This window comes from Terrabacter ginsenosidimutans (assembly GCF_039539425.1).
Classification (GTDB): Bacteria; Actinomycetota; Actinomycetes; order Actinomycetales; family Dermatophilaceae; genus Terrabacter; species Terrabacter ginsenosidimutans.
On record NZ_BAABDC010000004.1, the window covers coordinates 173,015 to 230,298 of the forward strand.

A 57,284-nucleotide genomic window follows, 5' to 3' on the forward strand; every position below is an offset into this window, starting at 1 on the left:
CCGTCGGGCACAGCGAGCGCCGCGAGGGCCACGGGGAGACCGACACCGTCGTCAACGCCAAGGTCAAGGCGGCCTACGCCCACGGACTGACGCCGATCCTCTGCTGTGGCGAGGGGCTCGACGTGCGCAAGGAGGGCCGGCAGGTCGAGCACGTCGTCGCACAGCTGCGCGAGAACCTCGACGGGGTCACCAAGGAGCAGGCCGCCTCGGTCGTCATCGCTTACGAGCCGATCTGGGCCATCGGCACCGGCGAGGTCGCGACTCCCGAGGACGCGCAGGAGGTCTGCGCGGCGATCCGTACCCTGCTCGCCGAGCTCTACAGCGGTGACGTCGCCGACGGCGTGCGCGTGCTCTACGGCGGCAGCGTCAAGGCCAACAACGTCGCGGCGATCATGGCCCAGGAGGACGTCGACGGCGCCCTCGTCGGCGGGGCGTCCATCGACCCTGCCGAGTTCGCGTCGATCTGTCGCTACCGCGACCACCTCGCGACGTCCTGACCGGTCCCGACGCCCGGGCGGACCTCGCGGGGTCCGTTCGGTCGTTGGGCACTCGGGCAGGTATCCTTGCCCGAGCCCCGGGAACATGTGGGGGCGGGGCCGACCGGCCCCACCGACCCCCGGGACCCCGACGATTTGGAGTGACCACGTGGATGCGGTTCGCATCGTGCTGCAGGTCCTGCTGGTGCTGTCCAGCCTGGTCCTGACCCTGTTCATCCTGCTGCACAAGGGCAAGGGTGGCGGCCTGTCCGACATGTTCGGCGGGGGCATGTCCACGTCGCTCGGAGGGTCGTCCGTCGCCGAGCGCAACCTCGACCGCTTCACGGTGGCCGTGGCCTCGGTGTGGGCGGCATCCATCATCGGTCTGGGCCTGCTGGCCCGCTTCGTGAGCTGAGAGGACGAGTACATGGCAGGCGGTAACGCCATTCGCGGGAGCCGGGTCGGAGCCGGCCCGATGGGCGAGGCCGAGCGCGGCGACTCCGCCCCTCGCGTACACATCTCCTACTGGTGCTCCAACGGGCACGAGACGCGCCCCAGCTTCGCCGAGGAGCCGGGCATGGTGCTGCCGGAGACGTGGGACTGCCCGCGCTGCGGCTTCCCGGCCGGCCAGGACAAGGAGAACCCTCCGGCGCCGCCGAAGGTGGAGCCCTACAAGACGCACCTCGCCTACGTGAAGGAGCGTCGCAGCGACGCCGACGGCGCCGCGATCCTCGACGAGGCCCTGAGCACGCTGCGCGAGCGCGGCCTCATCCAGTGACCTGACAGGTCGTCCGCCACGGTGGTGACACTGGTGGCGACCTACGACGAAGGGCCCGGGATATCCTCCCGGGCCCTTCGTCGTGTCGTTCCCGTCGGTCGGCGTATGCCGTTGGGCACCGTCCGTCCGGCACGGTCCGTGAGCGTCAGCCCACGTTCGAGGCGGCGTCCGCGTCGACGAGCCAGAGCGTGGCGTCGCCACCCCTGGGACCGGCGGCCGGCACGTCCCAACGGTCGGTGTCCGGGTGGAGCGCGGCGGCCACGGCCTCTGCCTTGTCGGCGCCCGAGACGAGGAACCACACCTCGTGGCTGCGCTCGAAGCACTCGAACGTCAGGCTCACGCGGTCCGGTGGTGGCTTGGGCGAGTCGTGCACCGCGACGGCGATGGCGTCTGTCAGTCGCTGCGCAGGATGGTGCGGGAAGAGCGAGGCGACGTGGCCGTCCGGTCCGACGCCGAAGAGGACGACGTCCCAGGCCTTCTGGCCGTGCTCGCGGATGGTCCGGGCGTACGCCTCGGCGCTGGCCTCGGCGCTGTCGGAGGTGTCGGGCCCGGCGACCCGATGCACCTTCGCGGGGTCGAGCCCGAGGTCACTGAGCCCGGCCGCGTCGTTCTGGGTGTCGTTGCGGTCCGGGTCGCCCGCCGGCAGGTAGCGCTCGTCGCCCCACCAGACCCGGACGCGCGACCAGTCGACGGCAGTGCGACCCGGGGTGGCGAGGACCGAGGCGATGATCGCCGAGCCCATCGACCCGCCGGTCAGGGCCACCTGCGCCTCGGGGTTTCGCGTCTGGGCATCGACGAGGGCCGTCACGAACCTGGCGGCCGCCGCGTCTGCGAGGGCCTGCTTGCCCGGGTGGACGACGACCCGAGGGCCGGCCGTCACGAGGATGCCGTCCCGGTCGCCGTGCTCTTCCTCGCTGTGGTCACAGCCGCCTTGGTGGCGGTGGCCTTCTTGGCGGTGGCCTTGCGCGTGCCGGCGGTGGTGCGCGTGGCCGTCTTCCGCGTGGCGACCTTCGTCGCAGCCTTCTTGGTCGGCGCCTTCGTCGCAGCCTTCTTCGTCGTCCCCTTCGTCGCAGCCGTCTTCGTCGCCGCCCTCTTCACCGCCGCCCTGCCGGTCGACGTCGTGGCGGAGGCAGCTGAGGAGGACGATGAAGCGGGTGATGAGGAGGGCGAGGACGTGGCTGCCGTCTTCTTGCGGTCCTTGGCGGCCTGCTTCTCGCGAGGTGTGCGCTTGCCGGCAAGCTTGCGCGCCGTCGCCGCTCGCACCTCCCCGGTCTCGGCGTGCTCGGGCGCCGGGGGAGCAGTGATCATGGCACTGGCCTCCTGCGCCGACTCGTCCCGGCCCAGCCGGGCGGCGAGACGGCGCGACTCTGCCGGGTCGGGCGCCTTCCCGGCCTTGGCCGCCGCGGCGGCCGTGAGGCGCACCGGCTGCAGGGCCCCGAGGCCGTGCAGGAGCGCGTCCTCGTAGGCGTCGTCGGGGTCGAGACGGCGCAGCTCGTCGGCCAGGCACTCCGGGAGCTCGCGACGGGGGAGGCTGATCCGTCGGTCGGGCTGCCCCGTCTGCGACAGCGTCGCGACGACGTCACCCGGTCGCACGAGGTCGATGGGACCGCTCTTGCGCTCGAGACGCACCGAGCCGATGCCGGAGCCGCGCGGCGTCGACACCCGGTGCACCGGCACGTGGAGGCGCCGCGAGAGCCAGGCTGCGAGCAGGTCGGACGACGGCGAGTCGGGAGCGCCGCTGACGACGGCGCCGGTGATCGGCTCGTACGGCGGCTGGTCGAGCGCGGCGGCGAGCAACCCCCGCCAGCGGGTGATGCGCGTCCAGGCCAGATCGGTGTCGCCGGGGGCGTAGCTCGCCGCCCGCTTCTTCAGCATGAGGCGCGGGTTGCGGTGCTCGGCCACGTCGGTGATGCGGCGCTGGGCCATCGCGCCGATCGGGTCCTTCCCGACGTCGGCCGGCGCCTCGCCGGGCCACCAGGCGACGATGGGGGAGTCGGGCAGCAGCAGCGGCACGACGACGCTCGGACCGTGGTTGGCCAGCGCACCGTAGAGCCGCAGGACGACGATCTCGCTCGCACCCGCGTCACCACCGAGGCGGATCTGGGCGTCGAGTCGGTTCTTGCCGCGGCGGTCGCCGGCGATGACGACGACGATGCGACAGGGGTGCTGCCTGCTCGCCTGGTTGGCGACCTCGATGGCGTTGCCGGCGTCGGTGTCCTCGACGACGACGACGAGCGTGAGCACACGCCCGAGAGCGAGCGCACCCACCTCGTTGCGCAGGCGCACCAGGGTCTTGCTGATCCCCGTGGTCGTGGTGTCGGTCAGGTCCCGGATCACGGCATCCTCCACGTACGTCCGTCGCGTTCGAGCATTCGGTCGGCCGAGGGCGGACCCCAGGTCCCGGCCGGGTACGCCTCCGGCTTGCCCGACTTGGCCCAGTGCCTCATGAGCGGGTCGAGGATCCGCCAGGACGACTCGACCTCCTCGTGCCGAGGGAAGAGCGGCGGGTCGCCGAGCAGCACGTCGAGGATGAGGCGTTCGTACGCCTCGGGCGAGGCCTCCGTGAACGACGAGCCGTAGCCGAAGTCCATCGTGACGTCGCGGACCTCCATCTGCGCACCCGGCACCTTGGAGCCGAACCGAAGGGTGATGCCCTCGTCCGGCTGGACCCGGATGACGATGGCGTTCTGGCCGAGCTCCTCGGTCGCGGTGTGCTCGAACGGCAGGTGCGGGGCCTTCTTGAAGACGACCGCGATCTCGGTGACGCGTTTGCCGAGGCGCTTGCCCGTACGCAGGTAGAAGGGGACACCCGCCCAGCGGCGCGTGTCGACCTCGAGCGTCACGGCGGCGAAGGTCTCGGTGCGGGAGTGCGGGTCGACGCCGTCCTCCTCGAGGTAGCCGACGACCTCCTCGGCACCCTGCCAGCCACCGGCATACTGGCCGCGGGCGGCGCCCTTGTCGAGGTCCGCCGGGAGGCGGACGGCCGAGAGCACCTTCTCCTTCTCGGCGCGAAGATCCTTGGCGTCGAAGGAGACCGGCTCCTCCATCGCGGTCAGGGCGAGCAGCTGGAGCAGGTGGTTCTGGATGACGTCGCGGGCAGCGCCGATGCCGTCGTAGTAGCCGGCACGGCCGGCGATGCCGATGTCCTCGGCCATGGTGATCTGCACGTGGTCGACGTAGTTGGCGTTCCAGACCGGCTCGAAGAGCTGGTTGGCGAAGCGGAGGGCGAGGAGGTTCTGGACCGTCTCCTTGCCGAGGTAGTGGTCGATCCGGAAGACCGAGTCCGGCGGGAAGACGCCCTCGACGATCTCGTTGAGCTCCTGGGCGCTCTTGAGGTCGTGGCCGAACGGCTTCTCGATGATGACGCGACGCCAGCTGTCGCCCTCGGCGGTCGTCAGACCGCAGCGTTCGAGCTGCTCGCACACGGTGGCGAAGAAGCCCGGCGGGATCGAGAGGTAGAAGGCGTGGTTGCCCCCCGTCCCGCGGTCCTGGTCGAGCTCGGCGACCGTCTTGGCGAGCAGGTCGAAGGCGGCGGGGTCGTCGAACGTGCCCGGCACGAACCGGAAGCCCTCGGACAGGTTGCGCCACACGTCCTCGCTGAAGGGCGTGCGGGCATGCTGCTTGACGGCGTCGTGGACGACCTGGCCGAAGTCCTGCGCCGCCCAGTCGCGACGGGCGAAGCCGACGAGCGAGAAGCCCGGCGGCAGCAGGCCCCGGTTGGCGAGGTCGTAGATGGCCGGCATGAGCTTCTTGCGGGCGAGGTCGCCCGTCACCCCGAACAGCACGAGGCCACACGGTCCCGCGATGCGGGGGATGCGCTTGTCCTCGGCGGTGCGGAGCGGGTTGTGCCCGTGCGAGATGCGCGCCGGACTCATGCACGCCCTCCTGCCTGCAGTGCCTCGCGCAGCTGCGCGAGACCTGCGTCGTGGTCGGTCAGATGGAGCTGGAGCACGGGACGGCCGTGGTCGGCGAGGACTGCGGCATCGCCTCCGGCCTGGGAGGCGATGAAGTCACCGAAGGTGAACTCACGACCGGGGACGGCGAGGTCCTCCTTCGGGGTCGTCGTCACCTGGACGTAGACGCCGACACCGGGGCCGCCCTTGTGGAACTGCCCGGTCGAGTGCAGGAACCGCGGACCCCAGCCGAACGTCGTCGGACGACCGGTGCGGCGGGCGAGCGGCACGCGGCACTCGGCGAGGTCGGCGTCGGCGAGCCGGTCGAGGTAGGCCATGACGGCGACGTAGCCGTGCTGCGCGTCGAGCTGCGCGAAGAGCGCGTCGAGAGCGGCGGCCACGGTCGTGGCGTTGCCCAGCCAGTCGCCCGAGCCGCCGAGGGCCCGGAGCTCGATCGCGCCGTCCGTGGCGGCCGGGTCAGCGGTCGCCCCGCTGCCCTGGTCGAGGAGGGCGCGGGCTGCCTTCTTGGCGCTCTCGACGTCGGGCTGGTCGAAGGGGTTGATGCCGAGCAGGCGGCCGGCGACCGCAGTCGCGACCTCCCACAGGAGCAGCTGCGCCCCCAGGGCGCCGCCGACGCGTACCTCGGACGCGGCGTCGCCGGCCGGTGTCGACTCGCTGTCGGCAGCCACGAGGCGAGCCACGGTGACGTCCCCGGCGGGCGAGGCGACCTCGGGGTCCTCGTCCCCGCCGGTGACGACGGGCAGCACTCCGGTGCCGTTCTTGCCGGTGGACTCGGCGATGAGCTGTTCGGCCCAGTCGGCGAACCCGACGATCCCGGAGCCGTCGTCCACCAGCACGAGCTTGTCGCGCAGCGGCTCGGTGCCGGCCATCGCGGCGCCCAGCCGCAGACCCGGGTTGGCGTCGTCGTCGGCAGCGAGGACGTCGGCGACGGACTCGGCCTCGTCGAGGAGGGCCTCGACGTCGACCCCGGCGAGACCGCTCGGCACGAGGCCGAAGGCGGTCAGCGCCGAGTAGCGGCCGCCGACGTCCGGGTCGGCATTGACGACCCGGTAGCCCTTGCCCCGCGACTCCTTGTCGAGCGGGCTGCCGGGGTCGGTGACGACGACGATGCGCGACGCCGGGTCGATGCCGGCGTCGGTGAACGCCTGCTCGTAGGCACGGCGCTGCGAGTCCGTCTCGACCGTGGAGCCGGACTTGCTCGAGACGACGACGACCGTGTGCGCCAGGTCGTCCTCGAGGGCCCGACGGACGTAGTCGGGTTCGGAGGAGTCGAGCACGACGAGCGGCTTGCCGGCCGTCGCACAGATGACCTCCGGTGCGAGCGAGGAACCGCCCATGCCGCACAGCACGACATGGGTCAGTCCCTGCTCCTCGAAGGAGTCGCGCAGAGCGGCGATCTCACCGACGAGCGGCCGCGACGAGCGGGGAAGCCCCACCCAGGACAGACGGATCCGCGACTCGGACTCTGCGTCCGGGCCCCACAGGGTGGCGTCCTGGGCGAAGAGCCGGCTGGCGACGGCGTCGTCGACGAGGGCCGGCACGTGCCTCCCGATCGCGTCCGCCGCGGCTCCTGATGCGCTGACGGACAGCGAGCTCATGCCGTCACCTTCTCCATCTCCGCGGTGACGCCGTCCAGCAGCTCGCCCCACGCCTTCTCGAACTTGTCGACGCCCTCGGTCTCGAGGAGCTCGACGACCTCGGTGTAGGAGACGCCGACGCGCTCGAGGTCGTCGAGGAGGTTCCCGGCCAGCTCGTAGCCGCTGGTCACCGTGTCCCCGTGGATGTCACCGTGGTCGGCGGTCGCCTCGAGCGTCGCGCCGGGCATCGTGTTGACGACGTCGGCGGCGACGAGCTCCGTGACGTACATGGTGTCGGGGTAGGCGGGGTCCTTGACGCCGGTGGAGGCCCACAGCGGTCGCTGGAGGTTGGCGCCGGCCTCGGCCAGCGTGCCCCAGCGCGGCGTCGCGAAGACCTCCTCGAAGGCCTGGTAGGCCAGGCGCGCGTTGGCGAGGCCGGCCTTGCCCTTGAGACCACGCGCCTCGTCGGTGCCGATGGCGTCGAGCCGCTTGTCGATCTCGGTGTCCACGCGGGAGACGAAGAAGGAGGCGACCGAGTGGATCTTGGAGAGGTCGTGACCGTTCGCGTGCGCCTTCTCGAGGCCCTCGAGGTAGGCGTTCATGACGGCCCTGTAGCGCTCGAGGGAGAAGATCAGGGTCACGTTGACGCTGATGCCCTCGGCGATCGTCGCCGTGATGGCCGGCAGGCCGGCCTTGGTGGCGGGGATCTTGATGAGGACGTTCGGCCGGTCGACGTCGGCATACAGCTGCTTGGCCTGCTCGACGGTCTTGTCGGTGTCGTGCGCGAGGCGGGGGTCGACCTCGATGGAGACGCGGCCGTCGACACCCTTCGTCGACTCGTAGAGCGGGAGGAAGAGCTCGCAGGCGTTCCTGACGTCCGACGTCGTGAGCTCGTGGACGACCTCCTCGACGTTCTTGCCGTCCTTCGTCAGCGCGGCCAGGTCGTCGTTGTAGCGGTCGCCCTTGGACAGGGCGGCCTGGAAGATCGAGGGGTTCGACGTGAGGCCGACGACGTTGCGTTCGGTGATGAGGTCCGAGATCTTGCCGGTCTCGATGAGCTCGCGCGACAGGTCGTCGAGCCAGATCGAGACTCCGGCGTCGGACAGGGCCTGGGTGTTCGGGTTGGTCATGCTGGTCACTTCCCCTTGCTCGGTGCGGAGGCGGCGGCTGCGCGGACGGCGTTGCCGCTGCCGGTCTGCGCGTCGGCGCCCATGACGTCGGTGGAGGCGCTCTGGACGGCGCGCGCCGGGTTGGTCTCGGTGACGCCCGGTGCCTTGGTGGCGGAGCCCTTGGCGGCCTTGATCGAGTCCTTGGCGGCCTTGACGACCGCGTCGGCGGTGATGCCGAACTCGCGGAAGAGCGTTGCCTGGTCCGCGGAGGCGCCGAAGTGCTCGATGCTGACGATGCGCCCGGCGTCGCCGACGACGTCGTGCCAGCCCATCGAGATCCCCGCCTCGACGCTGACGCGGGCTCGGACTGCCGGCGGCAGAACCTTGTCCTGGTACGAACGGCTCTGCTTCTCGAACCATTCCCGGCACGGCATCGACACGACACGCGTGGAGATGCGGGACTTCTCGAGGCGCTCGGCGGCCTGGACCGCGAGCTGCACCTCGGAGCCCGTCGCGACGAGGACGACGTCGGGGTCACCGGCGCGCGACTCCTCGACGAGGACGTAGGCGCCCTTGGCGACACCGCTCGTCTTCCCGTACTTCTTCCGGTCCCACGTGGGCACCGGCTGGCGCGTCAGGCACAGCGCGGCCGGGCCGTCGCCGTTGGTGAGGATCTCGGCCCACGCGGCCGCCGTCTCGTTGGCGTCGGCGGGACGGACGACGTCGAGTCCCGGGATGGCGCGCAGCGCGGCGAGGTGCTCGATCGGCTGGTGCGTCGGGCCGTCCTCGCCGAGTCCGATGGAGTCGTGCGTCCACACGTACGTGACCGGTGCCTGCTGGATCGCGGCCAGTCGCACGGCCGGGCGCATGTAGTCGGAGAAGACGAGGAACGTGCCGCCGTAGGGACGCGTGAGGCCCTCGAGCGCGATCCCGTTGAGGATCATCCCCATGCCGTTCTCGCGGATGCCGAAGTGCAGGGTCCGGCCGAACGGGCCGCCCTTCCACTCACGCGTCTGCTTGCCCTGGGGGATGAAGGAGGGCTGCCCCTCCATCGTCGTGTTGTTGGACTCGGCGAGGTCGGCCGAGCCTCCCCACAGCTCGGGCATGACGTCGGCGAGGGCGGTGAGGACCTTGCCGGAGGCCGCGCGCGTCGCGACGCCCTTCTCGTCGGCGGGGAAGGTCGGCAGCGCCTTGGCAAGACCGGCTGGGGCCTTGCCCGCCAGGATGCGGTCGAGCAGGTCCGCCCGGTCGGGGCTGGCCTTGCGCCAGGCCTTGTAGGCCTTGTCCCACTCGCGGTGAGCGGCCTTGCCCCGCTTGACGACGTCGCGCGCGTGCTTGAGGACGGCCGGCTCGACGGTGAAGGTCTTCTTCGGGTCGAAGCCGAGCAGCTCCTTGGTGGCGCCGATCTCCGCGTCGCCGAGCGCCGAGCCGTGCGACTTGCCGGTGTTCTGCTTGGTCGGGGCGGGCCACGCGATGATCGTGTGCAGGACGACGAGGGTGGGCTTGTTCGCGACCTGGTCGCCGGAGCGGATCGCGGCGAGGAGCGCGTCGACGTCCTCGACGTAGGTGGCGCCGTCGGCGTCCTGGCGCCAGTCGACCTCGACGACGTGCCAGCCGTAGGCCTCGAAACGGGCGGCGACGTCCTCGCTGAAGGCGATGTCGGTGTCGTCCTCGATGGAGATCTGGTTGGCGTCGTAGACGACCGTGAGGTTGCCGAGCTCCTGGTGGCCGGCGAGGGCGCAGGCCTCGTGGGAGACGCCCTCCTGCATGTCACCGTCGGAGGCGATGACGTACACGTGGTGGTCGAAGGGGCTGGTGCCCGGCTTCGCGTCGGGGTCGAAGAGGCCGCGCTGGCGGCGCTGGGCCATCGCCATGCCGACGGCGGAGGCGAGGCCGGACCCGAGCGGGCCGGTCGTGATCTCGACGCCGGGGGTGTGGTGGACCTCGGGGTGGCCGGGCGTCAGCGAGCCCCAGGTGCGCAGCGACTTGAGGTCGTCGAGCGAGAGGCCGTAGCCGCTGAGGTAGAGCTGGATGTACTGCGTCAGGCTCGAGTGCCCGCAGGACAGCACGAACCGGTCGCGGCCGAGCCAGGCCGGGTCGGACGGGTCGTGCGTCATGACGTTCTGGTAGAGCAGGTAGGCCAGCGGGGCGAGGGACATCGCGGTGCCGGGGTGGCCGTTGCCGACCTTCTGCACGGCGTCTGCGGCGAGCAGGCGCGTCGTGTCGACGGCGCGGACGTCGAGGTCGCTCCAGCCGGCCTTCTTCGCCTGGGGCAGTGGCAGACCCGGGTCGCGCTGTGCCAGCAGGCCCTTCGTCTTCGCCGTCGGCGTGCTGCCGGATCGGGTGGGCTTCTTCGCCTTCGGGGCGGTGCTGGACGCAGCAGTGGGCACGGAACGGGTCTCCTTCAACAAGGGTTGATCACGTACGGCCACGAGCCTAGTCCCAGCGCTGTGAGCGAAGACACCATGCCCGATGGTCGGTACGACCCGTGCGGTGCAGGGTCGGTGCGGTGCCGGCCGTCGTCGGCGACGGTCTAGACTTGCGACGCAATGCTCACGTACCCAGCGGGTCGGAGCGACGTACCAGCGGTGAGGATCTTCGTGACAACGGTGGACCCCCGCGCCGACCTCTCGGCGCTGCAAGGTCCGGACGGCAGTGGGCTGAAGTTCCTCGTCGGACAGTACGTCTCGCTGATGAAGCCCCGGATCATCGAGCTGCTCCTCATCACGACGATCCCCGTGATGTTCCTCGCCGACCAGGGCGTGCCGAACCTCTGGCTGGTCGTCGCGACGGTGGTGGGCGGCACGCTGTCCGCCGGCGCCGCCAACACCCTCAACTGCTACATCGACCGCGACATCGACGCCGTCATGCACCGCACGAGCCGGCGTCCCCTCGTGACCGGCACGGTGAGCCCCACCGGTGCCCTCGTCTTCGGGGTGGCGCTCGCGGTCGTGTCGACGGTGTGGCTGGGTCTGCTGGTCAACTGGTTGAGCGCCTGGCTCGCCCTCGGCGCACTGCTCTTCTACGTCCTCGGCTACACCATGCTGCTCAAGCGCCGCACGGCACAGAACATCGTGTGGGGTGGGGCCGCGGGCTGCATGCCGGTGCTCATCGGCTGGTCCGCCGTCACCGGCTCGCTCAGCTGGTCGGCGTTCATCCTCTTCATGGTCATCTTCTTCTGGACGCCGCCGCACTACTGGCCGCTGTCGCTGCGCTACAAGGACGACTACGCCACGGCCCACGTGCCGATGCTGCCGGTCGTCGAGCGCTTCGTCGTGGTCGCACGGCAGATCGTCGCCTACTCGTGGGCGATGGTGCTGACGTCGCTCGCGCTCGTTCCCGTGCAGCACGTGGGCTGGGTCTACACCACTGCAGCCGTCGTCGCGGGCGCGCTGTTCCTCACCGAGGCGCACCGCCTGCTCGCCAAGGCACGAGCCGGAGTGGCCGAGGACGTGCTCAAGCCGATGCGCCTCTTCCACTTCTCGATCACCTACCTCACGGTCCTCTTCGTGGGGGTGGCGCTCGACCCGATCTGGCACCTGCCGCTCCCGTTCTTCTCCTGAGCGCACCGCCGGCGTATGCCGTGTGGCGGGTCAGGAGACCGGCGTGCCGTCCTCGAGGTAGATCGTCCCTCTGTCGTGCCCGCGCGCGGTGTCCAGGGCTCTGAGGAGTCGCTCGTTGTAGGGAGCGACGCGGCCCTTCCAGTCGTCCGGTCCCGTCCAGTGGACCCCGCGGATCTCGCGCTGCTGCAGGCGTGCCCGCTCGACGAGGTCGACATCGATGGTGCCGAGGTCGAAGACGAAGACCGTGGCGTCGCCCCATCCGTGCAGGGCCGGGAGCCAGTTCACGGCGAGCAGCGGACCCGCGGTGACGACGAGGTCGAGCTCCTCGCGGACCTCGCGCACGACGCAGGCAGCGGGTGACTCGTGGGCATCCACGACGCCGCCGGGCAGGTCCCACTCACGCTTGTAGACGAGCTCGCAGAGCAGCACGTGGCCCGTGCCCGGCGAGTCCGGAGAGCTGGGGCGGAGGACCCCCTGGGCGATCGCGCGCTTGGTGGGCAGGGTCGAGTCGAGCATCGCCGTGAAGCCCTCGCGGGTGTCCGGGTGGGCGTCCTCGCGGCGCCGTCCGAGCACGACGGTGTCCTGGCGGACTCCGGCCAGGGCGGCGTTGCCGCGAAGTAGCCCCTCGCGACGCAGGCCCGCCCGCAGCGCGGTGCGCACCGAGGCGCGGTTCTCGGGGTTGACGTGGGCCTCGACCCGTTGGAGGTCGAGCGCGTCGAAGGCCCACTCGACGAGCAGGCGCACGGCCCGCCAGGCCAGCCCTCGGCCGCGGTAGGGCGCGTAGACGGCCCAGGACAGCACGCCAACGGCAGGGTCCTGCATGCGGACGTCGACAGTGCCGACGGGCTGACCGCGCCACTCCACGAGGAAGGTCGCCTTGGTCCGGTCGGACCACTCGGTGGCGGTCCGCAGGATCCACTCCCGGTGCTCCTGCGCCGACGGTTCGACCACGGGGAAGTCGAACCACCTGGCGATCTCGCGGTCGTGCAGGGGCCGCGTGACGCCGCTGTCGTCGAGCGTCCACGGGCGCAGCACGAGGTCGCCGTCACGGAGCGTCGGCTGGTCGGTCACCGCCCCAGCCTAGGGATGCTCCTCGGTCCGCTGCTCGTGGAGGGGGAGGGTCAGCTCGAACCGGCACCCCGGCCCGGTGTTGGCGACCGTCACCTCGCCGCCGTGGGCGCGGGCGATGCCCCGGGCGACGGCCAGCCCGAGCCCCGCCCCGACACCTGCGGCCGGGGTGCGGGCACTCGTGCCGCGCCAGCCCGGCTCGAAGAGTCGCTCGAGCTCGTCCTCCGGGATGCCGCCGCAGCCGTCGGCCACCGCGACGCGCGCGAATCCGGCGCCGTCGGTGCCGTCGGGGTCTGCGTCGAGCGAGATGTCGACGGTGCCGCCGGGAGCGGTGTGGGTCAGCGCGTTGGTCACGAGGTTGGACAGGGCACGGGACAGCTCGCCGGCGTCGGCGGAGGCGGTGACCGCCAGCGGTGGGGCCGATCCGGTGACGTGGACGCCGCGACCGTCGGCGAGCACCCGGGCGGACGCGACGGCGTCGGAGACGAGGTCGCCCACGTCGACGGGCGCGAGGTCCAGGCGCAGCGTGCCGGACTGCAGCCGGGAGAGGGCGAGCAGGCCGCCGACCATGTCGGACATGCGGTCGGCCTCGGACCTGATGCGCGCGGGATAGGAGCCGTCCTCGGGCGCGTGGCCGTCCTCGAGGGCCTCGGCCATGGCGCGGATGCCCGCGAGCGGGGTGCGCAGGTCGTGGGAGACCCAGGCGACGAGCTCGCGGCGGCTCTGCTCGACCTGGCGGTCGCGGTCGCGCTGGGCCGCCTCCTGCGCCGAGGCCCGCATCAGCTGTTGGACGCGCCGCGCGATGAGCCATCCGAAGGCCGCCGCAATGGGGAGCGAGGTCGCCGTCACGATGAGGACGACGGCCTGGTCGTGGTCGTTGATGAACATGGCGCGTGCCGTCACCACGACCCCCACGACGACGGTGAGGATCACGACGACGGGCGCGACGACCGCGGCCGTCACGAGGGAGCGGACGGCCAGCGCCCGGACCGCGAGGGCGCCCACTGCGCCGACGGCGACGGCGGCGAGCGCTGCGAGCAGGGCCGCCTCGGCGATCACGGCGCCCCCGTCGGCGAGGTGCCGTCCCAGCGGTAGCCCACGCCCCACACCGTCTGCAGCCTGACGGGGCGTGCCGGGTCGAGCTCGACCTTCTCGCGCAGACGCCGCACGTGCACGGTGACCGTGGACTCGTCGCCGTATTCCCAGCCCCACACCTGCTCCATCAGCTCGCGCCTCGAGAACGCGGTGCCGGGATGCGCCATGAGGTGGGCGAGCAGGTCGAACTCGCGGCTGGTCAGGGCGAGGAGCCGGGCGCCGAGCCAGGCCTGGTGGCGCCGGGTGTCGACGCGCAGGTCGTCGTCCACGAGGGTGGAGCGGGCAGGGTCCGTCGCTGCGGGTGCCGACCTGCGCAGGATGGACTGGATGCGCAGCACGAGCTCGCGGCTGCTGAACGGCTTGGTCACGTAGTCGTCGGCGCCGATCTCGAGCCCGAGCACGCGGTCGGACTCCTCGCCCCGGGCCGTCAGCATGACGACCGGCAGGTCCCCCCGCTCCGCCCGGAGCCCGCGGAACACCTCGAGCCCGTCGAGCCCGGGAAGGGTCAGGTCGAGCACGACGAGGTCGGGCGAGCGGTCCCGCGCGAGAGCCAGCGCAGTGAGCCCGTCCTCTGCCTCGACGACGTCGAGACCGGCCCGCGTCAGGTAGCCGGACACGACCTCCCGCAGGGTGGGGTCGTCGTCGACGACGAGAACGGTGGGCACGGCTCCAGCGTAGGGAGCGGCAGGCACCCCCGGTCCGCGAAACTCCTTGCGATCCGGTGACGTCGGGTCGGCAGCTCAGACCGGCCGGGACCCGCTCAGACGGGGTGGCGCCTCGTCGAGAGGACGCCGAAGGTCAGGACGACGACGAGCAGGCTGGCCCCGAGCATGTGGACGAGGACGAGGAGCTCCGGCAGCTTGGTGAAGTACTGCACGTAGCCGATGAGTCCCTGCGCGACGGTCACGAGCAGGACCATGGTCCAGGCGCGGCGGGCCTCCTCGGTCTCGGCGGTGATGCGCACGGCCACGAGCGTGGCGACGACGAGGCCGCAGAAGAGCATGACGGCGTCGGCGTGCATCCACGACACGAACCGCGGGTCGAAGCCGGTGCGTGCCGGCCGGTCCGCGTCGCCGGAGTGCGGTCCGGAGCCCGTCACGACGACCCCGAGGAGCAGCACGACGGCTCCGACCGCGCTGGTGCCCAGCGCCAGGGTCCGGGCCAGCGGGTGCACGACGAGCTCGCCGGGGCCCGACACGTCGTCCCGGGATCCGCGCACGAGGGCCGCCGAGAGCGCGACGAGCACCATCGAGAGCAGGAAGTGCGACATGACGGTCCACGGGTTGAGCCCGGTGAGGACGGTGATCCCGCCCAGCACGGCCTGCGCGGGGATGCCGGCGAGTACGCCGCCCGCCACGAGGTGCATCCGGCGACGCTGCGGCCAGCGGGTCAGGACCACCCACAGCGAGACGAGTGCGAGGATGCCGACGACGCCGGTCAGCGTGCGGTTACCGAACTCGACGAGGTCGTGGTAGGCGCTCTCGGGGGTGCGCACCGGCGTGAACGAGCCCGGCTGGCACTCCGGCCAGGTGCTGCAGCCCAGGCCGCTGCCGGTCAGGCGCACGATGCCTCCGGTGACCACGATGCCGACCTCACCGACGAGGTTGGCCAGCAGCAGTGGCCGCGCCCAGGACGACGGGTCGACGGGAATCCGACCGGCGGCCCGGGCGAGACGGCTCGCGCTCGTCGGGCGGTCGACGTCGGTCACGGTTGGCGTGGAGGACACCCAGCAAGGGTATGCCGCCCGCCGCGGTCCTCGGGAATCGCCCCGGCCGGCCCGGGGGAGTGGGGTGACGGCCGGGCCTCCGTCAGGCCAGGCCGTTCCAGACGACCGCCGAGCCGGCGTGACCGGCCAGCACGACGGTCACGACCGCTGCGACGGCAGACAGCACCACCAAGGTGCCGACGAGCACGTCGAAGGCGTGCCCCTGCGGCGACTCCTCCTCGGGCGGTCGGGCGAACCAGAGCGCGACGAGCGTGAGGACCATGAAGAGCAGGCACAGCAGCTTGGCCCGGTTGCCCCAGTCGACGTGGTTGCGCAGCAGCTCGAGGTCGACCGTGCCCGCTCGCACCGTCGTCACCCGGCGCTGCAGTGCCTCACCGCTCTCGGCGGCGACGAAGGCCGACACACCGGAGACGACCGCGCCGGCGGCAGTCGGCCAGCGCAGCACCCGCCGCCATGCGGGTCGCAGCACGTAGGCGATCGCGGACAGGGCCGAGAGCGGCACGAGCACGACCACCGCATGGATGACGAGGGCGTGCATCGGCAGGCCGAAGATGTAGTCGAACACGTCGCCTCCAGGCCGGTCGGGTCGTCGGATGTCGCGCGGTCCGGCCAGTCTCGTGCGTTCAGTCGTCGAAGCGGAACAGACGCGCCGCGAGGACGGTGGCCACCAGTCCCCAGGCGAGGACGACAGCGAGGGCGGCCAGGTTCAGCTGCCCGTCGACGAGCGACGAGCGGAGGCCGTCGGCGAGTCCCGCCGAGGGCAGGAAGGCCACCACGTGTGAAAGGCCGGCCGGCAGCTCGGTGCGTGGCACGATGACGCCGCCGACCCCGAGCAGCAGCACCCACACGAGGTTGGCGATCGCGAGCACCGCCTCGGCCCGCAGCGTGCCGGCGAGCAGGAGGGCCAGGGCCACGAAGGTCCACGTGCCGACGACGACGAAGAGCACGGCATACGCGATCCCGGAGACCTCCGGCCGCCACCCGAGGACGAGGCCCAGCACGGCGATGACCCCGATCTGCACCGCCTCGACGGCGAGCGTGGCGAGCACCTTGGCGGCGACGAGGCCGCCGCGTCCCAGCGGGGTGACCCCGAGGTAGCGCAGCACCGCGTAGCGACGGTCGAAACCGGTCGAGATGGCCTGCGAGGTGAAGGCAGTGGAGATGACGCAGAGCGCGATGACCCCCGGGGTGGCGACGTCGATGCGGGCGCCGGGACCGAGGGACGGCGAGCTCGTCAGGCTGAGGCCGACGAGGGCCATCGCGGGAAGGACGAGGGAGACGAGGAGCTGCTCGCCGTTGCGGAGCAGGCTGCCGACCTCGAACGCCGCCTGTGCGAGGACACGGCGGCGCGGCGTGGCGGCACGCGAGCCCGTCGAGGTCATGGGCGTGGTCGGGGTGCTCACGCGGCTCCCTTGCGGGTCAGGCTGAAGTAGACGTCCTCGAGGGAACGGCCGCCCGTCACCGAGTCGGGCGTCCCCTCGGCGACGGTGCGTCCGGCGTTCATGATGACGAGGTGGTCCGCGAGCCGCTCCGCCTCCTCGAAGGAGTGGGTCGTCACGACGACCGTGGTGCCGGCGTCGCGCTGCTCCGTGACGAGGTCCCACACGTCGAGGCGGCCGTGCGGGTCGAGGCCGGCAGCGGGCTCGTCGAGGAAGAGCACCTCGGGGCGCCCGAGCAGCGATGCCGCCAGGGCGAGTCGCTGCTTCTGTCCGCCGGAGAGTCGCCTCACTGTCGTCGAGGCGAAGCCCGTGACCCCGAGGCGGCGCGCCACCGTGTCGACGTCGAGCGGGTCGGCGTAGAGCCGGGACAGGTGGTGCAGCAGCCGGAGCGGCTTGGTGCCGTTGGGCAGGCCACCGGCCTGGAGCATGACGCCCACCCGGGCCCGGTGGTCGGCGCTCGCCTGCCACGGGTCGGTGCCCAGCACCCGCACGGTGCCGCGGTCGGGACGCCCCAACCCGACCGCGCACTCGATCGCCGTCGTCTTGCCCGCCCCGTTGGGCCCGAGCACGGCCGTGATGCGTCCCACGGGCGCGCTCCACGTCAGCCCGCCGAGGGCCTCGACCTGACCGAAAGTGCGGTGGAGGTCTGACAGTGTCACCGCGGAGGTCATGACTCATGAGTCTAGGCTCGGGGGTCAACGCATCCCGCATCCGCCTCGACCCTGACGGAGAGCCCAACCCGTGAAGATCGACCCAGCAGCCAAGCCCTTCACCGCGATGGCCGCCGTGCCCACGGTGATCGCAGCGCTGGCCCGCCGACCGCGCACGACCGCCGCCCTCGGACTGCTGACGGCAGGAGTGACCCTCTTCTTCCGCGACCCCGACCGCACCCCGGACCACACCCCGGTCTCGGACCCCGACGTCGTGCTGGCGCCGGCCGACGGCATCGTCATGCACGTGGGGCCGCCGCAGGCGGGCATCGCGCCCCCTGGTGAGTGGCAGCAGGTCAGCATCTTCCTGTCGCTGCTCGACGTGCACATGAACCGTTCGCCGTACGGCGGTCGCGTCATCGACGTGACCCACACGCCGGGCCGCTTCCTCGCCGCCTACCGCGCCGAGAGCGCCACGAAGAACGAGCGCAGCGAGATCATCGTCGAGCGGGTCGTCGGCGGGCGCCCGCGCCGCGTCGTCTACCGCCAGCTCGTCGGTCAGCTCGCGCGCCGCATCGTCACCCGCATCGAGCCCGGCGACGAGGTCGCCACCGGAGCGCGGATGGGGCTGATGAAGTTCGGTTCCCGCATGGACGTCTTCGTGCCCCCGGAGGTGCAGCTCGAGGTGTCCAAGGGCAATCGCGCCATCGGCGGCGAGACGGTCCTGGGTCGCTTCCCGGCGGCGGACCGCTCGTGAGCGGCGACGCGCCCTCAGACGAGCGTCCCCGACGGCGCGACCGCGTCAGCCGGCGCATCCGGCTGGTCTCGGCCACCGGCGCCCGCGTCATCCCGCTCGACCGGCTCAACCCGCGGGTGCGGGCCAGGGCCACGCTCCCCAGCCTCTTCACGCTGGGCAACATGATCAGCGGCTTCTCGTCGGTGCTGCTGTCGTTCCAGGGACACTTCCGCGCAGCCGCGGTCCTCGTGGCGATCTCCATCGTCCTCGACATCTGCGACGGCGCGGTGGCCCGTGCGGTCGGGGCGATCACGCCGTTCGGCCTGCAGTTCGACTCTCTCGCGGACCTCATCTCCTTCGGCATCGCGCCCGCCGTCCTCGTCTACACGTGGGCGCTGCCGGCCTACCCCGTGTGGGCGTGGGCGGGAGCGATGTTCTGGCTGGCCTGCGCGGCCTACCGCCTGGCCCGCTTCAACGTCACCATCGACCCGCTCGCCGACAAGCGCTACTTCGTCGGGCTCGCCAGCCCCGGGGCGGCCGGCGTCGTCATCTCCACCGTGCTCGCCATCGGCGACCCGCTCTACGACTGGGCACCGCTCGTGCCCGTGGCGGCGGGCGTGGTGCCGGCGGCCCTCATGGCCACCTCGTTCCGCTTCCGGTCCTTCCGGGACCTGCTCTCGCCGCGGCACCTGCGGATCACCGTCCCGCTCGGCATCCTCATCGCCCTGGGCCTCGCCCTCTTCCCCGGGGCGACCGGCATGGCGCTCGCCTACGGCTACGTGCTGACGTGTCCGCTCGGGTGGGTCACGGCGCCGCTGCGACGGCGCTGGTTCGGCGAGGACGCCGTCGCCCCACCACGCACCCGGATGCCGTCGGTGATCATGCCCCCCGACCTCGATGACGAGGGCGACGACGGGGACGACGTGGACGACCTCGACGACGAGTCCTGCCGCTAAGGCTCGCCTAACTGGAGCGTGGCGCGCATTTACGTCACAATGGTGTGGTGTTTATCGGAGAGCACGTCCCGCGTGAGGCGAAGGACGGCGAGGACGTCCAGCACGTCTCGCCGCTCGAGTCGCGCACGCGCTCGCGGGTGCTCCATATGGTCTCCGCGGACGGCCCGATCACGGCCGCCGAGCTGGGGCGCCACCTCGACCTGACGCCGGCCGCGGTCCGCCGCCATCTCGACGCCCTCGTCGAGCAGGGCGCCGTCGTGCCGCACGAGCCCACGAGCGGACGCCGTGGCCGTGGCCGTCCGGCACGTGCCTACGTGGTGTCCGACGCCGGGCACAGCGCGCTCGAGGCCGACTACGACTCGCTCGCCGTCGAGGTGCTTCGCTACCTCGAGGTCCACGCTGGTCCTGCTGCGGTCGGCGACTTCGCGCGCAACCGCGTCGCGGCCCTGGAGCAGCGGTACGCCGCCCGCCTCGACGCCGCGGGTGACAGTCCCGCCGCGCGCACCGAGGCGCTCGTCGAGGCGCTGAGCGAGGACGGCTTCGCGGCCACGGCCCGACCCGTCGGCGCCGGAGGGCTCACCGGGGTGCAGCTGTGCCAGGGGCACTGCCCCGTCCAGCACGTCGCCGCCGAGTTCCCGGCCTTCTGCGAGGCCGAGACCGATGCCTTCTCCCGCCTGCTCGGGGTGCACGTCCAGCGCCTCGCGACCCTCGCCGGCGGACACCACGTCTGCACGACCTTCGTCCCGACCGGTGGGATCGGCGCCCGCCCCCGGAAGACCACGCAGCCCGAGGGTGTTGACCCGGAGGCTGCCCAGATCAGCACGAGCACCAGCACGAGTACCAGCACGAGTACCAGCACGAGTACCAGCACCGACACGCTCACGCACGTCAAGGAAGGTTCCTCATGACCACCCACATCGAAGAGCTGAACCCCGGCCTCAAGGGCATCGGCACCTATGAGTACGGCTGGGCCGACAGCGACGTGGCCGGAGCCACTGCGCGTCGTGGGCTCAACGAGGACGTCGTGCGCGACATCTCGGCCCGCAAGAGCGAGCCCGAGTGGATGACGAAGCTGCGCCTGAAGAGCCTCAGCCTCTTCGGCAAGAAGCCGATGCCCGCCTGGGGCTCCGACCTCACCGGCATCGACTTCCAGAACATCAAGTACTTCGTGAAGTCCACGGAGAAGCAGGCGGCCACGTGGGACGACCTGCCCGAGGACATCAAGAACACCTACGACCGGCTGGGCATCCCCGAGGCCGAGAAGCAGCGCCTCGTCTCCGGTGTCGCGGCGCAGTACGAGTCCGAGGTCGTCTACCACCAGATCCGCGAGGACCTCGAGGCGCAGGGCGTCATCTTCCTCGACACGGACACGGCCCTGAAGGAGCACGAGGACCTCTTCCGCGAGCACTTCGCGACCGTGATCCCCGCTGGTGACAACAAGTTCGCCGCGCTCAACACCGCCGTGTGGTCGGGTGGCTCGTTCATCTACGTCCCCAAGGGCGTTCACGTCGACATCCCGCTCCAGGCGTACTTCCGCATCAACACCGAGAACATGGGCCAGTTCGAGCGGACGCTGATCATCGCCGACGAGGGCTCCTACGTGCACTACGTCGAGGGCTGCACCGCCCCGATCTACAAGTCGGACTCGCTGCACTCGGCCGTCGTCGAGATCATCGTCAAGAAGAACGCCCGCGTGCGCTACACGACGATCCAGAACTGGTCCAACAACGTCTACAACCTCGTCACCAAGCGCGCGACCTGCGAGGCCGGCGCGACGATGGAGTGGGTCGACGGCAACATCGGCTCCAAGGTGACGATGAAGTACCCCGCCGTCTTCCTCATGGGCGAGCACGCCAAGGGCGAGACGCTCTCGATCGCCTTCGCCGGCGAGGGCCAGCACCAGGACACCGGCTCCAAGATGGTCCACGCGGCGCCCAACACCAAGAGCTCGATCATCAGCAAGTCGGTCGCCCGTGGTGGCGGTCGGGCCAGCTACCGCGGCCTCGTCCAGGTGCTGCCCGGCGCGCACCACTCGGCCTCGACCGTGCGCTGCGACGCGCTGCTCGTCGACACGATCAGCCGCTCCGACACCTACCCGTACGTCGACATCCGCGAGGACGACGTCTCGATGGGTCACGAGGCCACGGTCTCGAAGGTGTCCGAGGACCAGCTCTTCTACCTCATGTCCCGCGGCATGGCCGAGGACGAGGCCATGGCGATGATCGTCCGCGGCTTCATCGAGCCGATCGCGCGTGAGCTGCCCATGGAGTACGCCCTCGAGCTCAACCGCCTCATCGAGCTGCAGATGGAAGGAGCCGTCGGCTGATGAGCCTTCTGGCTGACACGACGACCGACACCCCCGAGACCCAGCAGAGCGAGACCACGGTGCCCCACGCCGCCCCGACCTCCACGATCCCCGGTGCCACGGCGCACACCGACTCGGCCGCGGCCTTCGTGCCCATCCAGTCGCGTGCCGAGCGCCCGGCATCCTTCGACGTCGCCACGTTCCCGCTGCCGAAGGGCCGCGAGGAGGACTGGCGCTTCACCCCCGTCAAGAAGCTCGTCGGCCTCCTCGCGGAGAGCGCGACGGGTCACCTCGACGTGAGCGCGTCGCTCCCCGAGGGCGTCACGACCTCGACGATCACCTCGGAGCAGGCCCAGGGCCTCGGCATCCTGCCGCCGCAGGACCGCGCGGCCGTGGTCGCCGGCGCTGCTGCCGACGGCGCCCTGCTGCTCGACATCCCCGCGGAGGCCGAGCTCGAAGAGCCCGTTCGCCTCTCGCTCGTCGGTCAGGGCGGCGAGCCCGTGCACGGCCACCTCGTCGTGCGCGCCGGCCGCTTCTCCAAGGCGACGGTCGTCGTCGAGCACACCGGCTCGGCGCACTACTCGCAGCTCGTCTCGGTCGTCACGGGCGACGGTTCCGACCTCACCGTCGTGTCGGTGCAGCGCTGGGCCGACGACGCCCAGCACCTGGCCCAGCACGACGCCCTCGTCGGCCGCGACGCGCACTACAAGCACGTCTCGGTGAGCCTCGGCGGTGAGGTCGTCCGCGTCAACGCCAACGTCCGCTACGCCGGTCCCGGCGGGGACGCGACCCTCCTCGGCGTCTACTTCGCCGACGCCGGCCAGCACCTCGAGCACCGCTCGTACATCGACCACAACGCCCCGCACTGCAAGAGCCGCGTCACCTACAAGGGCGCGCTGCAGGGCGAGACCGCTCGCACGGTCTGGGTCGGTGACGTCCTCATCCGCGCCGAGGCCGAGGGCACCGACACCTACGAGCTCAACCGCAACCTCGTCCTGACCGACGGCGCCCGCGCCGACTCGGTGCCGAACCTCGAGATCGAGACCGGCGAGATCGAGGGCGCCGGGCACGCCTCTGCGACAGGCCGGTTCGATGACCTGCAGCTGTTCTACCTGCAGTCGCGCGGCATCACCGAGGACGAGGCCAAGCGCCTCGTCGTGCGCGGCTTCTTCGCCGACGTCATCCGTGAGATCCCGCTCGCCGACCTGCGCGACGAGATCACCGCGGCGATCGAGGACGAGCTCGCGTCGACGGCATACGCCGCCCCCACCCAGCAGACCCCCAGCACCAACAAGGAGAACTGACCCATGAGCACGCTCGAGATCAAGGGACTGACGGTCTCGGTCGAGACCGAGGACGGCCCCAAGGAGATCCTGCGCGGGGTCGACCTCACCGTGAAGTCGGGGGAGACCCACGCGATCATGGGGCCCAACGGCTCCGGCAAGTCGACGCTGGCCTACAGCATCGCCGGCCACCCCAAGTACACCGTCACCGGCGGCACCGTGACGCTCGACGGCGAGGACGTCCTCGCCATGAGCGTCGACCAGCGCGCCCGCGCCGGCCTCTTCCTCGCGATGCAGTACCCCGTCGAGGTCCCCGGTGTCACGGTCAGCAACTTCCTCCGCACGGCCAAGACGGCCATCGACGGCGAGGCCCCCAAGCTGCGCACGTGGGTCAAGGACGTCAAGGAGGCCATGGGCAACCTGCGCATGGACCCCGTCTTCGCCGAGCGCAACGTCAACGAGGGCTTCTCCGGCGGCGAGAAGAAGCGCCACGAGATCCTCCAGATGGAGCTGCTCAAGCCCAAGGTGGCCATCCTCGACGAGACCGACTCCGGTCTCGACGTCGACGCGCTCAAGATCGTCTCCGAGGGCGTCAACCGCGCCAAGGACTCGAGCGACCTCGGCGTCCTGCTCATCACGCACTACACGCGCATCCTGCGCTACATCAAGCCCGACTTCGTCCACGTCTTCATCGACGGCAAGGTCGTCGAGCAGGGCGGTCCCGAGCTGGCCGACCGCCTCGAGGACGAGGGCTACGACCGCTACCTCGCCTCGGCGCCCGCCGCCACGGTGGAGGTCTGAGCCGAATGGCCGACGTCCGGCCCCTGACGGACGGGGAGCTCGCCGCGATCCGCGGTGAGTTCCCCATCCTGGCGCGCACGGTGCGCGACGGACGGACGCTCGTCTACCTCGACTCGGGGGCGACGTCGCACAAGCCGACGGCCGTGCTCGACGCCGAGCGCGCCTTCTACGAGCAGCACAACGCCGCGGTCCACCGAGGCGCCCACCAGCTCGCCGAGGAGGCGACCGACGACTTCGAGGCCGCCCGCGCGACGGTGGCCTCGTTCATCGGGGCGCCGGCCGACGAGGTCGTCTTCACCAAGAACGCGACCGAGGCGCTCAACCTCGTCGCCTACGCGTTCTCCAACGCGGCCCCGACCGACGAGCCCAAGGACGACCGGTTCGTGCTCGTTCCCGGTGACGAGATCCTCGTCACCGAGATGGAGCACCACGCCAACCTCGTGCCGTGGCAGGAGCTCGCCCGCCGCACGGGCGCCACCCTGCGCTGGGTCCCGGTCGACGCCGACGGTGCCCTCGACCTGACCGGTCTGGACGGCCTGCTGACCGAGCGCACGAAGGTCTTCGCCTTCACGCACGTGTCCAACGTGCTCGGCACGGTCAACCCGGTCACCGAGCTCGCCGAGCGGGCTCACGCCGTCGGGGCGCTCGTCGTCGTCGACGCGTGCCAGTCGGTGCCGCACCTCGCGGTCGACGTCACGACCCTCGGCGCCGACTTCATCGCCTTCAGCGGCCACAAGATGTACGGCCCGATGGGGGTCGGTGTGCTCTGGGGCCGCGCGGAGCTGCTCGAGGTCATGCCCCCCTTCCTCACCGGTGGTTCGATGATCGAGCTCGTCACCATGGAGCGCTCGACCTACGCGCCTGCCCCGCAGAAGTTCGAGGCCGGCGTCCCCAACGCGGCGCAGGCCGTGGGGCTGGCCGCCGCGGTCCGCTGGATCGAGGCGATCGGCATCGACCGCATCCACGCCCACGAGGCGTCCCTCGTCGACCAGCTCCAGCGCAGTCTCGCCGAGCGCCCCTGGGTCCGCGTCGTCGGTCCTGCCGCCGGGACGCCCCGTGGCGGCGCCGTCGCGTTCGTCGTCGACGGCGTGCACGCCCACGACGTCGGCCAGGTGCTCGACGACGCAGGGGTGGCCGTCCGCGTGGGTCACCACTGCGCGTGGCCGCTGCACCGTGCCCTCGGTGCAGCAGCGACGACGCGCGCGTCCTTCGCCGTCCACAACACGTCCGCCGACGTCGAGGCACTGCTCGCCGCGCTCGACCGGGTGCCGGTCATCTTCGGCGTCGACACCGAGAGGGAGGCCAGCTGATGGACCTCTACCAGGAGCTCATCCTCGAGCACTCGAAGCGGCCCCAGCACGCTGGTCTGCGTGAGCCGTTCGACGCCGAGGTGCACCACATCAACCCGACGTGCGGCGACGAGGTCACCCTCCGCGTCGACGTCACCGGCTCCGGCTCCGACGCCGTCGTCACCGACATCTCGTATGCCGCGCAGGGCTGCTCGATCTCCGTCGCCAGCACCTCGGTGCTGGCCGAGGAGGTCATCGGGCACCCCGTGACCGAGGCGCTCGAGACGTTCGAGGCCATGCGCGCCATGCTGACCTCGAAGGGTCAGGTCGCCGGTGACGAGGCCGTCATCGGTGACGGGGTCGCCTTCGCCGGCGTCTCGAAGTACCCCGCACGCGTCAAGTGCGCCCTGCTCGGCTGGACCGCCTTCACCGACGCGCTCGCCCGTGCCGGCGTCGACATCTCTTCCACGAGTTCGCCCTCCCCGCAAGGAGTTTCGTCATGACCGCAACCACCACCCCGCCGAACGTGGCCGACGTCGAAGAGGCCATGCGTGACGTCGTCGACCCCGAGCTCGGCATCAACGTCGTCGATCTCGGCCTCGTCTACGGCATCACCGTCGACGCGCAGTCCCACGCCGTCCTCGACATGACGCTGACGTCTGCGGCCTGCCCGCTCACCGACGTCATCGAGGACCAGACGGCCCAGGCGCTCGAGGGCCTCGTCGCCACGCACCGGATCAACTGGGTGTGGATGCCGCCGTGGGGCCCCGACAAGATCACCGAGGACGGCCGCGAGCAGCTGCGCGCCCTCGGCTTCAACCTCTGAGCCTGCACCAGCCGCGCCCGTGACGACGCGCGTCATCGAGGTCGACCCGGAGCGGTTCGACCGGTGGATGGCGGGCTTCGCCGAGCGCCACGGTGCCTACGACGCCGCCGAGGAGACCACTCCCGGCGGCGTCGTCGTGTCCGCCCATGCTGCCGACGGATCCACTGTCGTGGCAACACCGTTCGCCCACGACCCGCTCGGTGTGATCCTCGTCCGCCGCGGAGGGTATGCCGTGGGCCTGGCTCTCGGGCACGCGTTCACCGCGTCCAAGGTCGGCACGCGCCACGTGCAGTCGCGCACGGCCGCCGGGGGCTGGTCGCAGCAACGCTTCGCGCGCCGCCGCGGCAAGCAGGCCGACGAGCTCGTCGACGCCGTCGTCGGCCATGCCCGACGGGTCCTGCTCCGGGACGACGAGAGCCCGCGGACGGGGGCGGACGGCATACCCCGGGGGCTGGTCGTCGGGGGAGACCGGACCCTCGTGCGCGAGGTCCTCGACGCGAGCCCGTTGCGGGCCCTCGCGGGACTGCCGATGCGCGAGCTCTACGACCTGCCCGACCCGAGGCGTGACGTCCTCGACAGCGCGTTGCGCCGCGGACGCGCCGTCCGCATCGAGATCATCGAGTCGTCGTCCGGCGGCGTCAGCTGACGGTGTCGACGCCGAAGGTGTTGCACTGGTTGATGTCACCGGTCTGGTAGCCCTGGGTGAACCAGTTCATGCGGGCCTGGGCAGAGCCGTGCGTCCAGTTCTCGGGCGTCACGCGCCCCTGCATCTTCTCCTGGATGCGGTCGTCACCGACGGCGGAGGCAGCCGAGAGCGCGGACTTGATGTCGCTCTCGGAGATGGCCTTGAGCAGCGGCGTGCCGCTGGCGTCGGTCGTCTCGGTCGCGTGCTTGACCCACGTGCCGGCGAGGCAGTCGGCCATGAGCTCGATGCGGACGGCCCCGGAGTTGGGACCCTGCGGGTCCTTCTGCGCCCGGTCGAGGATGCCGAGGAGGTCCTGGACGTGGTGGCCGTACTCGTGCGCGATGACGTACTCCTTGGCGAGCTGACCGCCGTCGGCGCCGAACTTGCTCTGCAGCTCCTGGAAGAAGCTCGCGTCGACGTAGACCTTCGCGTCGAGCGGGCAGTAGAACGGCCCGACCTGCGAGTTGGCCGTGCCGCAGCCCGAGGGAGTCTGGCCCTGGTAGATCACGGTCTTCACCGGCTCGTAGTTCATCTGGTACTTCGGCAGGGCCTTCGTCCAGTAGTCCTGGACGCTGTTGACGGTGGCGATGATGAGGCACACGTCGTTCTTGTTGGCGTCGGCGCCGGTCTTGCACTGGGAGAACTGGCCCTGGTCGACCTGGCCTGCAGCGGAGACCTGGTTGCTCTGGAGCTGCTGGGACGGCAGGCCACCGGTGCTGCTGCCGGAGTCACCTCCGCCGAGGATCTTGCCGCCGCCGAAGATGAGCATGAGCACGAGCAGGATCAGGCCGCCGATGCCGCCGCCGACCTGGATGCCACCGGGGAAGCCGCCGCCTCCTCCGCCCCCACCGCTGCCGCCGCTCTGCACCTGTGAGGTGTCGAGCTGGGCGTTGTCGTTGAAGCTCATGTGCCGCTCCTCGGGTCGGGACCTGGGACTCCCAGGTCCGGTCGTGATCACCCTAGTGCGCGGGGACCGGGGCTCGTCTGCTGCCTGGTGTGCTGCTTGGTCTGCTGTTTCGTGTGCTGCTCAGACGATGTCGTACCCGCTCGGGCCCGCCCAGCCATCGGTGACCCGGCGGCGGTGTCGGCGGCGCCGGCCGCCTTGACGAGGCGCGCGGCGAGGTCCTCGGTGGCCTGCACGAGCGCGGGTGACCCGAGCACCTCGAAGTCCAGCGGGGTGACGGCGAGCTGGCGGGCGTACCAGTCGGGATCGTCGGTCGTCGCCCTCAGCCGGACGCCGCCGTCGACCTCCTCGAGCCGCCCGAGGCTGCGGGGGAGCCACCGAGCCGCCTCGTGAAGGTCCGTCCTCAGGAGCACGTCCACCTCGTGACGCCAGCCCTGGGAGAGGTGTTCCTCGAGCGTCCGCAGCGCGTCGAGGTCCTCGGGCGGGTCGAAGGCCTGCGACGTCACGAACACCGACTGCACCCGGTCGATGCGGAGCGCGCGCTGGGCCTCGCTCGTCCGGGACCAGCACAGGAGGTACCAGCGCCCGTGGCGCAGCACGACCGCCCACGGGTCGACCTCCATGGGCCGCTCCCTGCCGTCCTCGAGGCGGTAGTCGAGCCGCACCTGCCGGGACGACGTGCAGGCCTCGACGAGCCTGCCGGTCAGGGCCGGGTCGACGCGCAGCCTCGGGTCCGGCGGCGGACCGGTGACGCGACGGACGGCCCGCACGGGCTCTGCCACCTGGTGGGGCAGCGCCCGGAGGATCTTGGCCAGGGCTGCCCCGACGAGCTCGGTCGGGTCGGCCGCCCCTCGGTGACCCTCGAGCACCGCCATGACGAGCCCGAGCGCCTCGGTGGCCGTGAACATCAGGGGCGGCAGGCGCAGCCCCCGGCCGACGCGGTAGCCGCCGTGCGGTCCGGTGACCGACTCGATGGGCAGGTCGGCCTCCCGCAGGATGGCGACGTAGCGGCGGGCGGCCCGCTCGGTGACGCCCAGGTGGTCGCCGAGTCGCTGCGCGGTGATGCCGGGGCAGTCCTGGATCACCTCGAGCGCGAGCAGCGCTCGCGCCGTGGGGCTCGTGTCGTAGCGCATGCCGTCCCCTCCCGGACACCCGTGGTCGTGGACGAAGGTACCGCTCGGCGGTGACGGCATACGGCAGTGAACGGATCTCCGGAGCGCCTGCGGGCACGACGTGCAGCCATGGGGCTTTGCCCCGAGCCGCCTCAGCGTCGTCGGGGGGTGACCTCGCGCCACGCCGGCTCGTCGTCGGGCATCCATGCAGGGACCGGTGTCGCGCCCTGGTCCATTGACAGCCAGGAGCGCTCCTGTGCCAGCCCGAGCGCGACGTCGATGAGTCTGGTCGTCGTGGGGGCGACGTCGTCGGCGCGCCATGCCAGGGACCAGGGATAGTAGGGCTGGATCTCCCGCGGCCAGGACATCTGCATGCCGACCTCGACGTACTTCTCGGCGTAGCTGAGGAACTCGAGGTAGTGGACGTCCTCGGCGGCCCGCTGCACGTGGGCCACGCAGAAGCTGAAGGCGCCCGGGGTGCCGAGCCACCGCATCTCCAGGCCCAGCCGATCCTCCAGGGCGGTGAGGTACTGACCGTGGGCGTTGTAGGTCCCCGAGTCCGGGGGATCGCCGAAGACGTGCAGGGGTCGGTCGTGGAACGACGCCGTCGGACGGCGACCGTCGTCGCCCGGCGCAACGAGCACCAGCGGCTCCAGCCTGAGCAGTCTGTGACGCCATCCGCTCGGCTGGGCGAGGAGCATCCGAGGCGTGACCCGCAGGATCGCGACGTCGAGGCGCCCGTGCAGGAGGGCCCCGAGCTGCGTGATGCTGTCCATCGCGTGCTCGCGCAACGGTACGTCCGGCTCGGACGACGTGAAGGCATCGGCGACCAGTCGGCTCGTGGACAGCTCGAAGACGTGGGCGATGCTGACGCCCTTCGAGGCGGAGCGCTGCGTCATGCTCTCGGCGAGGGCGAGCAGCCGCCTGGCGTCCCCGAGGAACTGCTGGCCCCGGGCCGTCAACGTGACGTGGCGGCTGTCGCGCACGAGAAGAGCCTCGCCGAGCTGGTCCTCCAGCTTGCGGATCTGCTTCGAGAGGGCGGGCTGGCTCACGTAGAGCTGCGCGGCAGCCCGACCGAAGTGCAGCTCGTCGGCGACGGCGACGAAGTAGCGCACCAAGCGCAGGTCCAGCTCCATCTGGGACTCCCCGGGGCGCGTCATGGCCGGGCACGACCGTCGTCGTGCCCGAGTGCCACCACGCTAGTGACTCGTCGCGGCCCTGCGGAACTCCTCGCGGTTATCGATCGGCGCGCAACCGGTCTTGGACTCGGGGGCCCCCGGGCGACCAGCCTTGGGTGTCGCCCTCCGCGACGGCCACGGTCCGCCCCACGTGTGGACCCAGGAGAAAGGCACCTCATGACCGCAACCCAGCGCCCCGTCGTCTTCATCCACGGTCTCTGGCTCCATGCCACGAGCTGGGCGCCGTGGGTCGAGATGTTCCGCGATGCCGGCTACTCGCCCAGTGCGCCGGGGTGGCCCGGGGAGGCCGACACGGTGGAGGAGGCCCGGCAGCGTGCGGACGACGTCGCGGGGCTCGGCATCGACGACGTGACGAACCACTACGCGGCGATCATCGAGGCCCTCCCGGACGCGCCCGTTCTCGTCGGGCACTCGTTCGGAGGCCTCATCGCCGAGAAGCTGCTGGGTCAGGGCAAGGCCGCCGCGGCGGTGGCCATCGACCCGGCCCAGATCAAGGGAGTCCTGCCGCTGCCGCTCGCACAGCTGCGTGCCGGACTCCCCGCGCTGGGCAACCCGGCGAACCGGAACAAGGCCGTCTCGTTGACCGCGAAGGAGTTCCGGTTCGGGTTCGGCAACGCCGTCAGCGAGGAGGAGTCGGACGCTCTCTTCGAGAGGTGGACCATCCCGTCGCCGGCGAAGCCGCTCTTCCAGGCGGCGGCCGCAAACTTCTCCCTCCACTCGGAGGCGGCGGTCGACACCGACAACAGCACACGCGGTCCCCTCCTGCTCATCTCCGGCCTCGAGGACCACACCGTCCCCGACGTCGTGACGCGCTCCACCCTCAGGCAGTACCGCAAGTCGACCGCCCTCACCGAGCTCCGGCAGTTCGAGGGCCGAGGCCACTCGCTCACCATCGACGACGGGTGGAGCGAGCTCGCCAAGGCGGTGCTCGGCTGGCTCGACGAGCACGGGCTCTGACCGTGGACCTCGCCCTGGCCGGGAAGGTCGCCATCGTCACCGGTGCGAGCAAGGGCATCGGTCTCGCCATCACCCGCGTGCTGGCCGACGAGGGGGTCGCGGTCGTGGCCGGCGCGCGCGACGCCTCTGCCGAGCTCGACGGTTTGAGCCGGTCCGGCGCGGTCACGTACGTCGCCGTCGACCTCAGCGACCCCGACGGCGCCGCGCACCTCGTCGACGCCGCCGCCGGACTGGGACGTCTCGACATCCTCGTCAACAACGTCGGTGCGGTGTCGCCGCGGCTCGACGGCTTCCTGGCGGTCACGGACGAGCAATGGGCGACCTCCTACACGCTCAATCTCATGGCCGCCGTCCGCACCACGCGAGCAGCGTTGCCCCTGATGCTTGCTCGCGGCCGGGGTGCCATCGTCTCGACGAGCTCGGTCAACGCGACGCTGGCCGACCCCTCGGTCATCGACTACAGCGCTGCCAAGGCGGCGCTGCGCAGCTTCTGCAAGTCGCTGTCCAAGGAGCTCGGACCGCAGGGCATCCGCGTCAACACGGTCAGTCCCGGACCGGTCTCCACCGACCTCTGGCTCGGTAGCGACGGCGTCGCTGCGGCGGTGGCGGCCCGACAGGGGACCGACCCGTCGTCGGTGGCCGCGGCCGCGGCTCGCGACTCGGTGACCGGACGCTTCACCCACCCCGACGAGGTGGCCCGGCTCGTCGCGTTCCTCGCCAGCGACGTGGCCGGCAACATCACCGGTGCTGACGTCACCATCGACGGCGGTCTCATCCCCACGACCTGAGCAAGGGGTGGGAAGGGTGCCGCCCCGCGAGGTCGCGCTCCTATGCTCGTCGCATGGCCGTCCTGGGGACCAAGGTGCACGTCCCGAGGCTGCGCCGCGACCTCGTCGGGCGGCCACGACTGACGGCACGACTCTCGGAGCGGCTCGACCAAGGTGCGCCGCCCCGCCTGGTGCTCGTGTCGGCGCCGGCCGGCTTCGGCAAGACGACAGCGCTCGCCCAGGGGCTCGCGCGCCTGACGGGGAGCCGGGGCCACGTCGCGTGGCTCTCTCTCGACGCGGACGACAACGACCCGCGACGCTTCCTCGAGCACCTCGTCGCCGCGTTGCAGTCCGTCGGTGAGTTCTCCGAGGCGGCCGGGCTGGTGGCAGCCTCGAGGGCTCCGGACCTCGCCCTGACCTCTGTCGTCAACGAGCTCGACCTGCAGTCCGGAGGAATCGTGCTGGCGTTGGACGACTTCCACGTCATCACGGCGCCCGAGGTCCACGAGATGGTCACGTTCCTGCTGGACCACCTGCCGCCGCAGGCCGGCCTGGCGATCGCGACCCGGTCGGACCCGCCCCTTCCGCTGTCCCGGCTGCGAGCGCGTGGAGAGCTCGTCGAGCTGCGCGCCGCCGACCTGCGGTTCACCCCCGACGAGGCACGCGCGTTCCTCACGGGGGTCATGGGGCTGGACCTTCGCCCCACCGAGGTGGCCGCCCTCGAGTCCCGCACCGAGGGCTGGGTCGCCGGACTGCAGCTCGCCGCGCTGTCGCTGCGAGGCACGCACGACACGTCGGAGTTCGTCGCCGACTTCACGGGAAGCCACCGGTTCATCCTCGACTACCTCGTCGACGAGGTGCTGCGATCCCAGCCCGAGGCCTCGCGCCGGTTCCTCCTCGACACCTCCGTGCTCCAGCAGCTCACCGGTGAGCTGTGCGACCGGGTCACGGGAGGCGACGACGGCGCCGGCCGGCTCGAGGCCCTCGACCGCAACAACGTCTTCATCGTGCCGCTCGACGAGCACCGGGGCTGGTACCGCTACCACCACCTGTTCGCCGAGGCTCTTCGGGCGCGGCTCTCCGCTGAGCGGCCGGAGCGGATTCCTCGTCTTCACAGGGCGGCGGCCGAGTGGTATGCCGCGCACGGCTTCGTCGAGGAGGCGGTCGGTCACGCCCTGCGGAGCGGGGACGCCGACTACGCGGCGGACCTCGTCGAGTCGGCGCTGCCGGACCTCCGGCGTCGACGTCGCGACGTCATGCTCCGCGAATGGCTCACCGCGCTGCCGGACGAGGTGACCCGTGAACGCCCTCTGCTCGGCACCTACCTCGCGTGGACCCGCCTGGTCGAAGGCGACCTCGAGGGGGTGGAGACCGTTCTGGCGCAAGCAGAGCGGGCGCTCACGACGCGACGGCCCGTCGCTCCTGCCGGCGCATCCCTCGCGACGTCGGAGGAGCTGCGCACGCTGCCCGCGACCATGGCGGTCTTCCGGGCCTCGGCGGCGCAGGCTCGCGGCGACACCGAAGCCATGGAGCGGCACGCGCGCCGCGCTCTCGGTCTCACCGGTGCGGACGACCACATGGCCCGGGCCGGCGCGCTCGGCTTCCTCGGGCTCGCCGCCTGGGGGAGAGGAGACATGACCTCTGCAGTCGACACGTTCTCAGGTGCCGTCCTCAGCATGGCCGAGGCCGGGGACGTCGCCGACCAGCTCGGCAGCACGGTCGCCCTGGCCGACATGTGGGTGGCGAGGGGGAGGCCCGACAAGGCGCGGCGGGTGCAGGAGGATGCGCTGGCCACCTCCCGTCGGCATCCGGGCGCCACGCTGGCCACCCTCGCGGACCTGCACGTGGGCCTGGCCGACGTCCTCGTCGAGCAGGACGAGCTCGAGGAGGCTGCGGCGCACCTCGACACGGCCCGGGCGCTCGGCGAGTCCGCCTCGCTGCTGGAGAACCGGTACCGATGGTTCGTCGCCTCGGCCCGCTTGCGGCGCGCCGAGGGTGATCTCGATGCGGCGGCCGAGCTCCTCGCGCAGGCCGAGCCCCTGCACCTGCCCGGCTTCTTCCCCGACGTGCGTCCGATCCCGGCCCAGCTGGCGCGCATCCGCATCGCGCAGGGCCGGCTCGCGGACGCATGGCGATGGGCCGAGAGCGCCCGCGCGCTGCGGGCCGACGACGTCTCCTACCTCGCCGAGTTCGCACAACTCACACTCGTCAGGCTGCTGCTGGCTCAGCACCGCGCCGACGGCGAGTCCAGCCGGCTCGACGACGCCGCAGGGCGGCTCGACCGTCTGGCGCCTGGCGCAGTCACGGGCGGGCGCGACGGCAGCCTGCTCGAGATCAGGATGCTCCAGGCACTCGTCCACCACGCCCGACGCGACGAGGCGGCGGCCATCGCGCAGCTCGGTGACGTCCTGGCGACGGCCGCTCCCACAGGCTTCGTCCGACTCTTCCTCGACGAGGGCGCCCCGATGACGGAGCTGGCCGCCCACGTGGACGGGACGCCCGTGACCGCGGCCCTGGTCGCCCGGCTCCAGCGGACGGCACACGCCAGGCCCGTGGTGACGGCGCAGGAACCGCAGACGCACGGCCTGAGCGAACGCGAGCTCGACGTCCTGCAGCTCCTGGCGACGGCCAGGACCGGCCCGCAGATAGCGAACGAGCTGTTCGTGTCGGTCAACACGCTGCGCACCCACACCAAGCACATCTTCACCAAGCTCGACGTCAACACCCGCCGTGCCGCGGTGGCCCGTGCCGGCGTGCTCGGGCTGATCCGACCGCTCTGAGCGCCCAGGGCGGGAATCACCTCCCCGATCACATCGCTTGGTGATTCGGCGGCACGCCATCGTTCCTAGGTTCGGGCTGTCCCCGAAACCACTCGGGGCCCTCGACAGCAAAGGAACCCGACCATGAGCATCACGACCTCCCGTCTCGGCCAGGCGGCCGGCGTCGCAGCCGTCGTCGCCGGGACGATCTTCGTCCTCGTCCAGATCAACCACCCCCCGATGGGCGTCGCCTCGGTCTCCACGACCGACTGGCTCGTGCGCAGCACGGCCAAGACCGTGATGGCAGCTCTGGCGCTCGCCGGCATCACCGGCATGTACCTGCGCCAGCGCGCAGTCGTCGGAGCGTTCGGGCTTGCGGGCTACCTGCTGCTCAGCGTCGGCTACCTGCTCATGTTCGGAACGGAGTTCGCCGCCGCGTTCGTGCTTCCGGCGGCAGCGACGTCCTCGCCGGGCTTCGTCAACGACGTCGTGGTCGCAGCCTTCGGCGGGCACGCGGCAGGCGACATCGGTGCACTGACAACGGTCTTCGCCCTCACCGGTGCGACCTACGTCGCCGGCGGACTCGTGTTCGGCATCGCGACGTTCCGCGCCGGCATCCTCTCCAGGTGGGCAGCCGTCCTGCTCGCCGTCGGCAACGTCTCCACCCTGGCCCTCGCCGTGCTTCCCGAGTCGTTCAACCGGCCGCTCGCCGTCCCCACCGGCATCGCGTTGGTCGGTCTCGGGTGGTCGCTGTGGCGCGACCAGCGTCGTGAGACGTCCGGCGTGGCTGCTGCCACTGGCACTGCCACTGCCGCCGCGCGCCCACAGGCAGCGGTCCGATGACGAGCCCGCAGCGGGGGTGGCGGGTCCCCGCCGCCCTCGTCGTGTTGAGCCTCGTCCCGGTCCTGGCCGGCACCGCGCGCCTGATCGAGCTGGGCGGGGGCCCGGCGCTCATCCCGAGCGACGCCCGGTTCACCGCCTCCCCGCTGCCCGTCGTCGCGCACATCGCCTGTGCGGCGGTGTACGCGCTGCTCGGCACCCTCCAGTTCGCCGGCGGCTTCCGTCGCCGGCGGCCGGGCTGGCACCGGGTCTCCGGGCGAGTACTGGTGGTCGCCGGGCTGGGGGTGTCGGCATCGGCGCTGTGGCTGACCCTCTTCCTCCCACCCCAGCCGGGCTCAGGACCGCTCCTGTTCGTGCTCCGGCTCGTCTTCGCTCCCGCGATGGTCGCGACGCTGGTCCTCGGGGTCGCCGCGATCCGGCGCGGCCACATCGCGGCGCACCGGGCGTGGATGACCCGCGGGTACGCCATCGCCCTGGGTGCCGGCACCCAGGCGTTGACCGAGGGCGTGGGTGGCGCCGTGTTCGGGCACAGCCCGCTCGCGCTCGACGCCTCGAGGGGAGCAGCATGGATCATCAACCTCGCTGTGGCTGAATGGGCGATCCGCCGTCCGACCGTTGCCGGTGACCATGGCGGTGACGGCGGTGGGAGGCGGGTCGTGGCTGCGTTCGGAGGACTGCGGTGAGCACCGGTTACGAGTTCCGGGTCGAGGGGCACCTCGACGAGCACTGGACGCGCGTCCTGGATGGCTTCTCGGTGCGACATGCCCCGGACGGGACGACGACGCTCACCGGGTCGGTGCTCGACCAGGCCCAGCTCCACGGACACCTGGCCAGGATCCGCGACCTGGGCGCCGTGCTGCTGTCGTTGCGCGCCCTGCCCGACGACGCCGGCGACCGCGTCGAGATGGTGGCCGTGGCCGACCCGCTGTCCCGCGTCGACTGGCCGCGGTGCACGGATCGCCTCGAGCTGCGTCCAGCCTCGGCGCAGGATGCCGAGGCCACCTGGCGCTTCCGTCGGTTGGAGTCGGTGAGCCGCTGGCTGACCGTGGCTCCGGCCGACCTCGAGTCGTACCGGGCCGTCTTCGAGCGCCCTGCCCGCCTCGCCACCACGCTCGTGGTCGAGCTGGACGGGCGTGTCGTCGGCGACCTCATGCTGCGGGTCGAGGACGCTTGGGCGCAGAGGGAGGTCGCCGAGCAGGCTCGGGAGGCGCAGGCGGAGCTCGGGTGGGTGCTGGACCCCGAGCTCGCCGGGCGTGGCTATGCGACCGAGGCCGTGCGCGAGCTGATCCGGATCTGCTTCGAAGAGCTGGGGATTCGACGCGTCGTCGCCACCTGCTTCGCCGACAACGAACCGTCGTGGCGCCTCATGGAACGAGTGGGGATGCGCCGGGAGCTCCATGCGGTGAGCGACGCCCTGCACCGTTCCGCGGGATGGAGTGACACCTTCGCGTATGCCGTCCTCTCCACCGAGTGGAGCCGAGTGGGCTGAGGAGAGCCGGGGAGGACTGGGCAGGACGCCCAGTAGGCGGGGTCGGACTCGCGTGGACAGATGACCCCACCGTGGCTACTTTGGGCTGGTCGTCGAGGGGGAGTACCTCCCCTTCGAGCCGATCGAGAGGGATCTGTCCATGTCTCGTTGCGTGCGCCTGTGCCGTCCGACCTTCGCGTCTCGGGAGTCCTGAGATGTCGGGCGCCGGCCCAGAGCTGAAGAAGACGCTCACCCAGCGTCAGCTGACGATGATCGCCATGGGCGGCGTCATCGGGGCGGGCCTGTTCGTCGGGTCGGGGACGGTCATCAAGGCCACGGGGCCGGGCGCCTTCCTCACCTACGCCCTGTGCGGCGTGCTCATCATCATGGTGATGCGGATGCTGGCCGAGATGGCGGTGGCGAACCCCTCGACGGGCTCCTTCGCCGACTACTCCCGCAAGGCGCTCGGGGACTGGGCCGGCTTCTCCGTCGGCTGGCTCTACTGGTACTTCTGGGTCATCGTCGTGGGCTTCGAAGCCGTCGCCGGTGCCAAGGTCATCAACTTCTGGCTCCCGGGAGTGCCCACCTGGGTGCTCAGCCTCGTGCTCATGCTTCTCATGACGGGCACCAACCTCATCTCGGTCTCGTCGTTCGGGGAGTTCGAGTTCTGGTTCGCCGGGATCAAGGTCGCGGCGATCATCGTCTTCCTCGTCTGCGGCGGCCTCTTCGTCCTGGGCATCTGGCCGAACGCCGACCTCGACTTCAGCAACCTCACCGCGCACGGCGGCTTCTTCCCCAACGGTGGTCTCGCGGTCACGGCTGGAGTCGTGACGGTCATCTTCTCGATGGTGGGCGCCGAGATCGCGACCATCGCCGCGGCGGAGTCGAACAACCCTGAGCGGGCGGTCTCGCGGGCCGCCAACTCGGTCATCACCCGGATCGCGATCTTCTTCGTGGGCTCGATCTTCCTGCTCACGGTGATCCTGCCCTGGAACTCGTCGACCCTGGAGGCCTCGCCGTACGTCGCCGCATTCCAGGAGATGGGCATCCCGTATGCCGACCACGTGATGAACGCGGTCGTGCTCACCGCCGTCCTCTCCTGTCTCAACTCGGGCCTGTACACCGCGTCGCGGATGCTGTTCGTCCTGGCCGCGCGCCGGGAGGCGCCGGCGTCGATGGTGTCGGTCAACTCGCGTGGCGTGCCGATGGTCGCCATTCTCTCCTCGTCCGTCGTCGGCTTCCTCGCGGTCATCATGGCGGCGGTCTCGCCGGACACGGTGTTCTCGTTCCTGCTCAACTCCTCGGGCGCCGTGATCCTCTTCGTCTACCTGCTCATCGCCGTCTCGCAGATCATCCTGAGATACCGCGCGGACGCCTCGACGCTCGCGGTGAAGATGTGGTGGTTCCCGGTCCTGTCGGTCCTCACGACCCTGGGCATCGTGCTCGTGCTGGTCCAGATGGGGCTGACCGAGGACGTCCGCATCCAGCTCGTCCTGAGCCTCGTCTCCTTCGCGGTGGTGCTCATCCTCTTCTTCGTCAACAAGGCCCGGATCGCCCGGCTGCCGGCGCGCGTCGCTCCGGTGCACACGGGTGAGGCCCGTCGGGTGCTCGTGCTCGCCAACCAGACCCTGGAGGCCGACGAGCTGGTGACCGAGCTGCAGCGCATCGACGCCCAGGGCGCGGCCACCTACTACGTATGCGTGCCGGCCAGTCCCGTCGAGACCGGCACCGCCGCGACCCACGGCGCCGTCTCGGTCAAGGACGCGACGACCGAGGCCGCGCAGCGCCGACTCGAGCGCACTCTCGAGACGCTGACCGCCCACCATCTCGACGCCACCGGGGCCCTCGGCGACCAGCGGCCGCTGCGCGCCCTGCGGGCCGCCGTCCACGAGTTCGACCCCGACCAGATCGTCATCGTCACGCTCCCTGCGGCAGAGTCGATCTGGCAGCGGTTCGAGGTGGTCGACCGCGCCGCGGAGCTCGGCCTCCCGGTGACGCACGTCGAGGCGGCCTCGCTGGTCGCCGCGGTGTGATCGGTGAGCATCGTCGTCGCCTACACGGCGCAGGACAGCGGCACGTCGGCGCTCGAGCTGGCGGTCGTCCTGTCGCGTTCGACCGGTGAGCCGCTCGTCGTCACCGTGGTCGTCACGACGCCGTATGCCGCGGCCGCCCCGGAGTTCGTCGACGGCAACTACCTCGGCCCGCTCCGGGACTGGGGGCGGTCCGTCCTCGATGGGGCCAGGACGGCTCTACCGGGTGACGTCGACGCGAGCTTCGAGGTGCGTCAGGCGTCGTCGATCCCGGGAGGGCTGCTCGAGCTGGCAGCGGAGGTGGGCGCGTCCGCCGTGGTGCTCGGCTCGTCGAGCAAGGGGTCGCTCGGACGGATCTCGCTCGGCAGCGTCACGGACCGTCTCGTCCACTCGGCGCCGCTGCCGGTGCTCCTCGCCCCTCTGGGCTATCGCGCCGGGCCGGCGGCCCGCATCCGCCGGGTCAGCATCGGCTACGGCGGGTCCCGGGACGGCGGGCACGTGGCCGTCGCGGGGGCGCGTCTCGCCGAGGCGCTCGAGGCGAGCCTGCGGGTCGTGTCGTTCGCCGTCCGGCCACCGGAGCGCTTCTACGGAAGTGTGGAGGAGTCGGCCGACGAGCTCGTCGTCGACCGCTGGGTCGCCCGGATGAGGGATGTGCTCGTCAGGCAGGTGAAGGCACTGGATGACGGCCGTCTCGCCGACCGCCTCGCGCGGTCGCTCGTCGTGGGCGAGGGCGCATCCTGGAGCCAGGCGATCTGGGGCGTCGACTGGAACGACGGCGACCTCCTCGTCGTCGGCCCGAGCTCGTCGGCCCCTGCGGCCCGGCTCTTCCTCGGCTCGCGGGCGTCCAAGATCGTCCGGTCGGCGCCGGTGCCGGTCTACCTCCTTCCCGCCCCGCGCAGCCGCTGAGCCTCGCCCTCCGCCGAGGCGACCACCTAGCGGGCGCCTCCGCGGACCGGGAGCCGTGAGGCCAGGTACGGCGCCGTGGCGCTGCCCTCGACCCGTGCGACCTGCTCGGGAGTGCCCGACGCCACCACTCGACCGCCCTGGTCCCCTCCGCTCGGGCCCAGGTCGATGACCCAGTCGGCGCCGGCGATCGTGTCGAGGTGGTGCTCCACGAGCACGACCGTGTTGCCGGCGTCCACCAGCGCGTGCAGCTGGCGCAGCAGCAGCTCGACGTCGGCGGCGTGCAGTCCCGACGTCGGCTCGTCGAGGAGGTAGAGCGCGTGGCCGCGCCGGGCCCGCTGGAGCTCGGTCGCGAGCTTGATCCGCTGCGCCTCGCCGCCACTCAGCTCGGTTGCCGGCTGTCCCAGACGCAGGTACCCGAGCCCGACCTCACGAAGCGTCACGAGGCTGCGTGCGGCACCCGGGACGTCGGCGAGGACGTCGGCGGCCTCGTCGACGGTGAGGGCCAGCACGTCGGCGATGGTCCTGCCGCGGTAGACGATCTCGAGCGTCTCTGCGTTGTAGCGCGCGCCGTGGCAGCTGGGGCACGGCGCGTACGTCCCCGGGAGGAAGAGCAGCTCGACGGAGACGAAGCCCTCGCCCTGGCACGTCTCGCAGCGCCCTTCGGCGACGTTGAACGAGAACCGGCCCGCGCCGTAGCCGCGCTCGCGCGCCTCGGGAGTCGCGGCATACAGCTTGCGCACCGCGTCGAAGAGGCCCGTGTAGGTGGCGAGGTTGGAGCGGGGGGTCCGTCCGATGGGGCGCTGGTCCACCCGGACCAGCCGGTCGAAGGACTCGAGCCCGGTGGCGTCGTCGACGTCGATCTCGAGCTCGTCGTCCTCCGCGTCGTCCGGCGCCTGGCCGAGGTGGCGGCGCACCAGCTCGGCGAGCACCTGCGTCACGAGCGTCGACTTGCCCGAGCCGGAGACGCCGGTCACCGCCGTCAGGACGCAGAGCGGGACGTCGACCGAGACGTCCTGCAGGTTGTGCCGGGTGATCCCGCGCAGGTGCAGCCAGCCCTTCGGTGTGCGCTGCGGTCGCACGACCCGCTCGGCCCGTCCGAAGAGGTGCTTCCCGGTCACGGAGCGCTCCACGTCCTCGAGGCCCTCCACCGGCCCGGAGTAGAGCACGTGGCCGCCCTCCTCGCCGGCCCCGGGACCGATGTCGACGACCCAGTCGGCGCGGCGCACGATGTCGAGGTCGTGCTCGACGACGAAGAGCGAGTTGCCCGAACGCCTGAGCGCCTCGAGCACCTCGAGGAGCGGCTCCGCGTCGGCCGGGTGCAGCCCTGCGGACGGCTCGTCGAGCACGTAGACGACGCCGAAGAGACCTGAGCGCAACTGGGTGGCGATGCGCAGTCGCTGCGCCTCACCGGGGGACAACGTCGTCGAACGACGCCCGAGCGACAGGTAGCCGAGCCCGAGGTCGAGCAGCACCTGGATCCGTGCCACGAGGTCGGTGCAGAGGCGCACGGCCACCTCGGTTGCCTCGCCCGAGCCTGCTGACGACGTCGCGGCTCCGGCGTCGGTGAGCTCGGCGACCGGGCGGAGCAGCGCGGCGAGGTCGGTGAACGACAGGGCGTTGGTCTGCGCGATGCTGAGGCCACGGAAGGTCACCGCGAGCGCGTCCTCCCGCAGTCCCGTGCCGCCGCAGGCCGGGCACCGGACGCTGCGGACGAAGCGCATCGCCTTGTCGCGCATCATCTGGCTCTTGGTGTCGGCGAGCGTGTGGCGGATGTGCTTGCGTGCGCTCCAGAAGGTGCCGTGGTAGTCGCGGCCCGTCGTGTCGTCGGCCTCGCCGCGCCGGTCGATGAGCACCCGCGGCTGCTCGTCGGTGTAGAGCAGCCAGTCGCGTTGCTTCTTCGGCAGGTCGCGCCACGGCACGTCGACCTCGATCCCGAGGGTCCGGGTGACGCGGACGAGGTTCTTGCCCTGCCAGGCGCCGGGCCACGCGGCGATCGCGCCCTCGCGGACGCTGAGCGAGGTGTCGGGGACGAGGAGGTCCTCGGCCACGTCGTGGGCCTCACCCAGCCCGTGGCACTCGGGGCACGCCCCGGATGCGGTGTTGGACGAGAAGGCCTCTGCCTCGAGCCGGCGCGCGCCCTCGGGGTAGCTGCCGGCCCGCGAGTAGAGCATCCGCAGCAGGTTCGACAGCGTCGTCAGCGTGCCGACGCTCGAGCGGGAGCTCGGGGCGCCGCGCCGCTGCTGGAGCGCCACGGCCGGGGGGAGGCCGGTGATCTCCTGCACGTGCGGGGCTCCGACCTGGTGCAGCAACCGGCGCGCGTAGGGCGCCACGGACTCGAAGTAGCGGCGCTGCGCCTCGGCGTAGAGGGTGCCGAAGGCGAGCGACGACTTGCCCGAGCCCGAGACACCGGTGAAGACGACCATGGCGTCCCGCGGCACGTCGACATCGATGTTCTTGAGGTTGTGCTCCGCGGCACCGCGGACGTGGACGAAGGTGTCGGTCGAGTCGGGGTGCACACCCCATGTCTAGCCGCTCATCGGGCGCGGAACACCATCGGGAGGCCGAACTCCTGCCCGACCGTCCCTCAGACGACGGCTCGCAGCCGAGCCGGCGGGGTGCTGGACCTGAGTCCGGACGTCAGGAGACGACCACGGCGTCCGGCGTCGTGGTCGTGAGACGCATGCGCACCGGCACCTCGTCGCCGACCTGCGGGGGAGCGACGCCCTCCGGGAGCACGAGCAGGCTGCACTGCATGTGCGGCGGCTCGGCGAAGCGCGGCATCACCTCCGAGACGGTGAACGGCGAGCGCACCCGGTGCGCGGCCTCGAGCACGCCCTCGGCCACGGCGATGGCTCGCGACCGTGGGGTGGCGGCCGACGACGGGCTCTCCATGGCGACGCCGTGCGACGTGCCGCCGCTGACGACGACGAGGTGGCCTGCGGCGATGGCCCGCTGGCGGTAGCCGACTCGGGTCCCCTTGGTGACCGGACGCACGTCGAGCACGTGCGCGCGGACCTCGTAGGAGCCCTTGTCGGCATACCAGAGGTCGGTGCCGATGCGGGGCCGGAACTCATGCTCCGGGAATCGCTCTGCGAGAGTGGACAGCTCGGCCGCGGACACGTGGGACACGAACCACGTGCGCTCGCCCGGCACGGCGGCGATGAAGCGCGAGATCTCCTCGACGTGGCCTGTCCCGAGCGGCAGGTGCAGGGTCACCCCGACGGCGTCGGCAGCGCCCGCCAGTTGGGCGACGTCGACCACCGGGGTGCCGTAGCGGTTCATCGAGGTGAGTCCCTCGATGACGACTCGCGCGTCGTCGAGGAGACCCCGAAGGCTCGACAGGTCTGTCTCGGTCGTCACGGTGTGCACGACGCGCCGGTCGGCGAGCTCGGGCAGCCCGGCGTGGATCGCCGCCCGGTAGGGCTCCATGACGAGCACGTCGCCGCCGAAGGCCGCGAGAGCGCCCGGCACCTCCGCGTAGGCCCCGACGGCCACCATCGGCACGTCGAGACGTGCGGCCTCGGCGCAGAGCAGGTCGCGGCCGAAGCCGTAGCCGTTGCCCTTGATGACGGGGACGATGCCCGGGTGTTCGGCGACGAAGCGGTCGTGGCCGGCGCGCCAGCGCTCACCGTCGACGTGCAGGACGAAGGACACAGTGGGTCACCGCCGCTTCATGTAGAGGTCGAAGGCCTTGTACAGCAGTCGGTTCAGCGGCAGGTCCCACTCGCCGGCGAGGCGCACGGCCTCGCCGCCGGTCCCCACCTTGAAGCGGATCAGGCCGATGTGCGGGTTCTCCGTGTCGACGGTGTTCGTGATGCCGCGCAGGTCGTAGACGGCGGCGCCCGCGGCGAGGGAGTCCTGCATCATCCGCCACTGGATCGCGGTCGAGCCCTGCAGCTCGCGCTTGGCCGCCGTCGACGCGCCGTAGGAGTACCACGCGTGCTCTCCGACACGGATGAAGATCGTCGCGGCCAGCACATCGCCCTCGTGCTCTGCCAGGTAGACGCGGATCCGCTCGGGGTCCTCGGCCGACAGCGCGGCATACATCTGCTCGAAGTAGGCGAGCCCGCGCGGGGTGAAGCGGTCACGCTCTGCCGTCTCGACGTAGGTGCGGTGGAAGGCCGGAAGGTCGGACGGGTCGCCGACGCGGACGGTGACGCCGTTCTTCACGGTCTTCTTGATGTTGCGCCGCCACAGCTGGTTCATGCCGGCGAGCACCTCGGCCTCGGTGCGGCCTGCGAGCGGCACCTGGAAGACGTACTCCGGCTGGCCGGCGGCGAAGCCGTCGTCGGGTGACAGGTGCCGGAAGCCCAGCCGTCGCAGCTCGGCGACGACGGCCGTCCCGACCGGCTCGACGACGTCGGGCGTCGCCTCGTCGTAGCGTCGGACCGCGGGGTCGGCGATGGCGTCCTTGATCGTGGACGTGCGCCAGCGGTGGGTTGCGACGGGAGGGCCGATCCGCAGGGCGAAGGCGCCCTTGGACCTCAGGTGGTCGCGCAGCGCCCGGAGCAGCTCCACGAGCCGCGGCGACGACCAGTCGATGCACGGCCCCTCGGGCACGTAGGCCAGCGAGCGCCTCAGACGGGGAAGCGACCGATGGAGCACGAGCGCGGCGCCGATCATGTCCTCGCCCTCGAACCACCCGACCGACTCGGAGCGCCACTCCTTCTTCACGTCGGCCCAGGCCGGCGTCTGCAGGAAGCTCGCCGAGGGCTGGGTCCGCAGCCAGGCGAGGTGCTCGGCAGCGCTGATGTCACGGACGGAGATGGGCGAGTTCACGCTGGATCACGCTACCCGAGCGCGCCGGGCCACCCGACACGCCTCGCCCGCCACCCGGCATACGACCTCGTGAGCGGGCCGCGCCACGACGAGGGCGTATGCCGTGTCGCTCACGCCCAGCCCATGGTGCGCGGGTCGGGAGGGAGCCGCGGGTTGAGCAGGTGCGCCACGAGCGCGGTCCAACCGGTCTGGTGCGTCGCGCCGAGGCCCTCTCCGGTGTCGCCGTCGAAGAACTCCGAGAAGGTCGGGTGGGCCGACCAGAGCGGGTCGGGGGAGGACTCGATGCGCTTGCCGTCGGAGGGGCGCCGGCCGTCGACGGGCCGGAACAACGCCGTGAGCCCGCCGTCGATGACGTCGGCGGCCTCGTCGAGGGTGCGCCAGTCGCCGGAGCCGGTCGGGATCTCGATGCGGAAGTCGTCGCCGAAGTAGCGGCCGTACGTGCGCAGCTTGTCGGCCAGGAGCACGTTCGTGGGGAACCAGACCGGCCCGCGCCAGTTGGAGTTGCCACCGAACATGCCGGTGCGGGACTCGCCCGGCTCGTACTCGATCGACACCGTCTCGTGCCCGACGGTCGCCGTGACAGCCTGGCGCGTCGCCGCAGAGAGCGAGCGGATGCCGTAGTCGGACAGGAACTCCTCCGTGTCGAACATCCGCTCGAGGATGCGGCGCAGGCGCTTCGGCGGGACGAGCGTCAGCAGCATCTTGCCGTCGTCGCGCGCGAGCATCGGCTTGACGAGCTCGGGCCGGCGCTGCTGGAGCCACTGGAAGCGGCTCGTGACGTCAGGGCACTCGTCGACGACCCACGAGGGGATCTCCGTCGCCCCGAGGATCGGGAGCAGCCCGACCATCGACCGCACCCGCATGTGCGGAGCCCGGCCGTCGGGCTGCACCAGCACGTCGTAGTAGAAGCCGTCCTCCTCGTGCCACAGGCTCTTGTCGCTCGAGCCGAAGTGACGCATCGCCTGGGCGATCGACAGGAAGTGCTCGAGGAACTTCGTCGCGACGTCGTCCCACGCCTTGTCGGTGCGCGCGAGCTCGAGCGCGATCTTGAGCATCTGCTGGCAGTAGAAGGCCATCCAGCTGGTCGCGTCGGACTGCTCGAGCCGGAACCCTGGCGGCAGCGGGGCCGAGCGGTTGAACAGTCCGATGTTGTCCATCCCGAGGAAGCCGCCCTCGAAGAGGTTGCTGCCGTTGGCGTCCTTGCGGTTGACCCACCAGGCGAAGTTGAGCAGCAGCTTGGTGAAGACCCGGGTGAGGAACTCCCGGTCGCGGTAGCCGTCGATGCGGTAGACGTGCCACGCCGCCCACGCGTGGACGGGCGGGTTGACGTCGCTGAACTCCCACTCGTACGCCGGCAGCTGGCCGTTGGGCGCCATGGCCCACTCCCGACACATGAGGAGCAGCTGCTCCTTGGCGAACTCGGGGTCGACGTGAGCCAGGGGGATCGTGTGGAAGGCGAGGTCCCAGGCGGCGAACCAGGGGTACTCCCACTCGTCGGGCATCGAGATGACGTCGGCGAGCGCAAGGTGCTTCCAGTGCTCGTTGCGTCCCCGCTTGCGTGACTCCGCGACCGCGGGCCCGACGGGGTCGCCCTCCATCCACTGCCGCACGTCGTAGCGGTAGAGCTGCTTGCCCCAGAGCAGGCCGGCATACGCCCGTCTGGCGACGTGCCGGTCCGCCTCGTCGAGCGATGCGTCGATGACGTGGCCGTAGAACTCGTCGGCCTCGGCTGCCCGGGCACCGAGCACCTGCTCGAACGGCTCCCCGAACCACTCGACGGAGGGGTCACCAGGGGCGAGGCGCAGGTCGACGCTCACGGTCTCCCCGGGGCCGACGGAGTCCCACCGGTACCAGAACGAGCACTTGCTGCCGTAGCCGCCGGGGTTGACGGCCTGCCTGCGACCGTGGACGACGCGCTGGTTGATCGAGTCCTTCGGGTAGAGGGAGTGGTTCGCGAGGGCATGGTCGCCGAAGACGTGCTTCGCGTTGGTCTCGTTGTCGCAGAAGAGCGCGGTCGGTGAGCCGGACGCGGCGAGGACGTAGCGGCCGAGGAAGCCGTGCGTCATCTCCGCGGCCCGGTAGCCGCGGGGCGGTCGGCCGTTGTGGCGGATCTCGTGCAGCTCGGTGACGCGGTCGTCGACGCCCCAGGACCACGTGTTGCGCAGCCACACCGTCGGCAGCACGTGGAGCGGCGCCGCAGCCGGGCCGTGGTTCGTCGCCGAGATCCGGATGCACATGTCGTCCGGGCCGGCCTTGGCATAGGTCATCGTGACGTCGAAGAACTCGTTGGCGTCGAGGATGCCGGTGTCGCCGAGCTCGAACTCCCTTTCGTCACGGGTGCGCTCGCGGTTCTCGCGGCGCAGCTGCTCGTAGGGGAACTCGGCCTGCGGGTAGCGGTAGAGCCACTGCATCCAGGAGTGCGTCGGCGTGCCGTCGAGGGCCCACCAGTACTCCTTGGCGTCCTCGCCGTGGTTGCCCTCCTCGTTGGTCAGGCCGAAGAGGCGCTCCTTGAGGATCGGGTCCCTGCCGTTCCACAGGGCGACGGAGAAGTTGAGGAAGCCGAAGCGGTCGCTGATGCCGCCGAGCCCGTCCTCGCCCCACCGGTAGGCGCGCGAGACGGCCTGGTCGAAGGGAAACTCCGACCAGGCGTTGCCCTCGGCCGAGTAGTCCTCGCGGACGGTGCCCCACTGGCGGCCGGAGAGGTAGGGACCCCAGAGGCGCCACGGGGCGTCGTGGCCGGGGGAGTCGACGAGCCGCGCGTGCTCGGCGCCGAGGGGCTCGCCCGGAGGGAGGGGGCTGTTCATGGGCCCATGGTGCTGCATGGATGTGTCGACGTCGTAACGGGGCTTGACTTTCGACCGGGTGGAAGCCCCAGTCTTCTCGTCATGCCAGCCCAGACCCCGCGCGACCGCGTCGACGCCCCCGACCCCGGCCGCCTGCTCACCATCGGCGAGGTCGCGCGCCGGAGCGGTCTCACCGCGAGCGCCCTGCGCTTCTAGGACCGCGAGGGCGTTCTCGTACCGGCCGACGTCGACGCCCAGACGGGCTACCGGAGGTATGCCGTCGCGCAGGTCCGCGGGGCCCGTCTCCTCGCGTCGCTGCGCCGGGTCGGTATGCCGCTGGCCGAGGTCGCGCTCGTGCTCGACGAGGATGCGCGGGGTGCGTGCGGGGCTGCGGCCGACGTCGTCTCGGCGCACGAGTAGCGCCTCGTGGACGGTCTCGCCGACGCGCGGAGGGAGATCCGCCGGACCCTCGCACTCCTGGCCGAGCGCGACGACGGACCCGGTGCCGCTGGGGCGGCCCGCGAGCCTCGGCGTCGCGTCGTGGTCGGTGCCGCCGACCTCGCTGCAGCGTTCGGGTCGGTCCGGTTCGCCGTCGCGCCGGGGGAGCCGGTGGCCGGTGCCCCCGACGGCGTCGACCTTCGGGTGCTGACCGGGATCCTGGTGGAGGTGAGCGGCACCGAGGTTCGGTGCGTCGCCACCGACCGCTACCGCCTCGCCGTCGGATGGGCGCCCGTGGCCGGCCACCGGGCGTCGTCAGGGGAGGCCCGCGTGAGTGCCGTGGTCCCCGTCGAATGGGCGGACCGGGTCGCGGAGGCATGCCGCGGCCAGGCGGCGGGCGCCGAGGTGGAGCTCGACGTGGGCGCGGAGCGCGTGGGGATCAAGGTCGGCAGTGAGCAGCTCGCGACCACGGTCGTGCAGGGGTCGTTCCCCGACTACCGCAGCATCGTCGCCGTCGAGCCGGCCGGGGGTGGCGCCGACGCCTCGGGACTCCAGTCGCTGCTGACGGTCGGGACCGAGTCCGTGGGGCTCGTCGTCCTCGACGGTTCCGTCCACCTGGCTGCGTCGCGCGACGCCGGCATCCCGGACGTCCACGTCGACCCGGCGTTCCTGCGGGAGGCGCTCTCGGTGGCCGGAGCCCGTCCGACGCTCGTGCTCGACGGCCCGCGGCGCCCGCTCGCCATCCGCGGTGACGGCGCCGGCTTCTCCGTCCTCATGCCCGTCGCCCCGGAGGGCCTGCGGGCGTGAGCGTGCTCGTCCACCTCTGCCGCGTCTGCGGCCACCAGTCGGCCTGGCACGAGGGCGGCAACGGCGGCTACACCCCGTGCTGGTGCTGCCGGGCCGGGACGGCCGACCCCGACCCCGCGCCCACCCTGCTGCCGACGACGAGCTCGCCACACGGCATACCGGAGGAGCTGTGGCAGCCGGGCACCCAGCGCAACGCGGGCACGATGCACGCCTCGCGCACGTGCGCGTGTGCGGCCTGCCGTGAGGCGGCCGAGGGGATGGCTGCAGGGACAACGCGTCGAGAGCACCCCCTCGCGGCTCCTAGACTGGTGGGGTTGTCCGGCCGCTGACGTAGTGCGGCACCGATAGGAGGAATGCCGTGATCGTCGCCACCGGGATCGAGCTGCGTGCAGGAGCACGCCTGCTCGTCGAGGACGCCAGCTTCAGGATCGACTCCGGCGACCGCATCGGTCTCGTCGGCCGCAACGGTGCCGGAAAGACGACCTTGACCAAGGTCCTCGCCGGCGAGGGCCATCCCGCCGCTGGCACCGTGACGCGGACCGGTGCCGTCGGCTACCTCCCGCAGGACCCCCGCACGGGGGACCTCGAGATCCTCGCCCGCGACCGCATCCTCTCGGCGCGCGGACTCGACACCATCGTGCGCGAGCGCTCCGAGGCCGAGAACCGGATGGGCAGCGACGACGAGAAGGTCCGCGACAAGGCGATGCGCAAGTACGCGCGTCTCGAGGTCGAGTTCGAGGCTCAGGGCGGGTATGCCGCCGAGTCGGAGGCCGCGTCGATCGCGAGTGCCCTCGGCCTCGACGAGCGCATCCTCGGGCAACCGCTGGGGACGCTCTCGGGTGGCCAGCGCCGTCGCGTCGAGCTCTCGCGGATCCTCTTCTCCGGCAACGAGACCCTGCTCCTCGACGAGCCCACCAACCACCTCGACGCCGACTCGATCGTCTGGCTGCGCGAGTACCTCCGCGCCTACAAGGGTGGGCTCATCATCATCAGCCACGACGCCGAGATGCTCGACGCCGTGGTCAACAAGGTCTACCACCTCGACGCCAACCGCTCGGCGCTCGATGTCTACAACGTCAACTGGAAGACCTACCTCCAGTCGCGCGAGACCGACGAGAAGCGCCGTCGTCGCGAGCTGCAGAACGCGCAGAAGAAGGCCGGTGCGCTCCTTGCGCAGGCTGACAAGATGCGCGCCAAGGCGACCAAGGCCACGGCGGCCCAGAACATGGCCAAGCGTGCCGAGCGGCTCCTCGCCGGCGTCGAGGGCGAGCGGGTCCAGGACAAGGTCGCCAAGCTCCGCTTCCCGAAGCCCGCGGCCTGCGGCAAGACGCCCCTGCGCGCCTCCGGCCTGTCCCGCTCCTACGGCTCGCTCGAGGTCTTCACCGACGTCGACCTCGCCATCGACCGCGGCAGCAAGGTCGTCGTGCTGGGCCTCAACGGTGCCGGCAAGACGACGCTGCTGCGGATGCTTGCCGGCGTCGACACCCCCGACACGGGGGAGGTCGAGCCGGGCCACGGCCTCCGCCTCGGCTACTACGCACAGGAGCACGAGAACCTCGACGTCACGCGGTCCGTGCTCGAGAACATGAAGTCGGCCGCCCCGGAGCTCGGCGAGACCGAGGTCCGGAAGGTGCTCGGCTCGTTCCTCTTCTCCGGTGACGACGTGCAGAAGCCAGCGGGGGTCCTGTCGGGCGGCGAGAAGACGCGTCTGTCGCTCGCGCTCCTCGTCGTGTCGGCCGCCAACGTGCTGCTCCTCGACGAGCCCACCAACAACCTCGACCCCGCGTCGCGCGAGGAGATCCTCGGCGCCCTCAAGACGTACGAGGGTGCGGTCGTCCTCGTGACGCACGACGAGGGCGCCGTCGACGCCCTCGAGCCCGAGCGCATCCTCCTGCTGCCCGACGGGGTCGAGGACCTGTGGGGCCCGGACTACATGGACCTCATCTCGCTCGCCTGACCTTCACGAGGCGCCGCCGTGGGTACGTTGACGCCATGGCAGCCAGCAGGACGAGACGACGTCGGCACGAGACCCGCTCGAGCGCCGGGGAGCACCGGCTGTGGCCGACGCTCGCCGTCGTCGTGGCGGCGCTGGCGTATGCCGTCCTGCCCGAGAGCCTGCTCGTGGGACCCCGGCTCGCCATCCCGGCCGTCGAGCTCGTCCTGCTCGGCGCCCTCCTCGTCACCAACCCCCGACGCCTGGTCCGGCAGACGCGGTGGTCCCGCGGCATCTCCATCGCCCTGGCCTGTCTCGTCATCGCCACCAACCTCCTGGCCCTGGCGATGCTCGTGCGTGCCCTGACCTCGTCGAAGCCTGACGGCATGCCGCTGCTCCTGGCCGGCATGCAGGTGTGGCTGACCAACGTCATCGGATTCGGGCTGCTCTACTGGGAGCTGGACCGCGGCGGACCGGTCGCTCGGCACACCGTGGCCAGGGACCGCATGCCACCGGCCGACTGGCGGTTCTCCCAGGACGAGAACCAGGACACCGTCGTCGAGGTCGCGTCCACCTCGAGCGTTCGCAGCAACTGGCGCCCCGAGTTCGTCGACTACCTCTACGTGTCGCTCACCAACTCGAGCGCGTTCAGTCCGACGGACACCATGCCGCTGACGGCACGGGCCAAGATGCTCATGGGGCTCGAGGCGACGGCGGCGCTTCTCACCTCGCTCCTCGTCGTGGCCCGTGCCATCGGTGCCCTGGGGCAGTGACTGAGGGCCGTATTCATAAGCGAGACTGTTGGTTCACATAATGGATGGTTATTGTATCGATCAGGCCCCGTCGGCACACTGGTGGGCATGCCCAGCGACCACCACCTCACCTGCCCGTTCTGCTCGGGCGACGACGTGACGCCGTTCCCGGACCCCACGGCGGCGTGGTCGTGCCTGGACTGTGCCCGCGTCTTCCGGGTCGAGCTGGTGCAGCCGGCCTCCGTCTCCGGGTGGGGCGTCCTGCGGGTCGTCGTGCCGGCGCCGGCTCCCGCGTCCGCCGCGGCCTGACGCCCGCAGCCTGACACGGTGACCCGCGGGTAACCTGCGTCCATGACGCATCCGCACCTCAGGGTCGAGACCGACGGGCCCGTCCGCACCATCACGCTGGATCACCCGGAGAAGCGCAACGCGCAGACCCCCTCGCTGTGGGCGGCCCTCGCCGACGAGGCGCGTTCGGTGCCCGAGGACGTACGCGTCGTCGTCCTCCGCGGCGCGGGCGACGCGTTCTCGGCCGGCATCGACACCGCCATGTTCACGCCTGACGGCGTTCCCGGCGAGGAGAGCGTGGCCCAGCTCGCAGCCGGCGGCCCCGAGGCGATCCAGCGCGGGATCGCGGTGTACCAGGAGGGCTTCACTGCCTGGGGCGAGTGCCCGGCGGTCGTCGTCGCGCAGGTGCACGGCTACGCCATCGGTGCCGGCTTCCAGCTCGCTCTGGCGGCCGACCTGCGGGTCGCGGCGCTCGACGCGTGGTTCGCGATGCGCGAGACGAGCCTCGGGCTCGTCCCCGACCTCGCGGGCACCGGCCCTCTCGTCCACCTCGTCGGCTACGCCCGGGCGCTGGAGATCTGCGCGACCGGACGCAGGGTCTCGGCCCCCGAGGCGCACAGCATCGGGCTCGTCGGCTCCCTGGCGCCGGCCGTCGACCTCGACGAGACGACCGGGTCCCTCGTGGAGGCCTTGCTGGCTGCGCCTGCTCCCGCCCTGCGCGCGCTCAAGCCGTTGCTGCGCGGCGCGGTCCACGGCGACCGCGAAGCCCAGCTCGGCCACGAACGCGAGGCCCAGGTCGGGCTGCTGCAGACGATGCTGGGGCGCGCGGACGGCTGACCGCGGGGGTCCCCCCGACGATGTTCCCCGGTCCCGGGGAATCGCTGTCGGTGCTGCGCGGTTGGATGAAGGGACTACAGGAGGTCTGTTCAGTGGGAATGCAGCCGTGGATGGCGATGCGGTCGATGTCGCGTGACTCGTCGGTGGCCGAACGGAGCCTCTCACCAGGCACCCGTCGGAGGGTCCTGACGTATGCCGCGCCGTACCGGGCCGCGATCATCGCCTTCCTCGCGGTGGTGGTCCTCGACTCGGTGCTGGTCGTCACCGTGCCGCTCCTGATCAAGAGCCTCGTCGACGACGGCGTCATCCCGAAGGACTCGTCCGTCGTCGTGCGCCTCTCGCTCGTCGTCGCGGCCATCGCGCTCGTCGATGCCGTCCTGACGGTCATCTCGCGGTGGTACTCCTCCCGCATCGGTGAGGGCCTCATCAACGACCTCCGCACCCAGGTCTTCGGCCACGTGCTGCGCCAGCCCATCGCGTTCTTCACACGCGCCCAGACCGGTTCGCTCGTGTCCCGCCTCAACAACGACGTCGTCGGGGCCCAGCAGGCGTTCACGTCGGTGCTGTCCAACGTCGTCTCCAACATCGTGTCGGTCGTGCTCGTCGTCGGGGCGATGCTCGCGCTGTCGTGGCAGCTGACGCTCGGCTCGCTCCTGCTCGTCCCGCTGTTCCTCGTCCCGGCCAAGCTCATGGGCCGGCGTCTCGCGAGCCTCGCCCACCGGCAGATGACGCTCAACGCCGACATGGGCACGCGGATGACCGAGCGCTTCAACGTCGCAGGTGCCCTCCTCGTCAAGCTCTTCGGCCAACCGGCCCGTGAGGAGGCCGAGTACGCCGAGCGAGCCGGTCGGGTCCGCGACATCGGCATCCAGATCGCACTCAACCGCACGATCTTCATGACGGCGCTCACCCTCGTCGCCGCGCTGGCGACGGCGATGGTCTACGGCTTCGGCGGCGTCATGGCCGTCAACGGCACGCTCTCGGTCGGCACGCTGCTGGCTCTTGCAGCCCTGCTCGCCCGGCTCTACGGCCCGCTCACGTCGCTGTCCAACGTCCGCGTCGACATCATGACGGCGCTGATCTCCTTCGAGCGCGTCTTCGAGGTGCTCGACCTCGAGCCGCTCGTCAAGGAGCGTCCGGGCGCCGTCTCGCTGCCCGACGGTCCGCTCGGCGTCGAGCTGGACCACGTGTCCTTCCGCTACCCCTCGGCCGACGAGGTCTCGCTGGCGTCGCTCGAGTCGGTGGCGTCCGGCGACCGTCGCGGCAGCGGGGTCGTGCTCCACGACGTCACCGTCGGCGCCCCGGCCGGACACCTCATCGCCCTCGTGGGCCCGTCCGGCGCCGGCAAGACGACGCTGACCTCTCTCGTCTCCCGGCTCTACGACCCGAGCGAGGGCTCCGTGCGCATCGGCGGGCTCGACCTGCGCGACGTGACGATGACGTCCTTGCGCGACAGGGTCGGCGTCGTCACGCAGGAGGCGCACCTCTTCCACGACACGATCCGCGCCAACCTGCTCTACGCGCGGCCCGACGCGACGGACGACGAGATCCACGCAGCCCTCCGCGCCGCCCAGATCAGCGACCTCGTCGCTGAGCTGCCCGAGGGCCTCGACACGGTCGTCGGCGACCGCGGCCACCGGCTCAGTGGCGGCGAGAAGCAGCGGCTCGCCATCGCCCGGCTGCTCCTCAAGGCCCCGGACGTGGTCGTGCTCGACGAGGCGACCGCGCACCTCGACTCGGAGTCCGAGGTCGCCGTTCAGCGCGCCCTTGACGCAGCACTCGAGGGCCGAACGTCGATCGTCATCGCGCACCGCCTCTCCACGATCCGCCAGGCCGACCTCATCGTGGTGCTCGACCACGGCAGGGTCGTCCAGACCGGTCGGCACTCGGAGCTTCTCGCCCAGGGCGGCCTCTACGCCGACCTGCACGCGACCCAGTTCGACGACCAGGCGATGGCCCGCGCCGAGCGCGCGCCGGACCCTGTGGGCGCCCAGCTCACACCCTGAGGCCGGGCAGGTGCGGACTCCTCTGCGCTCGTTCCCAGAGTGGGCGGCCACCGCCCCGCGTCAGCGATCGAGCCGCTCCTCCAGGCCTGCCGCGAGGCAGGCCACCGTCACGAGGTCCACGAACCCCCCGACAACGGCAGCCAGCCGACGGTGGCGCACGGGTCCGAGCCGGAGGCGTACGTGCAGTCGCGTCCGCGCCGCGTCGACCGGCTGGAGCCGCAGGCACCAGGTCAGCTGCATCCGGCCCCGTGTCGAGCCGAAGAGCAGGTGCGACCCGGGTGCGAGCTCCAGGACGGTGAAGGTCGCGTCCGCGCCGCCCCAGTCCGGGATGACGTCCCCGACGGCGAGCCCCTGGAGGGCCGGATCGAGATGACGCAGCGCCCGGTGCCGTCGGGGGACGGCCCGCTCGACGGCCCCGGGGAGGTACCAGCCGCCCCGGTGCTTCCCGAGCTGGACCAGCCAGGGCCAGACCTGGTCGGGAGGGGCACCGAGCGTGAACGCCCGGTCCATGACGACGTCGGCGTCCACAAGGTCGTCCCCGGGCATCGGGGCCCGCTCCTCAGCGCGTGACGGACGGGCGAGCACGCGGCGCCTCAGCGGGTCGTCGACAGACATCCTTGCCTCGGGACTGCGATCAGCGCGAGATCTGCTGGAGCGCCCAGGAGTTTCCGTCCGGGTCGCTGAGGTGCGCGTACTTGACGCCGCCCATGTCCTGCACCGGCGACACGTCGACACCGTTGCCGACGAGGAGCTGCCGCGCCGCCTCGATGTCCTCGACGACGAGGTGCAGGTTCTGCACGCGCGGGGCGTCCGGGGAGCTCATCCCGACTCCGATGACGATCGAGCAGCTCGACCCGGGGGGAGTGAGCTGCACGACGCGCATGCCGTTGCCGGGCTCCACGTCGTGGTCGAGGACGAAGCCCAGCCCGTCGGTGTAGAACGCCTTGCTCCGGTCGACGTCGGTCGTCGGGAGGGGGACGAGTTCCAGGCGCATGTCCATGGCAGAAGGCTCCTTGCTGGGTGGCGGTGCTGTCGGAGATGTCCAGCGGATGGCTGGCGTGGCGCTGCGACACCGAACCCGACCCTCTCACCAGCCGGCCCTTCGCCGGCCCGCGACACGGGTGCGGCGGCGCCCGAGTGCCGATCGTGGAACGCGTACTTCGTCGCTGGGAGACTGCCAGACTGGACCGGTGACCAGAGCCGATCGGCTCAGCGGGCTCGACGCCATCTTCCTCCCGATGGAGACGGCGACCCAGTCGCTGCACATCGGCTCCGTGCTCGTTCTCGAGGGGCCGCCACCGCCCCCCGAGGTGTTCCGCGACCACGTCGCGGCGCAGCTGGCCACTGTGGCCGTCGCCCGCCGGAGGGTGCTGCGGATGCCACTGGAGCTCGGCCGACCCCTCTGGGTGGAGTCGAGCGTCGATCTGGAGGCGCACCTTCACCACGCCGTGCTCGAGGCCCCCGGACACGATGACCAGCTGAGCGAGGCCGTGGTCCGGATCATGGCCTCGCCCATGGATCCCGGGCGTCCTCTGTGGGAGCTGTGGCATGTGGACGGACTGTCGGCCGGTCGCTGGGCGGTCGTCCTCAAGGCGCACCACACGATGGTGGACGGTCGCACCGGGGCCGACCTGGTCCAGACGCTGCTGACGGAGCGCCCGGCCGATAGGCCTCTCCAGCCCGTCCGGGCGGAGCGCGCGGACCGGGCCACACCCCGACCGGTCCCGACCCGGACCGCGTTGCTGACCGACCTCGCATCGTGGTTCCTCACGCTGCCGCTCCGATGCGTTCGGCTGGTGCTGGGAGCCGCAGGAGCGCCGGGCGAGACCCGTCGACGAGTCAGCGAGCTCCGCCTCGGCCTGGCCCAGGTGCTCCGCCCCGACCTGCCGCCGTCGGTCCTCAGCGGCCCGCTCGCCTCGGAACGGCTCTGGGGGTGGACCGACGCAGACCTGGCCGCGGTGGCACGAACGGCGGAGGCATCGCGGTGCACCGTGAACGACCTGTACCTGGCCGCTCTCGCCGGCGGCTACCGGCGCTTCCTCACCGAGCGGGGCGAGGCCATGGACACCGTCGGTCTGCGGGCCATCGTGCCGGTGTCGAACGCGCAGCCGGGCCACCCCGGACGCGTCGGCAACCTGGCCTCCGCCATGTTCGTCGAGCTCCCCGTCGACATCCCGGAGCCCGACGCGCGTCTGCACGCCGTGGCCGCGCGGACCGCCGAGCAGAAGGCCCTGGGAGTGCCGGCGGCGACGGCCGCGGTGCTGCGCCTGGCGGACCACATCCCGGCTCCGATCTTCGCCTGGGGCGCTCGACGGTACGGACGGGCCGGGCAGGGCCGCGTCAACGTCGTGGCGTCCAACGTGCGCGGCCCGGAGCGCACGCAGTACCTGGCAGGCCGCCGCGTCCTCTCGATGATCCCCTACGTGCCGACGGCCCAGGAGATCCGCTCGTGCAGCGCCATGGTCTCCTACGCCGGGCGACTCACCATCGCGATCACGGCGGACGCCGAGGCGCTGCCGGACGCGGACCGACTCGTCGCGGCGGTGGCGAGCGAGCTCGAGGCTCTCGCGGGGCCGTCAGCCGGCGCCCAGGCGCGACAGGAGCCCACGGGCTGCCGACGGACCCTTGCCTAGGGTCTCAGGCGTCTTCCTCGTCCCAGATCCGGACCTTCTTCGCCCGGACCGGAGCCGCCTGGGGGCCGGCCGCGTCCAGGCGGGTCGCCGCAGCCTCGCGACGGATCGCGAAGATGATGAAGACGAGGCCGCCGGGCATGAACAGCCACCACTGGTAGGCGTACGCCTGGTGGGGTCCCAGGTCCTCCTCCGGCTTGGGCAGCAGGCGCAGGGGATGGTCGCCCGCGGCGGCGGCAGGCTGCTGGGCGCCGAGCACGAGGTAGGCGTCCACCCGGCTCAGCGACGGCACCTGGGTGCGTGCGTCGTCGATGTTGACGCTGGCCAGCTGAGGGCGCGGAAGGTCCCGACCGAGACTCACCTCGCCGGTGCGCAGCCAACCGGTGACCTGCACCGGACCCGACGGCGCCGGGTCGACGGGTGGGCTGGTCTCCGCGTCCGCGGCGTTGGGCACCCAGCCACGGTCGACGAGGAGCGTCAGGCCCCCGGTCTCCATCGGGGTCAGCACCTCGAAACCGACCGTGGAGTCGAGCGTCCGGTTGCGGACCAGCAGGTCGGAGCCCACGGCATACGTCCCCGTCAGGGTGACCCGCGTCCACTGCCGCTCGGCGGGGAGAGGGGACTCCACGAGAGCGGGCTCGAAGTTCACGGGCGTGGCGCCGTAGTTGCGCGCGATGGCGTCGACCTTGGTGCGCTGCTCGACGTGGCGGTGCCACTGCCACAGGCCGAGGTAGAAGCAGGCGACCCCGAAGAGGACCCCGACGAGGGTCCAGAGCAGCCAGCGCCGCGTCAGCCAGAGTCGAAGCACGGATC

At 71.5% G+C, this 57,284-nt stretch carries 53 protein-coding genes and 1 pseudogene (1 of these 54 cut by a window edge); 31 read left to right on the forward strand and 23 right to left on the reverse strand.

Annotated features, from left to right (window positions below; all coding sequences use genetic code 11):
- From tpiA to ABD831_RS13600, 3 genes are all read left to right on the forward strand, one after another.
- Window positions 1-497 carry the 3' portion of a triose-phosphate isomerase gene (tpiA, locus tag ABD831_RS13590; RefSeq protein ID WP_142178147.1) on the forward strand. 316 nt of this gene lie to the left of the window's left edge, so only the last 497 of its 813 coding nucleotides appear in the window; its start codon lies off the left edge, out of view; its stop codon occupies window positions 495-497.
- 148 nt (window positions 498-645) lie between these two features.
- Window positions 646-891, forward strand: coding sequence for a preprotein translocase subunit SecG (secG, locus tag ABD831_RS13595; protein WP_344947380.1), 246 nt, complete (start codon window positions 646-648; stop codon window positions 889-891).
- 12 nt (window positions 892-903) lie between these two features.
- Entirely contained in the window at window positions 904-1,254 is a 351-nt protein-coding gene (locus tag ABD831_RS13600) for an RNA polymerase-binding protein RbpA (protein ID WP_142178143.1), read from the forward strand.
- Window positions 1,255-1,399: 145 nt separating this feature from the next.
- On the opposite strand, the gene pgl is transcribed toward ABD831_RS13600, so the two are convergent.
- The 6 genes from pgl to tkt are packed head-to-tail and all read right to left on the reverse strand — an operon-like array spanning window position 1,400 to window position 10,244.
- The gene (gene pgl, locus ABD831_RS13605) at window positions 1,400-2,134 is read right to left on the reverse strand and encodes a 6-phosphogluconolactonase (protein WP_344947383.1); all 735 of its coding nucleotides are present in this window, start codon (window positions 2,132-2,134) and stop codon (window positions 1,400-1,402) included.
- Window positions 2,131-3,591 carry a glucose-6-phosphate dehydrogenase assembly protein OpcA gene (locus ABD831_RS13610; protein WP_344947385.1) on the reverse strand — a complete coding sequence of 487 codons (1,461 nt, stop codon included), beginning with the start codon at window positions 3,589-3,591 and terminating at the stop codon, window positions 2,131-2,133. The genes pgl and ABD831_RS13610 overlap by 4 nt, the downstream gene beginning before the upstream one ends.
- Entirely contained in the window at window positions 3,588-5,129 is a 1,542-nt protein-coding gene (zwf, locus tag ABD831_RS13615) for a glucose-6-phosphate dehydrogenase (protein ID WP_142178137.1), read from the reverse strand. The genes ABD831_RS13610 and zwf overlap by 4 nt, the downstream gene beginning before the upstream one ends.
- The gene (locus ABD831_RS13620; protein WP_344947388.1) at window positions 5,126-6,766 is read right to left on the reverse strand and encodes a glucose-6-phosphate isomerase; all 1,641 of its coding nucleotides are present in this window, start codon (window positions 6,764-6,766) and stop codon (window positions 5,126-5,128) included. Before ABD831_RS13620 ends, zwf begins: the two co-directional genes overlap by 4 nt.
- Window positions 6,763-7,875 (reverse strand): transaldolase, encoded by a 1,113-nt coding sequence (gene tal, locus ABD831_RS13625; protein ID WP_344947390.1) that lies wholly within the window; start codon window positions 7,873-7,875, stop codon window positions 6,763-6,765. The genes ABD831_RS13620 and tal overlap by 4 nt, the downstream gene beginning before the upstream one ends.
- Window positions 7,876-7,880: 5 nt before the next feature.
- Complete coding sequence (tkt, locus tag ABD831_RS13630; protein WP_344947393.1) at window positions 7,881-10,244, reverse strand: transketolase; 2,364 nt, start codon at window positions 10,242-10,244, stop codon at window positions 7,881-7,883.
- A gap of 198 nt (window positions 10,245-10,442) precedes the next feature.
- On the opposite strand from tkt, the gene ABD831_RS13635 reads away from it, so the two are divergent.
- Window positions 10,443-11,417 (forward strand): heme o synthase, encoded by a 975-nt coding sequence (locus ABD831_RS13635; protein ID WP_425582831.1) that lies wholly within the window; start codon window positions 10,443-10,445, stop codon window positions 11,415-11,417.
- Between the two features lie 30 nt (window positions 11,418-11,447).
- Here the strand turns inward: ABD831_RS13635 and ABD831_RS13640 are convergent, their stop codons facing one another.
- From ABD831_RS13640 to ABD831_RS13670, 7 genes are all read right to left on the reverse strand, one after another.
- The gene (locus ABD831_RS13640) at window positions 11,448-12,488 is read right to left on the reverse strand and encodes an NUDIX hydrolase (protein ID WP_344947396.1); all 1,041 of its coding nucleotides are present in this window, start codon (window positions 12,486-12,488) and stop codon (window positions 11,448-11,450) included.
- Window positions 12,489-12,497: 9 nt separating this feature from the next.
- Window positions 12,498-13,544, reverse strand: coding sequence for a sensor histidine kinase (locus ABD831_RS13645; protein WP_344947399.1), 1,047 nt, complete (start codon window positions 13,542-13,544; stop codon window positions 12,498-12,500).
- Entirely contained in the window at window positions 13,541-14,245 is a 705-nt protein-coding gene (locus tag ABD831_RS13650; RefSeq protein WP_344947402.1) for a response regulator transcription factor, read from the reverse strand. The genes ABD831_RS13645 and ABD831_RS13650 overlap by 4 nt, the downstream gene beginning before the upstream one ends.
- A 95-nt stretch (window positions 14,246-14,340) precedes the next feature.
- Window positions 14,341-15,306, reverse strand: coding sequence for a COX15/CtaA family protein (locus ABD831_RS13655; RefSeq protein ID WP_344947405.1), 966 nt, complete (start codon window positions 15,304-15,306; stop codon window positions 14,341-14,343).
- Between the two features lie 82 nt (window positions 15,307-15,388).
- Window positions 15,389-15,871 carry a DUF2231 domain-containing protein gene (locus ABD831_RS13660; RefSeq protein ID WP_344947408.1) on the reverse strand — a complete coding sequence of 161 codons (483 nt, stop codon included), beginning with the start codon at window positions 15,869-15,871 and terminating at the stop codon, window positions 15,389-15,391.
- 58 nt (window positions 15,872-15,929) lie between these two features.
- On the reverse strand, window positions 15,930-16,709 hold the full coding sequence (locus ABD831_RS13665) for an ABC transporter permease (protein WP_344947411.1): 780 nt from the start codon (window positions 16,707-16,709) through the stop codon (window positions 15,930-15,932).
- Window positions 16,706-17,416: an ABC transporter ATP-binding protein gene (locus tag ABD831_RS13670; RefSeq protein WP_344947414.1), complete on the reverse strand. Its 711-nt coding sequence runs from the start codon at window positions 17,414-17,416 to the stop codon at window positions 16,706-16,708. Before ABD831_RS13670 ends, ABD831_RS13665 begins: the two co-directional genes overlap by 4 nt.
- Before the next feature lie 70 nt (window positions 17,417-17,486).
- Here ABD831_RS13670 and ABD831_RS13675 point away from each other — a divergent pair, with 70 nt between their 5' ends.
- From ABD831_RS13675 to ABD831_RS13720, 10 genes are read left to right on the forward strand one after another with little or no spacing between them, the layout of a single operon-like run.
- A complete protein-coding gene (locus tag ABD831_RS13675) occupies window positions 17,487-18,152 on the forward strand; it encodes a phosphatidylserine decarboxylase (protein ID WP_344947418.1) in 666 nt (221 codons plus the stop codon).
- Complete coding sequence (locus ABD831_RS13680) at window positions 18,149-19,087, forward strand: CDP-alcohol phosphatidyltransferase family protein (RefSeq protein WP_344947421.1); 939 nt, start codon at window positions 18,149-18,151, stop codon at window positions 19,085-19,087. Before ABD831_RS13675 ends, ABD831_RS13680 begins: the two co-directional genes overlap by 4 nt.
- 44 nt (window positions 19,088-19,131) lie before the next feature.
- Complete coding sequence (locus ABD831_RS13685) at window positions 19,132-19,995, forward strand: helix-turn-helix transcriptional regulator (protein ID WP_344947424.1); 864 nt, start codon at window positions 19,132-19,134, stop codon at window positions 19,993-19,995.
- The gene (sufB, locus tag ABD831_RS13690; RefSeq protein ID WP_142178111.1) at window positions 19,992-21,413 is read left to right on the forward strand and encodes a Fe-S cluster assembly protein SufB; all 1,422 of its coding nucleotides are present in this window, start codon (window positions 19,992-19,994) and stop codon (window positions 21,411-21,413) included. The genes ABD831_RS13685 and sufB overlap by 4 nt, the downstream gene beginning before the upstream one ends.
- A complete protein-coding gene (gene sufD, locus ABD831_RS13695; protein WP_425582825.1) occupies window positions 21,413-22,696 on the forward strand; it encodes a Fe-S cluster assembly protein SufD in 1,284 nt (427 codons plus the stop codon). The genes sufB and sufD overlap by 1 nt, the downstream gene beginning before the upstream one ends.
- Window positions 22,697-22,699: 3 nt before the next feature.
- Window positions 22,700-23,476 carry a Fe-S cluster assembly ATPase SufC gene (gene sufC / locus ABD831_RS13700; protein ID WP_344947428.1) on the forward strand — a complete coding sequence of 259 codons (777 nt, stop codon included), beginning with the start codon at window positions 22,700-22,702 and terminating at the stop codon, window positions 23,474-23,476.
- Between the two features lie 5 nt (window positions 23,477-23,481).
- On the forward strand, window positions 23,482-24,786 hold the full coding sequence (locus ABD831_RS13705; RefSeq protein ID WP_344947431.1) for a SufS family cysteine desulfurase: 1,305 nt from the start codon (window positions 23,482-23,484) through the stop codon (window positions 24,784-24,786).
- Window positions 24,786-25,268 carry a Fe-S cluster assembly sulfur transfer protein SufU gene (gene sufU / locus ABD831_RS13710; RefSeq protein WP_344947434.1) on the forward strand — a complete coding sequence of 161 codons (483 nt, stop codon included), beginning with the start codon at window positions 24,786-24,788 and terminating at the stop codon, window positions 25,266-25,268. The genes ABD831_RS13705 and sufU overlap by 1 nt, the downstream gene beginning before the upstream one ends.
- A complete protein-coding gene (locus tag ABD831_RS13715) occupies window positions 25,265-25,591 on the forward strand; it encodes a metal-sulfur cluster assembly factor (protein WP_142178103.1) in 327 nt (108 codons plus the stop codon). Before sufU ends, ABD831_RS13715 begins: the two co-directional genes overlap by 4 nt.
- A gap of 19 nt (window positions 25,592-25,610) precedes the next feature.
- Window positions 25,611-26,237 (forward strand): acVLRF1 family peptidyl-tRNA hydrolase, encoded by a 627-nt coding sequence (locus ABD831_RS13720; RefSeq protein ID WP_344947437.1) that lies wholly within the window; start codon window positions 25,611-25,613, stop codon window positions 26,235-26,237.
- On the opposite strand, the gene ypfJ is transcribed toward ABD831_RS13720, so the two are convergent.
- The 3 genes from ypfJ to ABD831_RS13735 form a co-directional block, all read right to left on the reverse strand.
- The gene (ypfJ, locus tag ABD831_RS13725; protein WP_142178099.1) at window positions 26,230-27,183 is read right to left on the reverse strand and encodes a KPN_02809 family neutral zinc metallopeptidase; all 954 of its coding nucleotides are present in this window, start codon (window positions 27,181-27,183) and stop codon (window positions 26,230-26,232) included. The genes ABD831_RS13720 and ypfJ overlap by 8 nt on opposite strands.
- A gap of 47 nt (window positions 27,184-27,230) precedes the next feature.
- Entirely contained in the window at window positions 27,231-28,313 is a 1,083-nt protein-coding gene (locus ABD831_RS13730) for a helix-turn-helix transcriptional regulator (RefSeq protein WP_344947441.1), read from the reverse strand.
- Between the two features lie 131 nt (window positions 28,314-28,444).
- Window positions 28,445-29,452: a LysR family transcriptional regulator gene (locus ABD831_RS13735; protein WP_344947444.1), complete on the reverse strand. Its 1,008-nt coding sequence runs from the start codon at window positions 29,450-29,452 to the stop codon at window positions 28,445-28,447.
- Window positions 29,453-29,647: 195 nt separating this feature from the next.
- Here ABD831_RS13735 and ABD831_RS13740 point away from each other — a divergent pair, with 195 nt between their 5' ends.
- From ABD831_RS13740 to ABD831_RS13775, 8 genes are all read left to right on the forward strand, one after another.
- Window positions 29,648-30,448 (forward strand): alpha/beta hydrolase, encoded by an 801-nt coding sequence (locus tag ABD831_RS13740; protein WP_344947447.1) that lies wholly within the window; start codon window positions 29,648-29,650, stop codon window positions 30,446-30,448.
- 2 nt (window positions 30,449-30,450) lie between these two features.
- Window positions 30,451-31,236 carry an oxidoreductase gene (locus ABD831_RS13745; RefSeq protein WP_344947450.1) on the forward strand — a complete coding sequence of 262 codons (786 nt, stop codon included), beginning with the start codon at window positions 30,451-30,453 and terminating at the stop codon, window positions 31,234-31,236.
- 53 nt (window positions 31,237-31,289) lie between these two features.
- The gene (locus ABD831_RS13750) at window positions 31,290-33,995 is read left to right on the forward strand and encodes a winged helix-turn-helix domain-containing protein (protein WP_344947453.1); all 2,706 of its coding nucleotides are present in this window, start codon (window positions 31,290-31,292) and stop codon (window positions 33,993-33,995) included.
- A gap of 123 nt (window positions 33,996-34,118) precedes the next feature.
- A complete protein-coding gene (locus tag ABD831_RS13755) occupies window positions 34,119-34,817 on the forward strand; it encodes a hypothetical protein (protein ID WP_344947456.1) in 699 nt (232 codons plus the stop codon).
- Entirely contained in the window at window positions 34,814-35,497 is a 684-nt protein-coding gene (locus tag ABD831_RS13760; protein ID WP_344947459.1) for a DUF2306 domain-containing protein, read from the forward strand. The genes ABD831_RS13755 and ABD831_RS13760 overlap by 4 nt, the downstream gene beginning before the upstream one ends.
- Window positions 35,494-36,303: a GNAT family N-acetyltransferase gene (locus tag ABD831_RS13765; RefSeq protein WP_344947462.1), complete on the forward strand. Its 810-nt coding sequence runs from the start codon at window positions 35,494-35,496 to the stop codon at window positions 36,301-36,303. Before ABD831_RS13760 ends, ABD831_RS13765 begins: the two co-directional genes overlap by 4 nt.
- A 194-nt stretch (window positions 36,304-36,497) precedes the next feature.
- Entirely contained in the window at window positions 36,498-38,315 is a 1,818-nt protein-coding gene (locus ABD831_RS13770; protein ID WP_344947465.1) for an amino acid permease, read from the forward strand.
- 3 nt (window positions 38,316-38,318) lie between these two features.
- Window positions 38,319-39,218, forward strand: a complete 900-nt coding sequence (locus ABD831_RS13775) for a universal stress protein (RefSeq protein ID WP_344947468.1) — start codon at window positions 38,319-38,321, stop codon at window positions 39,216-39,218.
- A gap of 26 nt (window positions 39,219-39,244) precedes the next feature.
- On the opposite strand, the gene uvrA is transcribed toward ABD831_RS13775, so the two are convergent.
- From uvrA to ABD831_RS13795, 4 genes are all read right to left on the reverse strand, one after another.
- The gene (gene uvrA / locus ABD831_RS13780) at window positions 39,245-41,734 is read right to left on the reverse strand and encodes an excinuclease ABC subunit UvrA (RefSeq protein WP_344947471.1); all 2,490 of its coding nucleotides are present in this window, start codon (window positions 41,732-41,734) and stop codon (window positions 39,245-39,247) included.
- Window positions 41,735-41,855: 121 nt separating this feature from the next.
- On the reverse strand, window positions 41,856-42,872 hold the full coding sequence (locus tag ABD831_RS13785) for an alanine racemase (RefSeq protein WP_344947474.1): 1,017 nt from the start codon (window positions 42,870-42,872) through the stop codon (window positions 41,856-41,858).
- A 6-nt stretch (window positions 42,873-42,878) separates the two neighbouring features.
- Window positions 42,879-43,997 (reverse strand): lipid II:glycine glycyltransferase FemX, encoded by a 1,119-nt coding sequence (locus tag ABD831_RS13790; RefSeq protein ID WP_344947477.1) that lies wholly within the window; start codon window positions 43,995-43,997, stop codon window positions 42,879-42,881.
- A 110-nt stretch (window positions 43,998-44,107) separates the two neighbouring features.
- A complete protein-coding gene (locus ABD831_RS13795; RefSeq protein WP_344947480.1) occupies window positions 44,108-46,801 on the reverse strand; it encodes an MGH1-like glycoside hydrolase domain-containing protein in 2,694 nt (897 codons plus the stop codon).
- Between the two features lie 207 nt (window positions 46,802-47,008).
- Here ABD831_RS13795 and ABD831_RS22250 point away from each other — a divergent pair.
- The 8 genes and pseudogenes from ABD831_RS22250 to ABD831_RS13830 form a co-directional block, all read left to right on the forward strand.
- Window positions 47,009-47,200 (forward strand): annotated as a pseudogene (locus ABD831_RS22250) (MerR family transcriptional regulator); the annotation flags it as partial.
- 6 nt (window positions 47,201-47,206) lie between these two features.
- Window positions 47,207-48,025: a DNA polymerase III subunit beta family protein gene (locus tag ABD831_RS13800; RefSeq protein ID WP_344947483.1), complete on the forward strand. Its 819-nt coding sequence runs from the start codon at window positions 47,207-47,209 to the stop codon at window positions 48,023-48,025.
- Window positions 48,022-48,354: a hypothetical protein gene (locus tag ABD831_RS13805; RefSeq protein ID WP_344947485.1), complete on the forward strand. Its 333-nt coding sequence runs from the start codon at window positions 48,022-48,024 to the stop codon at window positions 48,352-48,354. The genes ABD831_RS13800 and ABD831_RS13805 overlap by 4 nt, the downstream gene beginning before the upstream one ends.
- 29 nt (window positions 48,355-48,383) lie before the next feature.
- Complete coding sequence (locus ABD831_RS13810) at window positions 48,384-49,982, forward strand: ABC-F family ATP-binding cassette domain-containing protein (RefSeq protein ID WP_344947487.1); 1,599 nt, start codon at window positions 48,384-48,386, stop codon at window positions 49,980-49,982.
- A gap of 35 nt (window positions 49,983-50,017) precedes the next feature.
- Window positions 50,018-50,731 (forward strand): hypothetical protein, encoded by a 714-nt coding sequence (locus tag ABD831_RS13815; RefSeq protein ID WP_344947489.1) that lies wholly within the window; start codon window positions 50,018-50,020, stop codon window positions 50,729-50,731.
- An 87-nt stretch (window positions 50,732-50,818) separates the two neighbouring features.
- Window positions 50,819-51,019: a hypothetical protein gene (locus ABD831_RS13820; protein WP_344947492.1), complete on the forward strand. Its 201-nt coding sequence runs from the start codon at window positions 50,819-50,821 to the stop codon at window positions 51,017-51,019.
- A gap of 42 nt (window positions 51,020-51,061) precedes the next feature.
- The gene (locus tag ABD831_RS13825; RefSeq protein ID WP_344947495.1) at window positions 51,062-51,835 is read left to right on the forward strand and encodes an enoyl-CoA hydratase/isomerase family protein; all 774 of its coding nucleotides are present in this window, start codon (window positions 51,062-51,064) and stop codon (window positions 51,833-51,835) included.
- 125 nt (window positions 51,836-51,960) lie between these two features.
- On the forward strand, window positions 51,961-53,841 hold the full coding sequence (locus ABD831_RS13830) for an ABC transporter ATP-binding protein (RefSeq protein WP_344947498.1): 1,881 nt from the start codon (window positions 51,961-51,963) through the stop codon (window positions 53,839-53,841).
- A gap of 60 nt (window positions 53,842-53,901) precedes the next feature.
- On the opposite strand, the gene ABD831_RS13835 is transcribed toward ABD831_RS13830, so the two are convergent.
- The gene (locus ABD831_RS13835; RefSeq protein WP_344947501.1) at window positions 53,902-54,387 is read right to left on the reverse strand and encodes a hypothetical protein; all 486 of its coding nucleotides are present in this window, start codon (window positions 54,385-54,387) and stop codon (window positions 53,902-53,904) included.
- Window positions 54,388-54,475: 88 nt separating this feature from the next.
- Window positions 54,476-54,841, reverse strand: a complete 366-nt coding sequence (locus tag ABD831_RS13840; protein WP_344947504.1) for a VOC family protein — start codon at window positions 54,839-54,841, stop codon at window positions 54,476-54,478.
- A 190-nt stretch (window positions 54,842-55,031) separates the two neighbouring features.
- Between ABD831_RS13840 and ABD831_RS13845 the strand changes: the two genes are divergently transcribed.
- A complete protein-coding gene (locus tag ABD831_RS13845) occupies window positions 55,032-56,474 on the forward strand; it encodes a wax ester/triacylglycerol synthase family O-acyltransferase (protein ID WP_344947508.1) in 1,443 nt (480 codons plus the stop codon).
- A gap of 4 nt (window positions 56,475-56,478) precedes the next feature.
- On the opposite strand, the gene ABD831_RS13850 is transcribed toward ABD831_RS13845, so the two are convergent.
- Window positions 56,479-57,279, reverse strand: coding sequence for an SURF1 family cytochrome oxidase biogenesis protein (locus ABD831_RS13850; protein WP_344947511.1), 801 nt, complete (start codon window positions 57,277-57,279; stop codon window positions 56,479-56,481).
- Window positions 57,280-57,284: the final 5 nt, after the last annotated feature.

Excerpts from the sequence above, each read along its gene's own strand:
- ABD831_RS13835 (WP_344947501.1), bottom strand. The coding sequence starts at position 54,387 with ATGCCCGGGGACGACCTTGTGGACGCCGACGTCGTCATGGACCGGGCG.
- ABD831_RS13755 (WP_344947456.1), top strand. The coding sequence starts at position 34,119 with ATGAGCATCACGACCTCCCGTCTCGGCCAGGCGGCCGGCGTCGCAGCC.
- ABD831_RS13705 (WP_344947431.1), top strand. The coding sequence starts at position 23,482 with ATGGCCGACGTCCGGCCCCTGACGGACGGGGAGCTCGCCGCGATCCGC.
- sufU (WP_344947434.1), top strand. The coding sequence starts at position 24,786 with ATGGACCTCTACCAGGAGCTCATCCTCGAGCACTCGAAGCGGCCCCAG.
- ABD831_RS13760 (WP_344947459.1), top strand. The coding sequence starts at position 34,814 with ATGACGAGCCCGCAGCGGGGGTGGCGGGTCCCCGCCGCCCTCGTCGTG.
- sufB (WP_142178111.1), top strand. The coding sequence starts at position 19,992 with ATGACCACCCACATCGAAGAGCTGAACCCCGGCCTCAAGGGCATCGGC.
- ABD831_RS13840 (WP_344947504.1), bottom strand. The coding sequence starts at position 54,841 with ATGGACATGCGCCTGGAACTCGTCCCCCTCCCGACGACCGACGTCGAC.
- sufD (WP_425582825.1), top strand. The coding sequence starts at position 21,413 with ATGAGCCTTCTGGCTGACACGACGACCGACACCCCCGAGACCCAGCAG.
- ABD831_RS13600 (WP_142178143.1), top strand. The coding sequence starts at position 904 with ATGGCAGGCGGTAACGCCATTCGCGGGAGCCGGGTCGGAGCCGGCCCG.
- ABD831_RS13740 (WP_344947447.1), top strand. The coding sequence starts at position 29,648 with ATGACCGCAACCCAGCGCCCCGTCGTCTTCATCCACGGTCTCTGGCTC.
- ABD831_RS13795 (WP_344947480.1), bottom strand. The coding sequence starts at position 46,801 with ATGAACAGCCCCCTCCCTCCGGGCGAGCCCCTCGGCGCCGAGCACGCG.
- zwf (WP_142178137.1), bottom strand. The coding sequence starts at position 5,129 with ATGAGTCCGGCGCGCATCTCGCACGGGCACAACCCGCTCCGCACCGCC.
- ABD831_RS13815 (WP_344947489.1), top strand. The coding sequence starts at position 50,018 with ATGGCAGCCAGCAGGACGAGACGACGTCGGCACGAGACCCGCTCGAGC.
- ABD831_RS13820 (WP_344947492.1), top strand. The coding sequence starts at position 50,819 with ATGCCCAGCGACCACCACCTCACCTGCCCGTTCTGCTCGGGCGACGAC.
- sufC (WP_344947428.1), top strand. The coding sequence starts at position 22,700 with ATGAGCACGCTCGAGATCAAGGGACTGACGGTCTCGGTCGAGACCGAG.
- ABD831_RS13715 (WP_142178103.1), top strand. The coding sequence starts at position 25,265 with ATGACCGCAACCACCACCCCGCCGAACGTGGCCGACGTCGAAGAGGCC.
- ABD831_RS13670 (WP_344947414.1), bottom strand. The coding sequence starts at position 17,416 with ATGACCTCCGCGGTGACACTGTCAGACCTCCACCGCACTTTCGGTCAG.
- tal (WP_344947390.1), bottom strand. The coding sequence starts at position 7,875 with ATGACCAACCCGAACACCCAGGCCCTGTCCGACGCCGGAGTCTCGATC.
- ABD831_RS13830 (WP_344947498.1), top strand. The coding sequence starts at position 51,961 with ATGTCGCGTGACTCGTCGGTGGCCGAACGGAGCCTCTCACCAGGCACC.
- ypfJ (WP_142178099.1), bottom strand. The coding sequence starts at position 27,183 with ATGAGCTTCAACGACAACGCCCAGCTCGACACCTCACAGGTGCAGAGC.
- ABD831_RS13750 (WP_344947453.1), top strand. The coding sequence starts at position 31,290 with ATGGCCGTCCTGGGGACCAAGGTGCACGTCCCGAGGCTGCGCCGCGAC.
- ABD831_RS13825 (WP_344947495.1), top strand. The coding sequence starts at position 51,062 with ATGACGCATCCGCACCTCAGGGTCGAGACCGACGGGCCCGTCCGCACC.
- ABD831_RS13735 (WP_344947444.1), bottom strand. The coding sequence starts at position 29,452 with ATGACGCGCCCCGGGGAGTCCCAGATGGAGCTGGACCTGCGCTTGGTG.
- ABD831_RS13620 (WP_344947388.1), bottom strand. The coding sequence starts at position 6,766 with ATGAGCTCGCTGTCCGTCAGCGCATCAGGAGCCGCGGCGGACGCGATC.
- ABD831_RS13730 (WP_344947441.1), bottom strand. The coding sequence starts at position 28,313 with ATGCGCTACGACACGAGCCCCACGGCGCGAGCGCTGCTCGCGCTCGAG.
- ABD831_RS13770 (WP_344947465.1), top strand. The coding sequence starts at position 36,498 with ATGTCGGGCGCCGGCCCAGAGCTGAAGAAGACGCTCACCCAGCGTCAG.